The 56,104-nt window shown below is 69.8% G+C and carries 58 protein-coding genes and 1 pseudogene (2 of these 59 only partly in view); 16 read left to right on the forward strand and 43 right to left on the reverse strand.

The window, feature by feature from the left end:
- Positions 1–1,115: the 3' end of an FHA domain-containing protein gene (locus H5J31_RS12475; protein WP_328701463.1), read on the forward strand. The gene continues 1,867 nt to the left of window position 1, outside the view; 1,115 of the gene's 2,982 nt are visible here — the last part of the coding sequence; the start codon falls outside the window, past its left edge; it ends in the stop codon at positions 1,113–1,115.
- 83 nt (positions 1,116–1,198) lie between these two features.
- Here the strand turns inward: H5J31_RS12475 and whiA are convergent, their stop codons facing one another.
- The 4 genes from whiA to uvrC are packed head-to-tail and all read right to left on the reverse strand — an operon-like array spanning position 1,199 to position 6,037.
- Positions 1,199–2,188 (reverse strand): DNA-binding protein WhiA, encoded by a 990-nt coding sequence (whiA, locus tag H5J31_RS12480; RefSeq protein WP_061980674.1) that lies wholly within the window; start codon positions 2,186–2,188, stop codon positions 1,199–1,201.
- 18 nt (positions 2,189–2,206) lie between these two features.
- Positions 2,207–3,166: a gluconeogenesis factor YvcK family protein gene (locus H5J31_RS12485; protein WP_181772743.1), complete on the reverse strand. Its 960-nt coding sequence runs from the start codon at positions 3,164–3,166 to the stop codon at positions 2,207–2,209.
- A gap of 4 nt (positions 3,167–3,170) precedes the next feature.
- Entirely contained in the window at positions 3,171–4,028 is an 858-nt protein-coding gene (gene rapZ / locus H5J31_RS12490) for an RNase adapter RapZ (RefSeq protein ID WP_034311885.1), read from the reverse strand.
- Positions 4,029–4,078: 50 nt separating this feature from the next.
- The gene (gene uvrC / locus H5J31_RS12495; protein ID WP_181772684.1) at positions 4,079–6,037 is read right to left on the reverse strand and encodes an excinuclease ABC subunit UvrC; all 1,959 of its coding nucleotides are present in this window, start codon (positions 6,035–6,037) and stop codon (positions 4,079–4,081) included.
- A gap of 238 nt (positions 6,038–6,275) precedes the next feature.
- On the opposite strand from uvrC, the gene H5J31_RS12500 reads away from it, so the two are divergent.
- Both H5J31_RS12500 and H5J31_RS12505 read left to right on the forward strand, forming a co-directional pair.
- The gene (locus H5J31_RS12500) at positions 6,276–7,013 is read left to right on the forward strand and encodes a S1 family peptidase (RefSeq protein WP_181772685.1); all 738 of its coding nucleotides are present in this window, start codon (positions 6,276–6,278) and stop codon (positions 7,011–7,013) included.
- Between the two features lie 94 nt (positions 7,014–7,107).
- A complete protein-coding gene (locus tag H5J31_RS12505) occupies positions 7,108–7,887 on the forward strand; it encodes an exodeoxyribonuclease III (protein WP_181772686.1) in 780 nt (259 codons plus the stop codon).
- 124 nt (positions 7,888–8,011) lie between these two features.
- Here H5J31_RS12505 and H5J31_RS12510 read toward each other — a convergent pair whose 3' ends face one another.
- The 5 genes from H5J31_RS12510 to rpe all read right to left on the reverse strand — a co-directional run bounded on the left by H5J31_RS12510 (position 8,012) and on the right by rpe (position 11,708).
- On the reverse strand, positions 8,012–8,455 hold the full coding sequence (locus tag H5J31_RS12510) for a PH domain-containing protein (protein ID WP_181772687.1): 444 nt from the start codon (positions 8,453–8,455) through the stop codon (positions 8,012–8,014).
- 17 nt (positions 8,456–8,472) lie between these two features.
- A complete protein-coding gene (ribH, locus tag H5J31_RS12515; protein WP_181772688.1) occupies positions 8,473–8,979 on the reverse strand; it encodes a 6,7-dimethyl-8-ribityllumazine synthase in 507 nt (168 codons plus the stop codon).
- Positions 8,976–10,250, reverse strand: a complete 1,275-nt coding sequence (locus H5J31_RS12520; protein WP_181772744.1) for a bifunctional 3,4-dihydroxy-2-butanone-4-phosphate synthase/GTP cyclohydrolase II — start codon at positions 10,248–10,250, stop codon at positions 8,976–8,978. The genes ribH and H5J31_RS12520 overlap by 4 nt, the downstream gene beginning before the upstream one ends.
- 53 nt (positions 10,251–10,303) lie before the next feature.
- On the reverse strand, positions 10,304–10,927 hold the full coding sequence (locus tag H5J31_RS12525) for a riboflavin synthase (RefSeq protein ID WP_181772689.1): 624 nt from the start codon (positions 10,925–10,927) through the stop codon (positions 10,304–10,306).
- A gap of 112 nt (positions 10,928–11,039) precedes the next feature.
- Positions 11,040–11,708 carry a ribulose-phosphate 3-epimerase gene (rpe, locus tag H5J31_RS12530; protein ID WP_181772745.1) on the reverse strand — a complete coding sequence of 223 codons (669 nt, stop codon included), beginning with the start codon at positions 11,706–11,708 and terminating at the stop codon, positions 11,040–11,042.
- A gap of 147 nt (positions 11,709–11,855) precedes the next feature.
- Here rpe and H5J31_RS12535 point away from each other — a divergent pair, with 147 nt between their 5' ends.
- The 4 genes from H5J31_RS12535 to H5J31_RS12550 all read left to right on the forward strand — a co-directional run bounded on the left by H5J31_RS12535 (position 11,856) and on the right by H5J31_RS12550 (position 16,440).
- Positions 11,856–13,091: a sensor histidine kinase gene (locus H5J31_RS12535; protein ID WP_181772690.1), complete on the forward strand. Its 1,236-nt coding sequence runs from the start codon at positions 11,856–11,858 to the stop codon at positions 13,089–13,091.
- Positions 13,088–13,747, forward strand: coding sequence for a response regulator transcription factor (locus H5J31_RS12540; protein ID WP_181772691.1), 660 nt, complete (start codon positions 13,088–13,090; stop codon positions 13,745–13,747). The genes H5J31_RS12535 and H5J31_RS12540 overlap by 4 nt, the downstream gene beginning before the upstream one ends.
- 106 nt (positions 13,748–13,853) lie before the next feature.
- Positions 13,854–15,239: an alkaline phosphatase gene (gene phoA / locus H5J31_RS12545; RefSeq protein ID WP_181772692.1), complete on the forward strand. Its 1,386-nt coding sequence runs from the start codon at positions 13,854–13,856 to the stop codon at positions 15,237–15,239.
- A gap of 76 nt (positions 15,240–15,315) precedes the next feature.
- Entirely contained in the window at positions 15,316–16,440 is a 1,125-nt protein-coding gene (locus tag H5J31_RS12550) for a serine hydrolase domain-containing protein (protein ID WP_181772693.1), read from the forward strand.
- 152 nt (positions 16,441–16,592) lie between these two features.
- Here H5J31_RS12550 and H5J31_RS12555 read toward each other — a convergent pair whose 3' ends face one another.
- The 4 genes from H5J31_RS12555 to ggt all read right to left on the reverse strand — a co-directional run bounded on the left by H5J31_RS12555 (position 16,593) and on the right by ggt (position 21,454).
- A complete protein-coding gene (locus tag H5J31_RS12555; protein WP_181772694.1) occupies positions 16,593–17,093 on the reverse strand; it encodes a flavoprotein in 501 nt (166 codons plus the stop codon).
- On the reverse strand, positions 17,090–18,529 hold the full coding sequence (locus H5J31_RS12560) for an RsmB/NOP family class I SAM-dependent RNA methyltransferase (protein WP_181772695.1): 1,440 nt from the start codon (positions 18,527–18,529) through the stop codon (positions 17,090–17,092). Before H5J31_RS12560 ends, H5J31_RS12555 begins: the two co-directional genes overlap by 4 nt.
- Positions 18,526–19,452: a methionyl-tRNA formyltransferase gene (gene fmt / locus H5J31_RS12565; RefSeq protein ID WP_181772696.1), complete on the reverse strand. Its 927-nt coding sequence runs from the start codon at positions 19,450–19,452 to the stop codon at positions 18,526–18,528. Before fmt ends, H5J31_RS12560 begins: the two co-directional genes overlap by 4 nt.
- Positions 19,453–19,642: 190 nt before the next feature.
- Positions 19,643–21,454, reverse strand: coding sequence for a gamma-glutamyltransferase (gene ggt / locus H5J31_RS12570; RefSeq protein WP_181772697.1), 1,812 nt, complete (start codon positions 21,452–21,454; stop codon positions 19,643–19,645).
- Between the two features lie 97 nt (positions 21,455–21,551).
- On the opposite strand from ggt, the gene H5J31_RS12575 reads away from it, so the two are divergent.
- The gene (locus H5J31_RS12575; protein ID WP_236004985.1) at positions 21,552–22,949 is read left to right on the forward strand and encodes a hypothetical protein; all 1,398 of its coding nucleotides are present in this window, start codon (positions 21,552–21,554) and stop codon (positions 22,947–22,949) included.
- 79 nt (positions 22,950–23,028) lie between these two features.
- Here the strand turns inward: H5J31_RS12575 and H5J31_RS12580 are convergent, their stop codons facing one another.
- The 13 genes from H5J31_RS12580 to pyrR all read right to left on the reverse strand — a co-directional run bounded on the left by H5J31_RS12580 (position 23,029) and on the right by pyrR (position 37,794).
- Entirely contained in the window at positions 23,029–25,131 is a 2,103-nt protein-coding gene (locus H5J31_RS12580) for a primosomal protein N' (RefSeq protein ID WP_181772699.1), read from the reverse strand.
- A gap of 115 nt (positions 25,132–25,246) precedes the next feature.
- Positions 25,247–26,449: a methionine adenosyltransferase gene (gene metK, locus H5J31_RS12585; protein WP_181772746.1), complete on the reverse strand. Its 1,203-nt coding sequence runs from the start codon at positions 26,447–26,449 to the stop codon at positions 25,247–25,249.
- Between the two features lie 96 nt (positions 26,450–26,545).
- Complete coding sequence (coaBC, locus tag H5J31_RS12590; protein ID WP_181772700.1) at positions 26,546–27,766, reverse strand: bifunctional phosphopantothenoylcysteine decarboxylase/phosphopantothenate--cysteine ligase CoaBC; 1,221 nt, start codon at positions 27,764–27,766, stop codon at positions 26,546–26,548.
- Positions 27,767–27,825: 59 nt separating this feature from the next.
- On the reverse strand, positions 27,826–28,095 hold the full coding sequence (rpoZ, locus tag H5J31_RS12595; RefSeq protein ID WP_005152353.1) for a DNA-directed RNA polymerase subunit omega: 270 nt from the start codon (positions 28,093–28,095) through the stop codon (positions 27,826–27,828).
- A 23-nt stretch (positions 28,096–28,118) separates the two neighbouring features.
- Entirely contained in the window at positions 28,119–28,748 is a 630-nt protein-coding gene (gene gmk, locus H5J31_RS12600; RefSeq protein WP_181772701.1) for a guanylate kinase, read from the reverse strand.
- Entirely contained in the window at positions 28,745–29,062 is a 318-nt protein-coding gene (gene mihF / locus H5J31_RS12605; protein ID WP_003096398.1) for an integration host factor, actinobacterial type, read from the reverse strand. Before mihF ends, gmk begins: the two co-directional genes overlap by 4 nt.
- Before the next feature lie 107 nt (positions 29,063–29,169).
- Entirely contained in the window at positions 29,170–30,009 is an 840-nt protein-coding gene (pyrF, locus tag H5J31_RS12610) for an orotidine-5'-phosphate decarboxylase (protein ID WP_181772702.1), read from the reverse strand.
- Complete coding sequence (gene carB, locus H5J31_RS12615) at positions 30,006–33,320, reverse strand: carbamoyl-phosphate synthase large subunit (protein ID WP_181772703.1); 3,315 nt, start codon at positions 33,318–33,320, stop codon at positions 30,006–30,008. Before carB ends, pyrF begins: the two co-directional genes overlap by 4 nt.
- On the reverse strand, positions 33,320–34,453 hold the full coding sequence (carA, locus tag H5J31_RS12620) for a glutamine-hydrolyzing carbamoyl-phosphate synthase small subunit (protein ID WP_181772704.1): 1,134 nt from the start codon (positions 34,451–34,453) through the stop codon (positions 33,320–33,322). The genes carB and carA overlap by 1 nt, the downstream gene beginning before the upstream one ends.
- Positions 34,453–34,974, reverse strand: a complete 522-nt coding sequence (locus H5J31_RS12625; RefSeq protein ID WP_181772705.1) for a PH-like domain-containing protein — start codon at positions 34,972–34,974, stop codon at positions 34,453–34,455. Before H5J31_RS12625 ends, carA begins: the two co-directional genes overlap by 1 nt.
- Positions 34,971–36,272 carry a dihydroorotase gene (locus H5J31_RS12630; RefSeq protein WP_181772706.1) on the reverse strand — a complete coding sequence of 434 codons (1,302 nt, stop codon included), beginning with the start codon at positions 36,270–36,272 and terminating at the stop codon, positions 34,971–34,973. The genes H5J31_RS12625 and H5J31_RS12630 overlap by 4 nt, the downstream gene beginning before the upstream one ends.
- Positions 36,269–37,201 carry an aspartate carbamoyltransferase catalytic subunit gene (locus H5J31_RS12635; protein WP_181772707.1) on the reverse strand — a complete coding sequence of 311 codons (933 nt, stop codon included), beginning with the start codon at positions 37,199–37,201 and terminating at the stop codon, positions 36,269–36,271. Before H5J31_RS12635 ends, H5J31_RS12630 begins: the two co-directional genes overlap by 4 nt.
- Positions 37,198–37,794 carry a bifunctional pyr operon transcriptional regulator/uracil phosphoribosyltransferase PyrR gene (pyrR, locus tag H5J31_RS12640; protein WP_034311664.1) on the reverse strand — a complete coding sequence of 199 codons (597 nt, stop codon included), beginning with the start codon at positions 37,792–37,794 and terminating at the stop codon, positions 37,198–37,200. Before pyrR ends, H5J31_RS12635 begins: the two co-directional genes overlap by 4 nt.
- 259 nt (positions 37,795–38,053) lie before the next feature.
- On the opposite strand from pyrR, the gene bldD reads away from it, so the two are divergent.
- Positions 38,054–38,542, forward strand: a complete 489-nt coding sequence (gene bldD, locus H5J31_RS12645; RefSeq protein WP_003096372.1) for a transcriptional regulator BldD — start codon at positions 38,054–38,056, stop codon at positions 38,540–38,542.
- Positions 38,543–38,651: 109 nt separating this feature from the next.
- Here bldD and nusB read toward each other — a convergent pair whose 3' ends face one another.
- From nusB to H5J31_RS12660, 3 genes are read right to left on the reverse strand one after another with little or no spacing between them, the layout of a single operon-like run.
- The gene (gene nusB, locus H5J31_RS12650; RefSeq protein ID WP_181772708.1) at positions 38,652–39,116 is read right to left on the reverse strand and encodes a transcription antitermination factor NusB; all 465 of its coding nucleotides are present in this window, start codon (positions 39,114–39,116) and stop codon (positions 38,652–38,654) included.
- Positions 39,116–39,679, reverse strand: coding sequence for an elongation factor P (gene efp / locus H5J31_RS12655; RefSeq protein WP_181772709.1), 564 nt, complete (start codon positions 39,677–39,679; stop codon positions 39,116–39,118). The genes nusB and efp overlap by 1 nt, the downstream gene beginning before the upstream one ends.
- A gap of 38 nt (positions 39,680–39,717) precedes the next feature.
- Positions 39,718–40,809, reverse strand: coding sequence for a M24 family metallopeptidase (locus H5J31_RS12660; RefSeq protein WP_181772710.1), 1,092 nt, complete (start codon positions 40,807–40,809; stop codon positions 39,718–39,720).
- A gap of 357 nt (positions 40,810–41,166) precedes the next feature.
- On the opposite strand from H5J31_RS12660, the gene H5J31_RS12665 reads away from it, so the two are divergent.
- Positions 41,167–41,595 carry a B-4DMT family transporter gene (locus H5J31_RS12665; protein ID WP_236004997.1) on the forward strand — a complete coding sequence of 143 codons (429 nt, stop codon included), beginning with the start codon at positions 41,167–41,169 and terminating at the stop codon, positions 41,593–41,595.
- Here H5J31_RS12665 and H5J31_RS12670 read toward each other — a convergent pair.
- The 11 genes from H5J31_RS12670 to H5J31_RS12720 form a co-directional block, all read right to left on the reverse strand.
- A complete protein-coding gene (locus tag H5J31_RS12670) occupies positions 41,550–43,034 on the reverse strand; it encodes a glycoside hydrolase family protein (protein ID WP_181772747.1) in 1,485 nt (494 codons plus the stop codon). The two genes, H5J31_RS12665 and H5J31_RS12670, sit on opposite strands and share 46 nt — an antisense overlap.
- A gap of 60 nt (positions 43,035–43,094) precedes the next feature.
- Entirely contained in the window at positions 43,095–44,021 is a 927-nt protein-coding gene (locus tag H5J31_RS12675) for a GNAT family N-acetyltransferase (protein WP_181772712.1), read from the reverse strand.
- Complete coding sequence (aroQ, locus tag H5J31_RS12680; protein WP_181772713.1) at positions 44,018–44,449, reverse strand: type II 3-dehydroquinate dehydratase; 432 nt, start codon at positions 44,447–44,449, stop codon at positions 44,018–44,020. The genes H5J31_RS12675 and aroQ overlap by 4 nt, the downstream gene beginning before the upstream one ends.
- Positions 44,446–45,555, reverse strand: a complete 1,110-nt coding sequence (gene aroB / locus H5J31_RS12685) for a 3-dehydroquinate synthase (RefSeq protein ID WP_181772714.1) — start codon at positions 45,553–45,555, stop codon at positions 44,446–44,448. Before aroB ends, aroQ begins: the two co-directional genes overlap by 4 nt.
- An 8-nt stretch (positions 45,556–45,563) precedes the next feature.
- Complete coding sequence (locus H5J31_RS12690) at positions 45,564–45,995, reverse strand: hypothetical protein (RefSeq protein ID WP_181772715.1); 432 nt, start codon at positions 45,993–45,995, stop codon at positions 45,564–45,566.
- Positions 45,992–46,516 carry a shikimate kinase gene (locus H5J31_RS12695; protein WP_181772716.1) on the reverse strand — a complete coding sequence of 175 codons (525 nt, stop codon included), beginning with the start codon at positions 46,514–46,516 and terminating at the stop codon, positions 45,992–45,994. The genes H5J31_RS12690 and H5J31_RS12695 overlap by 4 nt, the downstream gene beginning before the upstream one ends.
- Positions 46,513–47,700 carry a chorismate synthase gene (gene aroC / locus H5J31_RS12700; protein ID WP_181772717.1) on the reverse strand — a complete coding sequence of 396 codons (1,188 nt, stop codon included), beginning with the start codon at positions 47,698–47,700 and terminating at the stop codon, positions 46,513–46,515. The genes H5J31_RS12695 and aroC overlap by 4 nt, the downstream gene beginning before the upstream one ends.
- 47 nt (positions 47,701–47,747) lie before the next feature.
- Positions 47,748–48,359: a prepilin peptidase gene (locus H5J31_RS12705; protein WP_181772718.1), complete on the reverse strand. Its 612-nt coding sequence runs from the start codon at positions 48,357–48,359 to the stop codon at positions 47,748–47,750.
- A 237-nt stretch (positions 48,360–48,596) separates the two neighbouring features.
- Complete coding sequence (locus tag H5J31_RS12710; protein ID WP_181772719.1) at positions 48,597–49,226, reverse strand: anti-sigma factor family protein; 630 nt, start codon at positions 49,224–49,226, stop codon at positions 48,597–48,599.
- Positions 49,223–49,735: a sigma-70 family RNA polymerase sigma factor gene (locus H5J31_RS12715; protein ID WP_181772720.1), complete on the reverse strand. Its 513-nt coding sequence runs from the start codon at positions 49,733–49,735 to the stop codon at positions 49,223–49,225. The genes H5J31_RS12710 and H5J31_RS12715 overlap by 4 nt, the downstream gene beginning before the upstream one ends.
- Positions 49,732–50,100, reverse strand: coding sequence for a hypothetical protein (locus H5J31_RS12720; protein WP_181772721.1), 369 nt, complete (start codon positions 50,098–50,100; stop codon positions 49,732–49,734). The genes H5J31_RS12715 and H5J31_RS12720 overlap by 4 nt, the downstream gene beginning before the upstream one ends.
- A gap of 131 nt (positions 50,101–50,231) precedes the next feature.
- Between H5J31_RS12720 and H5J31_RS12725 the strand changes: the two genes are divergently transcribed.
- Positions 50,232–50,672 carry a QcrA and Rieske domain-containing protein gene (locus tag H5J31_RS12725; RefSeq protein ID WP_181772722.1) on the forward strand — a complete coding sequence of 147 codons (441 nt, stop codon included), beginning with the start codon at positions 50,232–50,234 and terminating at the stop codon, positions 50,670–50,672.
- A 70-nt stretch (positions 50,673–50,742) separates the two neighbouring features.
- Here the strand turns inward: H5J31_RS12725 and H5J31_RS12730 are convergent, their stop codons facing one another.
- Positions 50,743–51,198, reverse strand: coding sequence for a PTS sugar transporter subunit IIA (locus H5J31_RS12730; RefSeq protein ID WP_181772723.1), 456 nt, complete (start codon positions 51,196–51,198; stop codon positions 50,743–50,745).
- Positions 51,195–51,440, reverse strand: a pseudogene (locus H5J31_RS12735) (glucose PTS transporter subunit EIIB); the annotation flags it as partial. The gene H5J31_RS12730 and the pseudogene H5J31_RS12735, both read right to left, overlap by 4 nt.
- A gap of 224 nt (positions 51,441–51,664) precedes the next feature.
- Between H5J31_RS12735 and H5J31_RS12740 the strand changes: the two are divergent.
- From H5J31_RS12740 to H5J31_RS12755, 4 genes are all read left to right on the forward strand, one after another.
- The gene (locus H5J31_RS12740) at positions 51,665–52,453 is read left to right on the forward strand and encodes a GntR family transcriptional regulator (RefSeq protein WP_181772724.1); all 789 of its coding nucleotides are present in this window, start codon (positions 51,665–51,667) and stop codon (positions 52,451–52,453) included.
- On the forward strand, positions 52,450–53,712 hold the full coding sequence (locus H5J31_RS12745; protein WP_181772725.1) for a PTS transporter subunit EIIC: 1,263 nt from the start codon (positions 52,450–52,452) through the stop codon (positions 53,710–53,712). Before H5J31_RS12740 ends, H5J31_RS12745 begins: the two co-directional genes overlap by 4 nt.
- 41 nt (positions 53,713–53,753) lie before the next feature.
- A complete protein-coding gene (locus tag H5J31_RS12750) occupies positions 53,754–54,020 on the forward strand; it encodes an HPr family phosphocarrier protein (RefSeq protein ID WP_181772726.1) in 267 nt (88 codons plus the stop codon).
- A gap of 61 nt (positions 54,021–54,081) precedes the next feature.
- Positions 54,082–54,906: a serine hydrolase domain-containing protein gene (locus H5J31_RS12755; protein ID WP_181772727.1), complete on the forward strand. Its 825-nt coding sequence runs from the start codon at positions 54,082–54,084 to the stop codon at positions 54,904–54,906.
- Here H5J31_RS12755 and H5J31_RS12760 read toward each other — a convergent pair.
- Complete coding sequence (locus H5J31_RS12760) at positions 54,896–55,837, reverse strand: D-2-hydroxyacid dehydrogenase family protein (protein ID WP_181772728.1); 942 nt, start codon at positions 55,835–55,837, stop codon at positions 54,896–54,898. The genes H5J31_RS12755 and H5J31_RS12760 overlap by 11 nt on opposite strands.
- 48 nt (positions 55,838–55,885) lie before the next feature.
- Between H5J31_RS12760 and H5J31_RS12765 the strand changes: the two genes are divergently transcribed.
- Positions 55,886–56,104: the 5' portion of an NIPSNAP family protein gene (locus tag H5J31_RS12765; protein ID WP_181772729.1), read on the forward strand. Its footprint extends 117 nt past the window's final position; the window shows 219 of its 336 coding nt (coding positions 1–219); it begins with the start codon at positions 55,886–55,888; its stop codon lies off the right edge, out of view.

Here is a 56,104-nt window from a genome sequence, read left to right on the forward strand (position 1 = left end):
ACCTGGCGGCGGCGCGCGGTCCGATCCCGATCTCGATCCTGACCAAGGCGAGCGCCGCCAGCGGCGGGCCGGGCAGGACGGTGCACGTGCGTGACATCCTCGCCGGACTCGGGGACACCGTCAGCCGCACCCAAGCCGGTCTGACGACCGAAACCGTGCTGTGGACAGGCCCCCTGCCCGACGAGCCGCCGCGTTTCCACGCCCACCTGGCCGCGGCGACCGCCGACGTCGAACCGCCGTCCGCCGACGAAGAACCGACCCTCGAACAGTCCTACGCCGCCGCCAACGAAGCCGAGTACCTGTGGCTCGCGGGCCTGCGCGAGGACGCCGTCCGCTCGCTGGAGCGCCGAGCGTCCAGCATCCCCGTCGAGAACCGGGAGCGGTGGGCCGTGTGGGCGAACCGGGCAGCGAGGGAACTCGGGGAGAGCGACCGGATCACGTTGCGGTTTAAGGCACGGCACGCGACTTGGGCGGGCAAGGCCGGTGATACGGCCGGCGCGCTCGACCGGTTCGAGAGTCTGCTGCCGGTCGTCGTCGAAGCGTTCGGCGCGGGCGACGAAGACGTGCTGAGCATCCGGAACAACATCGGTCACCTGCTCGGTGAACTGGATCGCCCCGAGGATTCACGAACCGCGTTCGAAACCCTCGTCCGGGACGCGACCGGCGCGCTGGGCCCGAGCCACCGGGAGACACTGCACGCGCGGCATCTCCTGGCCGTGGCGACCGGCAAGACCGGCGACGGCGTGGAAGCCCTGCGCCTGAGCCGGGAACTGTTGCCCCGTGCGAAGAACGCGTTGGGCGACGACGTGATCGTCATGCACGTCCGGCACAACATCGCGTTCTGGAGTGCGCTGATCGAGGACGCGCCTCCAGCGGTGCTGGAATACCTACAGCTGCTGACCGAAGCAAGGGAACGGCTGGGCGACCGGCATCCCGACGTCCTCGACCTCCGGTTCGGCCAGGCCTTGGCTCGCGCGAAAGCCGGTCAGATCACCGAAGCACTGTCGGAATGGTCTTTGCTGCTGGACGATTCCGTCGAGGTCCGGGGTGAACGGCATCCGGGAACGAAGAAGATTCGCGAGCAGCTCGCGCAATGGCGAGCCAAAGAGTCGTGAGACCCCTGGCCAACGCGTTTAGTCCTCTAAATGCGATGGTTGCGTGTGCATCCAGCGCAAGTAGAGGACTAAACGCGGGTGAGTCAGGCCTCGTCTTCTTCCAGCATGTCCGGGGTGACCGCGGATTCGGTGTCCGGGATGCCTTGTTCCTTCGCCTTCTTGTCGGCCATCGCCAGCAGACGGCGTATACGGCCGGCGACGGCGTCCTTGGTCATCTGCGGGTCGGACAGCTGGCCGAGCTCTTCGAGCGAGGCCTGCCGGTTCGACAGCCGCAGTTTGCCCGCGGCGAGCAGGTGGTCCGGGGCGGATTCGCCGAGGATGTCCAAGGCTCGTTCGACCCTGGCCGCCGCGGCGACGGCCGCGCGGGCCGAGCGGCGCAGGTTGGCGTCGTCGAAGTTCGCGAGCCGGTTCGCGGTGGCGCGCACCTCGCGGCGCATCCGCCGCTCTTCCCACGCGAGCACGCTCGTGTGAGCGCCGAGACGCGTCAGCAGGGCACCGATCGCGTCGCCGTCACGCACGACGACGCGGTCCGCGCCGCGGACCTCGCGCGACTTCGCCTGGATGCCCATCCGCCGGGCGGCGCCGACGAGCGCCAGCGCGGCCTCGGGGCCCGGGCAGGTGACTTCGAGCGACGACGAGCGGCCGGGTTCGGTGAGTGAACCGTGTGCCAGGAACGCGCCGCGCCAGGCGGCTTCCGCGTCGGCGACGCCACCGGAGACGACGGCGGCGGGCAGTCCGCGCACGGGACGGCCGCGCTGGTCGATCAGGCCGGTCTGCCGCGCGAGTCCTTCGCCGTCCTTGACCACCCGGACGACGTACCGCGTGCCCTTGCGCAGCCCACTGGAAGAAATGACGTGCACGTCGGACTGGTGTCCGTACAGTTCGTGGATCTCCTTACGCAGCCGCCTCGCCACCGAACCGGTGTCGAGTTCAGCCTCCACCACGACGCGGCCGGCCACGATGTGCAGCCCTCCCGCGAATCGCAGCATCGACGCGACCTCCGCGCGGCGCGGGCCGATCTTGGTGATCTCCAGCCGGCTCAGCTCGTCCTTCACGGCGGCGGTCATCGCCATCGCTGCCCCTCCATACCTTCAGCTCCTCCCCCGGTGAGACTCCAGAGCGTCCCGCATACAGCTCGCGAGCGCATCAGGATCATGCCGCCCCGTCACGACCGGGTCAGCCACCGCCCCCAGCAACGCCCGCGCGCCGAGTCTCCCGGCCGCGTCCCGCAACCGGGCTGGTGAGGGCACCGAGTCACCATCCGCGATCACCGCGTCCACCCGCAATTCCGGGGCGTGTTCGAACAGTACGTCGAGATGCTTCTCCGGAGAGAATCCCGCCGTCTCCCCCGGCTGGGGGATCAGATTCAGAATGACCACCTTCGTGGCGTCCGTTCGGAGCAACGCGTCGTGCAGGTCCGGCACCAGCAGATGCGGCAGCACACTGGTGAACCACGACCCGGGGCCGAGGAACACGACGTCCGCGCCGAGCACCGCTTCGATCGCCTCGGGGCAGCCTCGCGGCGGCCGGTCGGCCTGACCGCTCGGGTGCAGGCTGATCCGGTGCACCTGACCGGGTGTGGTCGCCACGGCCACCTGACCGCGGATCCGCCGCATCGCCTCGGGATTCTCGGCGTCCAGCCCCGAAACCTCACCTTGAATTTCCAGCGGTTCGGGTGACATCGGCAGGACGCGGCCGGAGATGCCCATCAGCCTGCTCGCCTCGTCGAGCGCGGCGACCGGGTCGCCGAGCACCTCGAACAGCCCGGCCAGCAACAGGTTCCCGACCGCGTGCCCGGCGAGTGCCCCGTCACCGCCGAAGCGATGCTGGAACACCTCCGCCCACAGCGTTCCGCCGTCTTCGGCGGCGAACGCGGCGAACGCCTGCCGCAGGTCACCCGGCGGGAGCAGCCCGAGTTCCCGGCGCAGCCTGCCGGACGAGCCGCCGTCGTCGGCGACGGTGACCACGGCGGTGACCTGCGACGTCACCCGGCGCAAGGCGGTGAGGGTGGCGTGCAGGCCGTGCCCGCCACCCAGTGCCACCGCGCGCAGGTCGCTACTCGCGGCCAAGGTCGCGGTGCACCACCTTCACGGCCATACCGTCCTCATTGGACAGCCGCTGGGCGAGCTCCTCGGAAATGGCGACACTGCGGTGCTTTCCGCCGGTGCAGCCGACGGCCAGCGTCAGATACCGCTTGCCCTCACGCTTGTACCCGGCGCCGATGAGGCGCAGCAGCTGGTGATAGCGGTCGAGGAACTCGTCCGCGCCTTCCTGGCTGAGCACGTAGTTGCGGACCTCGCCCTCGAGACCGGTGTGGTCACGCAGTTCCGGGATCCAGAACGGGTTCGGCAGGAACCGGACGTCCATCACCAGATCCGCGTCCATCGGCAGGCCGTACTTGTAGCCGAACGACAGCACGGTGACCCGGGTCTGCGTGCTGGCCTCGGAGCCGAAGGCGTCCTCGATCTTGGCGCGCAGGTCGTGCACCGAAAGCGACGACGTGTCGAGCACGAGGTCGGCCTCTTCCCGCAGCGGCTCCAGCAGCGTGCGCTCGGCGGTGATGCCGTCGGCGAGCCTGCCGTCACCCTGCATCGGGTGCCCGCGGCGGACGGCCTCGAAGCGGCGCACCAGCACCGCGTCGGTGGCCTCCAGGAACAGCACGCGCGGCTTGTAGCCGCGGGCGTCGAGGTCCTTGATGACCGACGCGAGGTCGTCGGTGAACGCGCGCGAGCGCACGTCCATCACCACGGCGACCTTGGTGATCGCGCCCCGCGCCTGCGCGCCGAGTTCGACCATGGTGGCGATCAGCTCGGGCGGCAGGTTGTCCACGACGAACCAGCCCAGGTCCTCCAGGCATTTCGCCGCGGTACTGCGGCCCGCCCCGGACAGCCCTGAGACGACCGCGACCTCCATTCCGGAACCGCGGCCTTCTTCTTGCGCACTCACGATGGTCCTTTCCCCGATCACGTACTGGACTCCCCCGCCGACGCGGCTTTCTCCCCTGCGAGCGCCGCGACGACCGCCTCCGCGGTGCGCCTGCCGAAGCCGGGCACCGCCTCGATCTCCTCGATCCTTGCTTCGCGGAGTTTCCGCACCGAGCCGAAATGTTTGATCAGCGCGGTACGACGAGCCTGCCCCAGTCCGGGCACACCGTCCAATGCGGACACCTGCATCCGCTTGGACCGCTTCTCCCGGTGGTACCGGATGGCGAAGCGATGTGCCTCGTCGCGCAGCCGCTGCAACAGGTACAGCGCGTCGGAGGTGCGCGGCAGGATCACCGGATCGGGATCGCCCGGCAGCCACACCTCCTCCAGCCGTTTCGCCAGGCCGACCACGGCCAGGTCGGTGATGCCGAGTTCCGAGAGCACGTCCGCGGCCGCGGTGGCCTGCGGGCCCGCGCCGTCGACGACGAGCAGATTCGGCGCGTAGGCGAACTTGCGCGGTTTCCCGGTCTCCGGGTCGATGCCCGGCCGGTCCGGATCGACCGGCGCGTCCTCGGCCGTTTCCTTGAGGTAGCGGGAAAAACGGCGGCGGACGACCTCGGCGATCGACGCGACATCGCCTTCCTCCGCGGCCTCGCGCAGCGCGAAGCGCCGGTACTCGGACTTGCGTGGGATGCCGTCCTCGAACACCACGAGCGACGCGACCACGTCGCTGCCCTGGATATGGCTGATGTCGACGCATTCGATGCGCAGCGGCGCGGTTTCCAGCGCCAGGTAGTCCTGCAGTTCCGCCAGCGCGGCGGACCGCGCGGTGAGGTCTCCGGCACGGCGCAGTTTGTGCTGGGTGAACGCCTCGCCCGCGTTGCGCGTCACCGTCTCCGCGAGCGCGCGCTTGTCGCCGCGCTGCGGCACCCGCAGGCTCACTCGTGAACCGCGCAGCCCGGAAAGCCACTCGCCCACCGCTTCGGCGTCGGCGGGCAGTTCCGGGACGAGCACCTCGCGCGGCACCGGGGACCCGAGATCGGGGTCGTCCGCGCGTTCGGCCTCTTCGCCGTAGAACTGGGTGAGGAAGTGGTCGACGAGGTCCTTGACGTCCATCTCCTCGGCCTTGTCGATCACCCAGCCGCGCTGGCCGCGGACCCGGCCGCCGCGCACGTGGAAGACCTGGACCGCGGCTTCGAGTTCGTCATGGGCGAAGGCGACGACGTCGGCATCCGTGCCGTCGCCGAGCACGACGGCCTGCTTCTCCATCGCGCGCCGCAGCGCGCCGAGGTCGTCGCGCAGGCGAGCCGCGCGCTCGAATTCCAGTTCCTCGGACGCGGCCGCCATTTCCTGTTCCAGGCGGCGGATCAACGCGTCGGTGCGGCCGGCGAGGAAGTCGCAGAAGTCCTCGACGATCGCGCGATGCTCGTCGGCGGAGACCTTGCCTACGCACGGCGCGGAACATTTGCCGATGTAGCCGAGCAGGCAGGGCCTGCCGATCTGGCCGTGGCGTTTGAAGACCCCGGCCGTGCAGGTGCGCGCCGGGAAGACCCGCAGCAGCAGGTCGAGCGTCTCGCGGATGGCCCAGGCGTGCGCGTACGGCCCGAAGTACCGGACGCCCTTCTTGCGCGCGCCGCGATAGACGTGCAGGCGCGGGAACTCCTCGTTCATGGTGACGGCGAGGACCGGGTAGCTCTTGTCGTCGCGGTAGCGGACGTTGAACCGCGGGTCGAACTCCTTGATCCAGTTGTACTCCAGCTGGAGCGCCTCGACCTCGGTGCCGACCACGGTCCACTCGACGCTCGCCGCCGTCGTCACCATCTGGCGCGTGCGCGGGTGCAGGCCCGTGATGTCGGCGAAGTACGAGTTCAGCCTGCTGCGGAGACTTTTCGCCTTGCCGACGTAGACGACCCGCTTCGTGGCGTCACGAAATTTGTACACGCCAGGGGCGTCCGGGATGCTCCCCGGCGAGGGACGGTAGGTGGTCGGGTCAGCCACATCGCCAAGCCTATGGGGCAGCACCGACAGTCTTACGAGCCCCCATGCTCTAACACTCGCACGGGTGGCGGTTACCACCATGCGGTGCGCATTTCGCCACGCATACCGACCTAAGTCGGATATTCGGCCGGACCAGACGTTCGTTGGTTCCTAGCGGGTGAACTGGGTGATTACTTTCCGTCTCAGTTCCATTTCACTCGGTTCTTCGTCAGATGACGCTCGAAAGGACTCCTGCACCGTGAGCCGTCTTCGTACGCTGGGCGCCGCCACCCTCGCCGCCGCAGCCCTCACCATGACCGCCGGGGCCGTCGCCTCCGCGGGCACCCCCACCGGTGTCCAGCCGAACATCGTGGGCGGCGGCACCGCCCCCACCGTGAGCTGGGGCGCCCAGGTCTACGTCAACACCCCGGGCCGTCAGTGGGACGGCTTCAACTGCTCCGGCAGCGTCATCGCCCAGCGCTGGGTGCTGACCGCCAAGCACTGCCTCGACTCCGACGGCAGCGGCATGCGGGTCCGCGTCGGCAGCAACGCGCTGCAGGGCGGCCGCGTCATCGCCGTCGACCGCAAGGTGTCCTCGCCGGCCGGCTCCGACATCTCGCTGCTGCACCTGGCCTCCGACGCCGGCGTCACGCCGATCGCCCTGGCCAGCTCGAACCCGTCGGTCGGGTCCACCAACCAGCTGTACGGCTGGGGCCGCGAGACCCCGACCGGCCCGCCCGCCTCGGCGCTGAAGGTGGCCAACGTCCGCGTCAGCGGCAGCTCGTCCGACGCCTACGGCGGCCCGGCCATCCAGAGCGTCGGCATCAACGGTTCGGCCTGGAAGGGCGACTCGGGCGGCCCCCAGGTCTCCAACGGCGTCCAGGTCGGTGTCGCCTCGACCGTGCAGAACCAGAGCGGTTCGAACATCCGCGGCACCAACAACTACGGCAGCGTCGCTTCGGCCCGCTCCTGGATTCGCTCGACCACCGGGGTCTGACCTCCACCCCGGCCGGGGCCCCTCCGAGACGCGACCCGTCTCGGAGGGGCCCTTTCGCGTCAGCCTGTCGGTGGGGTGTGGGACGCTCGCGGGCATGCGGATCGCGACCTGGAACGTGAACTCGATCGGGCCCCGGCTGCCGAGGGTGCTGGAGTGGCTCGGCTCGGTGCAACCGGACGTGCTGTGCCTGCAGGAACTCAAATGCGGCACCGAGGCATTCCCCTTCGACGCCGTGCGGGAGCTGGGCTACGAGACCGCCGCCTATGGCATCGGACGTTGGAACGGCGTCGCCATCGTGTCCCGCGTCGGGCTGGAAGACGTGACACGGGGGCTGACCGGCGAGCCCACCTTCGAAGACAAGACCGACGCGCGTGCCATCGGCGCCACCTGCGGCGGGGTGCGGCTGTGGTCGGTGTACGTGCCCAACGGGCGGGAACTCGACAACCCGCACTACGCCTACAAACTGAACTGGCTCTCGGCGCTGGAAGCGACCGTGCGCGAGGAGATGACGCGAGGACTGCCGTTCGCGGTACTCGGCGACTTCAACATCGCGCCCGCCGACGTCGACGTCTGGGACATCTCGGTCTTCGCCGAGTCGACGCACGTCACCGAGCCGGAGCGGAAGGCGCTGGCCGCTCTACGGGACCTCGGGCTGACCGACGTGTTCCCGCGACCGCTGAAGTACGACCACCCGTTCACGTACTGGGACTACCGGGCCGGGAACTTCCCGAACAACAAGGGAATGCGGATCGACCTCGTCTACGCCGACGCCCGGGTCTCGGGCGGGGTGACGGATTCCTATGTGGACCGTGACGCGCGGAAGGGGAAGGGACCCTCGGACCACGCTCCGATCGTGGTGGACTTCGCGCTTTGAGCGGTGTGCGTGCTCTCGACGGTCAGGTGCTCAGAAGGGCTCCCCGAACGCTATGAACGGCCCGTTACTTGCAAATTTTGCAAGTAACGGGCCGTTCATAGCACGAGAGAGCGTGAGAAAGGCGTCAGCCGTTCCAGGCCGCCTTGTGCAGCCGCCGCAGCGTCCGCACCGCGGCCACCGCACGGTCCCGGTCCACGGCCTGCACGGCCATGACGGAGTAGTACTCGTCGTCCGGCAGTTCCAGCCGCGCCCACGAGGCACCGTCGGGGAAGCTCACCGAAAGCACCTCGCTCCACGCGAACTTCTTGGTGATCAGCACGTTCCGGACCTCGATGCCGTCGGCGTCGGCCTTCACGCGCGCCATCGCGAACAGCATCGTGCCCGCGGCGAGCAGGACGCCGATGCCGATCATCGCCGCCTGGTCGGACGGCTGGAAGATCACGCCGGTGTCCGAGCCGCGCAGCAGGACCGCGACGACGACGAACGTCGCCAGCAGGATCACCGCCAGCACCGAGCACATCACCAGGGCACGGCGGGGCCGCACCACCACGACCTCGGATTCCGTCATCACATCCGCCTCGACGCTCACACGAATCCCCGCTCGGTCCACGGCTGGCGCAGGTTCCGGAGCGCGTGCGCGGCGTCCAGTGCGGCGACGGTCGCTTCGTAGCCCTTGTCCTCGACGGAGCCCGGCAGACCGGAGCGGTCGAGGGCCTGCTGTTCGGTGTCGCAGGTGAGGACGCCGTTGCCGACTGGGGTGCTCTCGTCGAGCGCCACCCTGGTCAGGCCCGCGGTGACCGCGTCGCAGACGTACTCGAAGTGCGGCGTCCCGCCCCGGACGACCACGCCCAGCGCGACGACGGCGTCGTGCGTGCGGGCCAGGGCCTGCGCGGCGACGGGCAGTTCGACGGCGCCCGCGACACGCACGACGGTCGGCTCCTCCTCCAGCTCGGCCGCCTTGGCCGCCTCGAGGGCACGGTCCAGCAGGGCGCTCGTGATCTTCGTGTGCCAGCGCGTGGCCACGATCCCGAGCCGGATGTTCTTACAGTCGGACAGGTCGAGTTCGACGTCCGGACGGCCCTCGCCGCTCACCGCGTGCCACCTCCGTTGCCCTGGTCGACTTCGGCGCCGACCTGGTCGAAATGCTCAAGCTGGGAAAGATCGTGACCCATCCGGTCGCGCTTGGTCTTGAGGTAGCGCAGGTTCTCCGGGTTCGGCGAGATCGGCAGCGAGACCCGGCCGGAGACCCGCAGGCCGTAGCCCTCCAGGCCGACCCGTTTGGCCGGGTTGTTCGTCAGCAGCCGCATCGACCGTACGCCGAGGTCGCACAGGATCTGCGCGCCGGTGCCGTAGTCGCGCGCGTCGGCGGGGACGCCGAGCTGCAGGTTCGCGTCGACGGTGTCCGCGCCGGCGTCCTGCAGCTGGTAGGCCTGCAGTTTGTGCAGCAGGCCGATCCCCCGGCCTTCGTGACCGCGGATGTAGAGCACGACACCGCGGCCTTCCTTGGCCACCGCTTCCAGCGCCGCCTCCAGCTGCGGGCCGCAGTCGCAGCGCAGTGAGCCGAAGACGTCGCCGGTGAGGCATTCGGAGTGGACGCGGACCAGGATGTCCTCGCCGTCGCCGATCTCGCCGTAGACGAACGCGATGTGCTCGATGCCGTCGAGCAGGCTGTCGTAGCCGACAGCGCGGAACGTGCCCGCCGAAAGCGGGATACGGGCCTCGGCGACCCGCTCGACCTGCTTCTCGGTGCGGCGCCGGTACGCGATCAGGTCGGCGATGGTGATCATCCTGAGGTCGTGGTCCGCGGCGAAGACCTCGAGTTCGTCGCGGCGGGCCATGTCACCCTCGTCCTTCTGCGAAACGATCTCGCAGAGCACGCCGGACGGCGAAAGACCGGCGAGACGTGCCAGGTCGACGGAGGCTTCGGTGTGCCCGGGACGCCGCAGGACGCCGCCCTGCTTGGCGCGCAGCGGGACCACGTGGCCGGGACGCCGGAAGTCCGACGCCTGGGACGCCGGGTCGGCGAGCAGGCGGATGGTGTGCGACCGGTCGGCCGCGGAGATGCCGGTGGTGATGCCCTCGGCCGCGTCGACCGTGACGCTGTACGCGGTACCGCGCTGGTCCTGGTTCGTGTGGTACATCGGCGGCAGGTCGAGCCTGTCCGCCTCGGCCTCGGTCAGCGCCACGCAGACGTACCCCGAGGTGTAGCGCACCATGAAGGCCATCAGTTCGGGCGTGGTCTTCTCCGCCGCGAAGATCAGGTCGCCCTCGTTCTCGCGATCCTCGTCGTCGACCACGACGACCGGACGGCCCGCCTTGATATCGGCGATCGCCGCCTCGATGGTGTCGGTTTTCACGGCCACCCCGCTTCCACAGGGGGTCAGGTCGGCCGACCCCGGAATCGCACTCGTCTCACTCACGCCCGCTCCTCCGCGCCGCCATTGTCCCCCTGCGTGCGCAGATGCGGCATGGCCAGCTTTTCGACGTACTTGGCGACCACGTCGACCTCGAGATTCACCAGGTCGCCCGGCTGATTACGACCGAGGGTGGTCAGTTCGAGAGTGGTCGGGATCAGGGCGACGGCGAACTCCTCGTCGGTCACCGAAGCGACCGTGAGGGAGATGCCGTCGACCGCGATCGACCCCTTCTCGACCACGTACCGTGACAGTTTGCCCGGCAGGGCGAACGTGGTGAGTCCCTGCTCGTCCCGTTTGAGGAAGACGCCGGTGCCGTCCACGTGGCCCTGCATGATGTGCCCGCCGAGCCTGCCGCCCGCCGGCGTCGCGCGTTCCAGGTTGACGACGTCGCCGACGTTCACCTTCGCGAGGCTGGAGCGCTGCAGGGTTTCGTGCACGACGTCGACGGTAAACTCGCCACCCGCCACCGCGACCACGGTGAGGCACACGCCACTCACCGCGATGGAGTCGCCGTGACCGGCGTCGCTGGTCACCAGCGGCCCCCGTACGGTCAGCCGCGCGGCGTTCGGGACCTGCTCGACCGCGGTGACCTCGCCGAGTTCCTCGACAATGCCGGTGAACACTCCTGCTGCCCTCCTCCTTGGACGCACCGCCGCTGGAAACGGTGCTCCCTTCATCCAACACCCACGCGGGCCGATTCCTTCTCCTGACCCGACGGCGGATCAGGCACTGGGATCAGCCGCGGACGCGGGCCGCCTGCTCGCGCAGCGCCGCGACGGCCTTACCAGGGTCTTCGGCGCCGTAGACGGCGGAACCGGCGACGAAGCAGTCCACACCGGCCTCGGCGGCCTGCTCGATGGTGTCGGCGTTGATCCCGCCGTCGATCTCGACGACGAGCTTGAGGTGACCGGTGTCGACCAGGCGCCGCGCGGTGCGCACCTTCTCCAAGACACCTTCGATGAACGACTGGCCGCCGAAACCGGGCTCGACCGACATCACCAGCAGCGTGTCGTAGTGCTTGAGGGTGTCGAGGTGGTCTTCCAGCGGGGTGTTCGGCTTGATCGACAGCCCGGCCTTCGCCCCGGCCGCGCGAAGGTTCTTCGCTAGCGCGACGGGGTCGTGCGCGGCCTCGACGTGCACGGTGACGTTGTAGGCGCCCGCCTCGGCGTACCCGATGGCCCACTTGTCGGGGTTCTCGATCATCAGGTGGCAGTCGATCGGCACGTCGGTGGCCTTGAGCAGCGACTTCACCACGGGCAGCCCGAGGGTCAGGTTCGGCACGAAATGCGCGTCCATGACGTCGACGTGGACCCAGTCCGCGCGCGTGTCCCCCTCACCCGCGACGGCGCGGATCTCGTCGCCGAGCCGGGCGAAGTCCGCGGAGAGGATGCTGGGTGCGATCAAAGGTCGGTGAGCCACGCGCCCGAGTGTAGGAGGGCACCGCTAACGCCCGCTAACCGGCTGTGACCGGCGTCCCGCCCTGGGGTATGACCCTGAAATGGCCCTGCGGTGGGAGGTGCGCGCACCCACCCGCCGAATAACGTTCCCGGCATGGTCAACCCCTTGAAACCCCTGGTGCGGATCGGCAGCTATCGGAGTGTGCCGTTCGGACTCCTCGGTATGGCGATCACGGCGATCCCGTTCCCGATCGCACTCATCCCCGCCATCCTCATCCCCGGTGACGTACGGGTGAAGCTGGTCTACGGCATGCTCGCGATGGGTGTGCTGGTCGCACTCGCCGGGTTGCCGGGGCCGATGCGGCGGGTCGGCGTGTGGTTCGCCAACCAGATGCTGGGCACCCGGATCGCGCAGCCCCTGCCGAATACGAAGGTCGCCTGGGCGGCACGCGGGCGCTCGGCGGCTTGGCTGGTCGTGCACGCGGGACTCGGATGGGTGATGTTCGGCGTCGGTGTCTTCCTGAGTTTCGGCTTCGCCCTGCCCCTGGTGTGGCTGGGAGGCGGCGGCAGCCCCATCGAGTTCTTCGGTGAGCGAGTGACGGTCGAATCCGGCTCCGCGGGGCTGTGGACGCTGCCCATCGGACTGGTCACGCTGCTCGTCATCGCCTACGTCCTCGCCGGGTTCACCAAGCTCTACCAGTACAGCGCGGTCGCGCTGCTGGGCCCGTCGGCCGCCGAGCGCGTCGCCGCCGCCGAGGTCCGGGCCAACCACTTCGAGCAGCGCAACCGGCTGGCCCGCGAACTGCACGACTCCATCGGGCACACGCTCACGACGTCGACCATCCAGGCCGCCGCGGCCGCCGAACTGGTCGAGTCCGAACCGCACCTGGTGCGCCGCGCGCTCGGCACGATCGAGGAGTCTTCGCGGGCGGCGCTCGAAGACCTCGACCACGTACTCGGCCTGCTCCGTGAGGACAAGTCGTCCCGCGAACCCGAACGACGGCTCATCGAAGTCGCGACGCTGGCCGAACGGGCGCGTTCCGGCGGCGCGGTGATCGACTACGAGCTGACCGGACCCGCCGCGGAACTGCCCGCGACCCTTTCGCGGGAGGCGTACCGGATCGTCCAAGAAGGACTGACGAACGCGCTGCGGCACGCGCATCCCGGCCCGGTGACCGTACGGGTCGCGGTGCTGGCGGACGCTTTGCGGATCGAGATCGTGAACCCGCTCAGGGAGTCGGCCGTCACGCCGGATCGTGGTGGCAACGGGCTGCCCGGGCTGACCGAACGGGTGGAGGCGCTGCGCGGCGAACTCGTCGCGGGACCGGCCGTCGACGGGGAACCGCTGTGGCGGCTGGTGACCACGATCCCGCTACGGTCGCACTCATGACACTGCGCGTCCTGATCGTCGACGACGAACCGTTGCTGCGCGCCGGATTGCGCTCGCTGCTGGACAACCAGCCCGATCTCACCGTGGTCGGCGAGGCGGGCGACGGCGGCGAGGTGGTGGACCTGGTACGGCGGACGAATCCCGCGGTGGTCCTGATGGACGTCCGCATGCCCGGCGTCGACGGGATCGAGGCCACCCGGCGGATCCTGGCCGAGGTGCCGGAACCGCCGAAGGTGCTCGTGATCACGACGTTCGACAACGACGACTACGTCTACGACGCGCTGCTCGCCGGGGCGAGCGGATTCCTGCTGAAGCGGGCGCGCAAGGAGGAGTTCGCGCACGCGATCCGGACCATCGCCGCCGGGGAGACGTTGCTGTTCCCCGACGCGATCCGGCGGATGGTCGCGGCGAGGCCGGCGGCATCCGGCCTCGCGCCCCGGCCGTCGTCGCTGACGAAACGGGAGACCGAGGTACTGCGGCTCATCGCCACCGGGATGTCCAATGTGGACATAGCGGCCGATCTGGTCATCAGTCTCGAAACCGTCAAAACCCATGTGGGCAACATCTTCGGCAAACTGGGGGCCGCCAACCGCAGCCAGGCGGTGGTGTTCGCGTACGAGACCGGCATCGTCGCACCGGGTCACAGCCTGCGCTAGCGGACGGCCGCTGTTCTTCCCGCGTTCATCCGGAAATCCCCGGCCGCACACATGCGCGGTGACTAATGGGACTGCCCCATCCCCAGGTATCCCAAGGAGATTTTCGATGGCTTCGCTGTTCACAGGACGGCGCAAATGGCTCGCGGGCGGGGCGCTCGGCGTCACGCTGATCGCGCTGGCACCGGCGGCACTCGCCGCCGGTGACGACGCCCGCCTAGCGGCCGCGCAGGGCGACCGCACCCAGGACGTGCGTGCCGCGATCAAGGGCGGCGGCGCCCGCAACGTCATCCTCTTCATCGGTGACGGCATGGGCCAGTCTGAGATCACCTCCGCGCGCAACTACGAGCGCGGCGCCGCCGGACGGCTCGCGATGGACGAATTGCCGCTCACCGGTGACTACACGACGTACGCGGTCGAGAAGAACAACCCTTCGAAGCCCGACTACGTGACCGACTCGGCGGCCTCCGGCACCGGCTGGGCCACCGGCGTGAAGACCTACAACGGCGCGATCTCCGTCGACCCGTACGGCAACGCCGTCCCGTCGATCCTCGAGATCGCCAAGCGTTCGGGCCTGCGCACCGGTGACGTCACCACCGCCGAGGTCCAGGACGCCACCCCCGCGGTGCTCGGCTCGCACGTCGTCAACCGCGACTGCAAGGGCCCCGACGAGACCAGCGCGAAATGCGCGGCCAACGCCAAGGAGAACGGCGGCGCCGGTTCCATCGCCGAGCAGCTGGTCCAGACCAAGCCGGACGTCCTGCTCGGCGGCGGCGCGAAGTACTTCGACCAGAAGGTGAAGGCCGGGAAGTTCGCCGGCAAGACCGTGCTGGACCAGGCGAAGTCGGCGGGCTACCAGGTCGTGAACACCGCGGCCGACCTCGCCGCGGCCAAACCCGGCAAGCCGCTGCTCGGCCTGTTCGCCGCCGGCAACATGCCGGTCAACTGGACCGGCCCGGCCGCGAAGCAGGGCGGCACCCCGCCGACCCGCTGCACGCCGAACCCGGCGCTGCCGAAGACTCAGCCGAAGCTGGCCGACCAGACCCGCAAGGCGATCTCGCTGCTCGACGACCGCCGCAAGGACAAGGGTTTCTTCCTCCAGGTCGAGGGCGCGAGCATCGACAAGCAGGACCACGCCGCCGACCCGTGCGGCCAGATCGGTGAGACGATCGACTTCGACCAGGCCGTCGCGGCCGGGCTCGCCTACGCCCGCAGCAACCCCGACACCCTGGTGATCGTCACCGGCGACCACGGCCACACCAGCCAGATCATCGGCAACGGCACGGTCAGCCCCGGCCAGACCGCGACACTGGTCACCAACGAGGGCGCGAACATGACCATCAACTACGGCACCGGGATGCCCGGTTCGTCGCAGGACCACACCGGCACGCAGATCCGCGTCGCCGGCTACGGCCCGCAGGCGGCGAACGTCGTCGGCCTGACCAACCAGACCGACCTCTTCGGCACGCTGAAGCGCGCGCTGCGCCTGCGCTGACGGTGGGGCAGGCCCCCGTTGAGGGGTGGGGGCCTGCCTCATGGCCGCGTCGTCGCGGCTTCCCTAATTTGGCTTCATGCGAAAAACCTTGCCAGGCAGGAAAATCGTCGCTGTCGGTGCGCTGGTCGCGTTGCTCGCGGCGACGACGACCACCCCTGCGCTCGCCGCGACCAAACCGCACGACGAAGTCGACAAAGCACTGAAAACACTGGTGCGGGACGGAGTCCCCGGCGCGCAGGCGACGGTGACGAGCGCGTCCGGACGCACGTGGTCGGAGCGCGAAGGCGTCGGGAACATCGAGAAGGGGACGCCGTTCCCGAATGGCTCGAAGTTCCGGGCGGGCAGTGTCACCAAGACCTTCGTCGCCGTCGTCGTCCTGCAACTGGTCGCCGACGGAAAGGTGCGGCTGGACACGCCGATCGACCGGTACCTGCCCGGACTGGTGCGGGGGAACGGCAACGACGGCACCAAGATCACCGTCCGGCAGCTGCTTCAGCACACCAGCGGACTCCACGACTTCTCCCGCGACATGGATCTCGACGAGTGGCGGCATCGTGGCGCCGAACCCGAAGAGCTGATGGCGATCGCCCTCGCGCAGGGGCCGTTGTTCGACCCCGGCAAGGGCTGGTCGTACTCCAATACGAACTACATCGTCGCGGGCATGCTCATCGAGAAGCTGACCGGACGCTCGGTCTCCGACGAGATCGACACCAGGATCGTGCAACCGCTGCGCCTGCGCGGCACCTACCTGCCGGCGCGCGGCGACGAACGGTTGCCGAACCCGCACGCCAGGGGCTACACGCCCGGCGACAAGGGCCTTGTCGACTTCACCGAACTCGACCCTTCGGCCGCGTGGACCTCCGGCGGCCTCGTTTCGACCGGCGAGGATCTGAACCACTTCTTCGCCGCGCTCACCGGCGGCCGGCTCCTGCTGCGGCCCCAGCTGGCGGAGATGCAGCGGACCCGGCCCGTGGATTTGGGCGTTCCCGGCGCGGCGTACGGGCTCGGGATCGTGTCGGTCCCGCTGACGTGCGGGGGAACGTTCTGGGGCCACCGCGGGAGCGTCCCCGGCTTCACGACCCTTTCCGGCGCGATCCCGCACGGCAAGCAGGTGAACGTCGTGCTGAACCAGGATCCGTTGCCGGGCAAGGCGTCGAAGGATCTCTTCACCGCCGTCGACACGGGGTTCTGCGCCCGCTGAGGGAGCCTTCACCAGCGGTCGTGGCTTCCGGCCTCAGGGCAGGTGTTGCGAAAGCCACTTTCGCAACCTTCAACGTTACGAGAGTGGCTTTCGCAACACCCTCGCCCGGCAAAGACGTCGTGGTCGGGTACCGGGAGCCCGGCGCGGCCCCGCTAAGGGAGCAGGTCCAGCACGGACGTCCAGGGCGCTTCCGGCGTGAGCCGTGTGGTGGTGACACCGGCGGAGGCGAGCGTGTCGAGATGACGCCGCCACGCCGGGTGGTGCACCCGCGTGTCCTGGATCTGATAGCCCAGGACGATCGTGATGCCCGGCGTGCCGAGGACGTCGCCGAGCAAGGTCAGCGCCTGGTTGTCCGCGATGCCCAGCGCCAGTTTCGCGACGGAGTTCGCGGACGCGGGCGCGAAGAGGAACACCGTCGGATCCGGATGCGGACGGGGTTCGCCCGGCAGCCGGGCGGTGCTGCGGACCGGTAGATCGGTGAGCTTCTCCAGGTCACCGATCCCGCCGGTCTTCTCCAGCCAGCGGGCCGCGGTCGGGGTGAGCGTGATCGCGAGCTCCCAGCCGCGGTCCGCGGCCGGTCGCGCGAGCTGCGCGGCGAACCGGGTGTCCAGTCCGCCGCACGAGCTCGCGACCAGGCCGAGAACCCTGGTCACCCGGCGGATTCCGGCTTCCGCAGGACGGCGCAGAACATCGCGTCGGTGCCGTGGCGGTGCGGCCACAACTGGACGTACGGGCCCTTGCCGAGCTGCGGGACGTCCGGGAAGAACTCCCGCGCGTCGACGATCTCGGCGCCGGCGCGGCGCGCGGTCTCCCCCACCACGCCTTCGGTCTCGGCCAGGTGCGGCGAGCAGACGACGTAGGTGACGATGCCGCCGGGGCGGACCAGGTCCAGCGCCGCGGTGATGAGCTGGCCCTGCAGTTTCGTCAGGTCCGAGATGTCGCCGGGCTGACGGCGCCAGCGAGCCTCCGGGCGACGTCGCAGCGAGCCGAGGCCACTGCACGGTGCGTCGACCAGGACACGGTCGTAACCCGGTTCGAGGCCGGTCTCGCGGCCGTCGGCGACATGGATGGTGACCGGAAGGCCCTGGACGGCGTTCTCGATCAGCTTCGCGCGGTGCGGCGCCTTCTCGACGGCGTCGACGGTCGCGCCGCTGATCGACGCGAGCGCGCCGAGCAGCGCGGCCTTGCCACCCGGTCCGGCGCACAGGTCCAGCCAGCGCTCGTCGGAGCCGGTGAGCGGGACCTTCGTGACGGCGACGGCGCACAGCTGGCTGCCCTCGTCCTGCACGGCGGCCAGCTTTTCCTTGATCGGCTCGATGTCGCCCGGGTCGCCGGAGCCCGCGGGCATCCGGACGCCGTAGGGCGAGTACGGGGCCACGTCGCCGCCGGTGATGGCGGCGAGCTCGTCGGCGCTGATCTCACCGGGACGGGCGACCAGGTGCACGTCGGGCCGGTCGTCGTCGGCCTCCAGGGCCGCCTTCAGTTCGGCTCCCTTGTCCCCCAGCGCTTCCGCGAAGGAACGGGCGACCCAGCGCGGGTGCGCTGTCCGCAGCGCGTACGCGCCGATCGAGTCGACGGCCTCGTCCGGGGCCAGTTCGTTCAGCCAGGTCTCTTCGTCCTTTTCGGACACCGAGCGCAGCACGGCGTTCACGAAACCCGCGATCCAGGAACCGACTTCGGCGCGAACGAGGTCCACAGTGGACCCGACGGCGGCGTGCTCGGGAATCCGGGTGCGCAGCAGCTGGTACGCACCGAGGCGCAGTCCGTCCAGCACCACGGCGTCGACCTTGGCCAGCGGACGGTCGACGAGACAGGCCTCGATGACGGCGTCCAGCATGCCGACCGCGCGGCAGGTACCGTAGGTCAGTTCGGTGGCCAGCGCCGCGTCGCGACCGGAGATCCGGCGGTTGCGCAGCAGCTGCGGCAGCACCAGGTTCGCGTACGCGTCGTCTTCCCGGACCGCGCGCAGGACGTCGAAGGCGACCTGACGTGCCGGGTCGATCTGCGGCGGGCGGCTGGGCCCTTCCTTACGCGGGCCCGGACGGCCTCGCTCCGGCCTCGACGGCCGGCGTTCCCTACGCTCGTTCACTGCAGGCGCTCTCCTTGTTCGATCCTCGTACCGCGCGCCCAGTCGGTGGCCGCCATCCGCTTCTTGCCCTGCGCCTGCACTTCACCCAGCCGCACCGGTTTCGACGCCGTGCCGACCAGGACCCGCTTACGCTCGACGACCAGTTCGCCCGGCGGGGGGCCCGGTTCGTCGACGACCGTCACCGCGCCGAGCTTCAGCCGCTCGCCCCGGAACTCCGCCCACGCGCCCGGTTCCGGGCTGACCGCGCGGATCTGCCGGTCGACCGCCGCGGCCGGGTCGGCGAACGAGACGCGCGCGTCTTCGACGGTCACCTTCGGCGCGTAGCTCACGCCGTCCCCGGTCTGCTCGACCGCGCGCAGCGTGCCGTCGGCGATACCGTCCATCGTGGACACGAGCAGCTTCGCCCCGGACTCCGACAGCCTGCCCAGGAGTACTCCGGCGGTGTCGGTGGCGGCGATCTGCTCGGTGATCACGCCGTAGACCGGGCCCGCGTCGAGTTCCTTGACGATACGGAACGTCGAAGCGCCGGTGATCTCGTCACCCGCGCGGATCGCGGCCTGGACCGGCGCGGCGCCGCGCCACGCGGGCAGCAGCGAGAAGTGCAGGTTGACCCAGCCGTGCTCCGGGATGTCCAGCGCCGCCTGGGGCAGCAACGCCCCGTACGCGACGACGGGGCACGCGTCGGGGGCGATCTCCGCGAGCCGGGCGAGGAACGCGGGGTCACTCGCCTTCGGCGGGGTCAGCACCTCGATCCCGTGCTCGTCGGCCAGCGCGCCGATCGGGGACCGGACGACACGACGGCCACGGCCGGCCTGCGCGTCCGGGCGGGTCACGACCGCGACCACCTCGTGCCGCTCGGAAGCGAGCAGGGCGCGCAGCGACGGGACGGCGGGTTCGGGGGTGCCGGCGAAGACGAGGCGCATCAACGCACCTCCGCCGGGGGGACGGGTACCTCTGACTGGGCGAACATCGCCGCTCAGTCTAGAAGGGCCCCGGTCCCGGGGCGCGCTCGCTGTCCCTGTGATGGACCGCGGGCGCCTCAGGGGGTGCCATGAATGACCCGTTACTTGCGAAATTTGCAAGTAACGGGTCATTCATGGCACGTGAGAGGGACTATCGGCGCGGCCAGGGCAGTACGACGGCCGCCGAGCCGCCACCCCGTCGCGTCGGTTCGGCAGCGGCGAGCCAGCGTCCGTCCCGCAACCGTTCGACGCCGGTCGCGGACCCGATCTCAGCGGGCGCCGTCGAGAAGCCCTGCTGCTTGGCCTTCAGGATCGCGAGTACGTCGGCCTGGTCGAGGAACGACTGCTCCACCTGCGCGGCCGCCGAGTTCCGCTGCGACGCGCGAGGTTCGGCGATCGCGTCCACCAGCTTCAGGCCCCGGTCGATGCGGCCGGTCAGGATCTGCAGCACGGTGGTGATGATCGACGCGCCACCGGGCGAACCGACGGCGAGGAATGGCTTGCCGTGGTCGAGCACGATGGTCGGCGCCATCGACGAACGCGGCCGCTTCGCCGGGCCCGGCAGGTTCGGGTCGGGCACGCCCGGCGTCACCGGGGTGAACGAGAAGTCGGTCAGTTCGTTGTTGAGCAGGAACCCGCGTCCCGGGACGACGATGCCGCTGCCGCCTTCCTGCTCGATGGTCAGCGTGTAGGCGACGACGTTGCCCCACTTGTCGGCGACGGTGAGGTGCGTGGTGTTCTCGCCCTCGTACGGTGTCGGCGCCGGGTTCGTCCCCGCCACACAGGGCGACGGTTCGCGCGGGTCGGCGGGTGCCACCGGGCTCGTCCCGGCCTTCGCGGGGTCGATCAGGCAAGCGCGGCTGTCGGCGAACTTCTGGCTGATCAGTTCCTTCGCCGGGACGTCCACGAAGGCCGGGTCGCCGATCCACCGGTTGCGGTCGGCGAAGGCGTACCGGGTCGACTCTAGGAAGTAGTGCAGGTAGTCGGCCTTCTCCAGCTTGCTGAGCTTCTTGTTCTCGAGGATGTTCAGCGCCTCGCCGACGGTCAGCCCGCCGGACGACGGCGCGGGCATGCCGTAGACGTCGAGGCCGCGGTACTCGGTCTTGGTCGGCTTCCGCTCCACGACGCGGTACTTGGCGAGGTCGGCCGCGGTCATGTCGCCGGGCCGGACCTTCAGCGTCGAGGCGGGGTCGACCGGCGGCTTCCGCACCGTGTTCACGACGTCCGCGCCGATCTGCCCGCGATAGAGGACGTCGGTGCCCTTCGCGGCCAGTTGCGCGTACGTGCCCGCGAGGTCCGGGTTCTTGAACGTCGTGCCGACGGCGGGCGCCGCGCCGCCGGGCAGGTACAGCGACCTGGTCGAGGGGAACGCGGAGAAGCGGGCGGCGTTGTTGGTGATCTGGGTGGTGAAGGTCTGGTCGACGGTGAAGCCCTTGCGAGCGAGTTCCTCGGCGGGCTTGACCGCCTTCGCCAGCGACTTGGTACCCCACTTCCGCAGCGCTTCCTGCCAGGTGGCGGGCGTACCGGGCACGCCGACGCCCAGCCCGCTGGTGACGGCTTCGGCGAACGGGATCGCCTTGCCGTTCTCGACGAAGAGGTTCTCGTTCGCTGTCGACGGCGCTGTCTCACGGCCGTCGAGCGTGTGCACCTTTCCGGTGCGCGCGTCGTAGTAGACGAAGAAACCGCCACCGCCGAAACCGGCGGAGAACGGGTCGGTGACTCCCAGCGCGGCAGCGGTCGCGACGGCCGCGTCGACGGCGTTGCCGCCCTCGCGCAGGATCTTCGTGCCGATCGCGGTCGCGTCCGCGTCGATGCTGGACACCGCGCCGAGGTAGCCGACGGCGACCGGGGATTTGGGTGTCGGTGGTGCCGCCGCCGCGGTGCCCGGCACTGCTGCGCCGAGGAGGGCGGCGATCGCGGTGACTGCGGTGATGCGTCCCAGAGTGCTTCTGTGCGCGGCCATGGCGCGAGTCTGCCCCGCCTGTCCACCCCGGACAAGAGCCGTCCAGACCTGCGAAGGTCGGTAGTGCGGCCCGGCCGTCCTGAGCAGAATGCGGTCCATGAAGACTCCCGGCAGGCGCTGGAGCGCACTTCTCCCGCTGCTCATCGCCCTCCCCGTCCTCGCCGTACCCGGCGTCGCGCAGGCCGAAAGCGCGCGTGGCTGTTTCGACGACGCGGCGGCGATCACCGTCGAAGAGAAGCGCCTCACCGCGACGCTTCCGTCCGGTGGCCCCGCGGTCGGACCCGAACTGGTCCGGCTCGCCGGTTTCGACAAGCTCGTCGCCGACTTCACGTCGCGCCTCTGCTCGACGAAGACCGCTCCGCGCGCCGAGAAACTCGCCGAGACCGCCGGCGACGGACTCTGGCGGACCGCCGTCGACCGGGCGCAGGGCCGCCGTCCCGACCTCGGCACCCTCGACAAGGCCGACGACCGGCCGCTGTACTGGGCGCGCCTGCAGATGAGCAAGGCGCTGCGCCAGTGGACGCCGCGCTTCCCGCTGTCGGCCCCCGCTCGCGCGGACCTGCTGAAGACGTTCGACGTCGGCGCCCGCGGCCTCGACGACTCCCGTTTCCCGCTCGGCCCGTCGACTCGCCGGGTGCTGGTGAGCGGCTTCGACCCGTTCACGCTCAACGGCGCAGGCGTCCGCATCGCGAACCCGTCCGGCGCGGCCGCGCTGCACCTCGACGGCAAGGTGATCCAGACGCCGACCGGGCCCGCGCTGGTGCAGGCCGTGTCGTTCCCCGTGGTGTGGAGCTACTTCGACACCGGCATCGTCGAGGCGGCGTACGGGAAGGCGCTGAAGGACCGCTTCCGGCGTCCGGAACTGATCATGACGATCAGCCAGGGCCGCCCCGGCCGCTTCGACATCGAACGGTGGGCCGGTGCCTGGCGCGGCGGTTTCCCGGACAACCTCGACGAGTCCGTCACCGGCCAGGTCCCGCCCGCGCGCGGCTGGCCGCAGCCCGCCGACCAGTTCATCGAAACCACGCTGCCGTACGAAAAGATGCTCGCCGCGCCCGCCGGGGCGTACCAGGTGCTGTACAACCAGGCGTTCTGCGTGTGGCCGGACAGCACGAAACCGGGGACGGGGACGGCGGTCTGCCGGACGGACGCGCCGAAGCCCGGCGAGATCGCGGCTTCCGGAGGCGGCGGCAACTACCTCTCGAACGAATCGATGTACCGCAGCAACCGGCTGCGGACCGGGCTGGGACTGACCGGGATCGCGGGCGGGCACCTGCACACGCCCGTGCTCGGCACACCCACGGACCCGGCGGCGCTGACCGACGCCGGCTTCGAGGGACGCCGGGCGGCGATCACTTCGCAGATCGTCTCCCTGCTCACCGCCGCCCTCGGCGAGGCCGCCACTCCCGCTCCCGCCACTCCCGCTCCCGCCACTCCCGCTCCGGGCGCTTCGCCCCGCGCCGACGTCCTCGCTACTCCCGGCACAACGCTCTGACCCACCGCATTTCGTCCTCTGAATGCGGTAGTTGCGCGTGCAAGGACCGCATTCAGAGGACTAAACGCGGGCTCGCGGGCTAGATGAGCTCAAGCGGGTCCAGTTGGATCCGGATGGGTTCGGGGGCTTTGCGGGCGTCGCGGCGGGCGGCGGCCGCGTGGATCGCGGCGGCGAGGGCCTTCCCGTCCGGACGTGCGACGCGCACCAGGGCGCGTTCGCGTTCGGCGTTGCCGTCTTCGTCGACGTCGCCGAGCGGGACCGGCCCGAGTACTTCGCCGGTTTCCGGGAGGGCGAGGTCGTCGAGCAGTCCGGCGACCGCGTCCGGCGTGCCCTCGATACTCGCCATCCGCATCACGGGCGGGAAGCCGAGTTCCCGGCGCTCGCCCAATTCCTGGCTCGCGTGCCAGCCCGGATCCCACCGCACCAGCGCCTGGACGACCGCGAGACCCGCTTCCGCGCCGACGAACACGCGCCCGCCGTCGGTTCCCGGCCGCACCAGGGCCGCGGCCGCCATCCAGCGGCGCAGGGTCTCCTCCCCCGCGCGCAGGTCCTGACGGCCGAGCAACGCCCAGCCGTCCAGCAGCAACGCCGCGCCGTAGCCGCCTTCCGCGATCGGTTCGGCTCCCGGCGTGCACACCACCAGCGCCGGTTTTCCGGGCACTGAAGCCAAGATCTCCGACGCGCCCGAGGTCCGCACCGGGAAGCCGGAGAACGCGCGGCCGAGTTCTTCCGCGGTCCGCTTCGAACCGACGACGACCGCCCGCAACCGCACGGAACCGCAGGCGGCGCAATGGAAGTTCGTCTCGGGGACACCGCACCACCGGCAGGCGGGCGGCCTCGGCGCGCCGTCGATCAGCCCGCCGGGCAAGGAAAGCGGGCCCGCGCAACGACGGCAATGCGCCGACGTCCGGCAGTTGCCGCAAGCCAGCCCGGGAACATATCCGCGACGCGGAACCTGTACCAGGACAGGGAATCCGCCCGCCAGCGACTGCCTGGCCGCCTCGAAAGCGACCGAAGGAAGCCGGGCCGCCTTCGCTGCTTCGTCTCGTGCGACGTCGAAGTCCTCGCCGACCGGCGTCACGCGCGGTGCGGCGGCGCGGAGTTCGGGGCGGGCCGCGACGAGAGGTTGCGCCCAACCCGATTCCACCAGGAACTGCGCCTCGGCCGTGCGCGCGAATCCGGCGACGAGCAGCGATCCCTTCGCGGCGTGCGCGCGGTCCATCAGGACGTCGCGGACGTGCGGGTACGGCGCGTGCTGGTCGAGGTGGACGTCGTCGCCGTCGTCCCACACCACGAACAGGCCCGGATCGGAGACCGGCGCGAACATCGCCGCGCGCGTGCCGACGACGACGCGGACCGCGCCGCGCAGCACCGCGAGCCAGCGCCGGTAGCGCTCGGCCGGCCCCAGCCCGGCGATCAACGCGACCACCGCGTCCTCGCCCATCAGTTGGGAACAGGCGTCGTGAAGGCGAGTCAGGTCGCGGTGATCGGGGACGACCATGACGACGCCGCGTCCGGCCGCGGCCGCCACGGCGGCGGCTTCGGCGAGCCGGTGCGGCCAGTCTTCACCCGGCAAGGCCTGCCAGACGGCGTTGGCCGGACGGCGTTCCGCGACGGCCTCCAGGAACGCCGGGCCGTTTTGGTACTTCTCCCAAGCCGCGGTGTCCGGCGCCTCCGGTGCGGGCGCGGGTTCGGCCGCGGGCTCGCCTTCGACCTTCGCGTGCCGGGACGGGATCGCCAGCCGCAGGACGTCGCTGAGCGTGCCGCCGTACCGGTCCGCGACCGAACGGCAGAGCGCGTGCAACGCCGGGGGCAGCACGGCCTCACTCGACGTCACCCTGTCGATGTACGCGAGCTTCCCGGTGAAGTCCGTGGTGTCGGCGCGTTCGACGAGGTACCCGTCGACGAGCTGGCCCGCGAACCGGACGCGCACCCGGCAGCCGGGCACGGCGGTCTCGTGCAGTTTCTCGGGGATCCGGTAGTCGAAGGTCCGGTCGAGATGCGTGAGCGGGATGTCCACGACGATCCGCGCGACCGGGTTCTCGGGCGCGGGGTTCTGCGCGCCGCGACGGCTGGCCTTGCCGCTCTTGCCGCGTGACGGTTTGGCCTTCGGCGCGGGCTCGGCCCGCGGCGGAGGCTCCGGAAGCTCCCACAGCGGGGTCGGTTCGGAACTGCTGCTCACCCGGTGATCTCTACCAGACTCCCCCGACACGGCCCGTCACCGCGTGCAATGAACGGCCCGTTACTTGCGAAATTTGCAAGTAACGGGCCGTTCATAGCACTACCGGACGCCGGAATCAGGCGCCGGCGGCCGACTTCAGGTCCGCGGCCCGCGCCGTGCTCTCCCACGGGAGACCCAGCTCGGGACGGCCGAAGTGGCCGTACGCGGCTGTCGGAGCGTAGATCGGGCGAAGCAGGTCGAGGTCGCGGATGATCGCGGCCGGACGAAGGTCGAAGACCTCCGTGATGGCGGCCTGGATCTTCGACGGGTCGACCGTCTCGGTGCCGAAGGTCTCGACGAAGAGGCCCACCGGGGCCGCCTTGCCGATCGCGTAGGCCACCTGGACCTCGGCGCGCGTGGCGAGACCGGCGGCGATCACGTTCTTCGCCACCCAGCGCATCGCGTACGCGGCGGAGCGGTCCACCTTCGACGGGTCCTTGCCGGAGAACGCGCCGCCACCGTGGCGGGCCATACCGCCGTAGGTGTCGACGATGATCTTGCGGCCGGTCAGGCCCGCGTCACCCATCGGGCCGCCGATGACGAAGCGGCCGGTCGGGTTGACCAGCAGCCGCACGTTGGAGGTGTCGAGCCCGAGCTCGGCGATCTCCGGGGCGACCACGTGCTCGCGGACGTCGACGCCGAGCATCTGCTCGAGGTCGATGCCGTCCGCGTGCTGGGTGGACACGACCACCGTGTCGAGGCGCACCGGCTGGTCACCGGCGTACTCGATGGTGACCTGGGTCTTGCCGTCCGGGCGCAGGTACGGCAGCACGCCGTCCTTGCGGACCCGGGTCAGCCGCTGCGAGAGCCGGTGGGCCAGCGCGATCGGCAGCGGCATCAGCTCGGGGGTGTCCGAGCAGGCGTAGCCGAACATGAGGCCCTGGTCGCCGGCACCCTGGCGGTTGATCTCGTCCTCGTCGGATTCGACGCGGGACTCGTACGCGGTGTCGACACCCTGTGCGATGTCGGGCGACTGGGACCCGATGGCGACGTTGACGCCACAGGAGTTGCCGTCGAAACCCTTGGCCGAAGAGTCGTAGCCGATCTTCAGGATCACGTCGCGGACGATGGTCGGGATGTCCGCGTAGGCCTCGGTGGTCACCTCGCCGGCGACATGCACCTGCCCGGTCGTGATGAGGGTTTCGACCGCCACCCGGCTCCGCGGGTCCTTGGCCAGCAGGCCGTCCAGGATGGAGTCGCTGATGGCGTCGCAAATCTTGTCGGGATGACCCTCAGTCACCGATTCCGATGTGAACAGTCTGCTCGTGGACGCGGTCACGGTGGCCGTCACTTCCTCACCTAGACGTCTGATGCCCAGAAAGTTAGGCACCCCTTAGCTTGTACTCAAGCGTACTTACTATCGTTCGAGGCTCGGTCAACGCTTCATCAAGGTCACAACAGCGTCCCACAATGTGGACGCCAGTTCCGCCTTGGCGCCGAGTGGGATGGGGATCTCCGTCCCGTCGGCCCCGAGCAGCCAGCCGGAGTTGTCCTCGGTACCGAACGCCTTGCCCTCGCCGACGGCGTTCACCACCAGCAGATCGGCACCCTTGCGCTTCAATTTCACCCTGGCGTGGTCGAGCACGCCACCTTTGTCGTCCCCGGTTTCGGCGGCGAAACCGACGACGAGCCGGCCTTCTGTCCGGTTCTGGACGAGTTCGGCGAGGATGTCCGCGTTACGGGCGAGCTCGACGACCGGATCCGGAGCGTCGTCGGACTTCTTGATCTTGACCTCGGCCCGGTTGGACGGCCGGAAGTCGGCGACGGCGGCGGCCATCACGACGACGTCGGCGGAGGCGGCCTCGGCGTGCATCGCCTGGCGCATCTCCTCGGCGGTGGACACGTGGACGACCTTCGCGCCCGCGGGCTCCGGAAGCGCGATGGTGTGCGCGGCGACCAGGGTGACTTCGGCGCCGCGCTGGGCGGCGACGCGGGCCAGCGCGTAGCCCTGCTTGCCCGACGACCGGTTGCCGAGGTAGCGGACCGGGTCCAGCGGCTCACGGGTGCCGCCCGCCGAAATCACCACGCGCACGCCTTCGAGGTCGCGTGGGAGGGCGTTCGGCACGGCGAGCAGGAGCCGGGCGAGGTCGACGATCTCGGCCGGGTCGGCGAGCCGCCCCTTGCCGGTGTCGGTGCCGGTGAGCCTGCCGGCGGCGGGTTCGGCGACGACCAGACCGCGCGAACGCAGCAGCGCCACGTTGTCGCGGGTGGCCGGGTGCTCCCACATCTCGGTGTGCATCGCCGGGAAGAAGGCGATCGGGCACCGGGCGGTGAGCAGGGTGTTCGTCAGCAGATCGTCCGCGATGCCGTGCGCGGCCTTGGCGAGCAGATTCGCCGTGGCGGGCACGACGATCACCAAGTCGGCTTCCTTGCCGACGCGGACGTGCTGGACTTCGGGCACCTCGGTGAACACACCGGTGTGCACCGGGTGGCCGGACAGTGCCTCGAAGGTGGCCGCGCCGACGAAGTTCAGCGCGGCTTCGGTGGGGACCACGCGGACGTCGTGACCGGATTCGGTCAGTCCGCGCAGGACCTCACAGGCCTTGTAGGCGGCGATCCCGCCGCCCACGCCCAGAACGATCTTGGGTTTACTCAACGGTGCTCTCGGCGGTCTCGCGCCGGGTCACCTCGACGGCCGCCGTGGCCATTGAGTACCTACTCACCCTCGGTGTGCTCGAGCAGGCCACCGTGGATCTCGCGCAGGGCGATGGACAGCGGCTTCTCGCGCGGGCCCGGCTCGACCAGCGGGCCGACGTACTCCAGCAGGCCCTCGCCCAGCTGGGCGTAGTAGTCGTTGATCTGGCGAGCGCGCTTGGCCGAGTAGATCACCAGCGCGTACTTCGAGCTGACCTTCTCGAGGAGGTCGTCGATGGGCGGGTTGGTGATGCCTTCGAGCTCTTCGTGCAGCGTGGCCTGAGTCGTCACTCGTGGTGCTCCGAATCTTCGGTCTAGTGGTCGCCGGTTATCAAGTTTAGCAACTGCTCGGCGGCCTCTCGCACGTCGGCGTTGACGACGCGCTCGTCGAACTCCCCGGCGGCGGCGAGTTCGCGCTCCGCCTCGGCCAGCCTGGCCTTCACCGCGGTCTCGTTCTCGGTGCCGCGGCCGGTCAGCCTGCCGACCAGTTCGTCCCACGACGGCGGCATCAGCATCACCAGCCGGGCTTCCGGCATCGCCTTGCGGACCTGCCGCGCGCCCTGGAGTTCGATCTCCAGTACGGCGTTGCGTCCGGCGGCGAGTGCCCGCTCCACGGGCTCGCGCGGGGTGCCGTAGCAGTTGCCGGCGAACTCGGCGTGTTCGAGCAGCCTGCCGTCGGCGACCATGCGGTCGAACTCGGCGCGGTCGATGAAGTGGTAGTGCTCGCCGTCGACCTCACCCGGCCTCGGCTTCCTGGTGGTCACCGAGACGCTGAAATAGATCTCCGGATCCAGCTTGCGCAGCTCCCCCGCCACGCTCGACTTCCCGACTCCCGAAGGCCCTGATACGACCGTGAGCCGGTGCCGGGAGTTGAGTCCCGCCACCGGCTCACCGTCGCGGTCAGCGCCCGGGGTCACCGGGTGGTCCTGACCGATGCCGCTCACTCGCCGCTGAATTCGGCCAGCAGCGCCTTGCGCTGCCGGTCGCCGAGGCCGCGAAGACGACGGCTGGGTGCGATCTCCAGTCGTTCCATGGTCTGCTGGGCACGGACCTTGCCGACGCCCGGAAGAGCCTCGAGCAGAGCCGAGACCTTCATCTTGCCGAGGACTTCGTTCTCCTCGGCCTGCTTCAACACGTCGACCAGAGTGGTACCGCCCCGCTTCAGCCGCTCCTTCAGCTCAGCACGGATGCGGCGGGCGGCGGCGGCCTTCTCCAGCGCCGCAGCGCGCTGTTCCTCTGTCAGCTGGGGAAGTGCCACGTTTTCCTCCGGTAGTTCTCAAATCTGGGTGGGTGTGGCGACGGTACCCACCCGTTACCTCGGGCCACAATGCGGGGGTGGCTGGTCATGACCGATTCCCGGGCCTGCTATTGGCCGTTTTCCAGGGAACCGAGGGAATCCCGTGTCCTCCGAACGGCCGTACGCAACGCCTCGTGGTCCGGTCCGTGTTTGAGCACATCGCGGGAGGACGCGGGGAGCACGCCCGGCAGTCGCGGGCCGAAAAGGCCGCGAAGATCGGCCACAGTGGCTCCCTGGGCCCCGAAACCGGGTGCCAGGACGGGACCGTTCAGGGCGCCCAGATCGAGTTCCCCCGGTGCGATGGTGGCGCCGACGACGACGCCGATGTCACCCAAAGGCCCGACACCCGCGTTGTACGCCGCCGCCGTGTCGACGATGTCCTGCGCGACGGTCTTTCCGTTGGGCAGCAAGGCGTTCTGCAGTCCCTGCGCCTCCGGGTTGGAGGTGCGCGCGAGCACGAACAGCCCCTTCCCTTGCGCCTGCGCAACGTCGATCGCCGGGGCTAGCGAGCCGAACCCGAGATACGGCGACACCGTGATGGCGTCGGCTTCGAGTTCCGCGCCCGCGGGCAGGAAAGCCGCCGTGTACGCCGCCATCGTGGAACCGATGTCGCCGCGTTTGACGTCCAGCAGGACGAGCGCGCCCGCTTCCCGGCACACCTTCATCGTCTTGGCCAGAACGGCGACCCCAGGAGGCCCGTAGGCCTCGAAAAAGGCCGATTGGGGCTTGATCACCGCGACCTCGGGGGCGATCGCCTCAGCGGCGGTCAGGGCGAACTTCTCCAGCCCGCCCGCGTCCGCCGGAAGACCCCACGCCTGGAGCAACCCGGGATGGGGGTCGATGCCGGCGCAGAGCGGTCCCTTCTCCGCGACCGCCCGCGCCAGCCTCGCCCCGAACCGCTCGGTCATGCCTTGGCCTTCAGCGCCGCCTGGAGACTCTGCAGCGAACGCACGCCGATGTCGCCCTTGATGACTGCCTCTATCCCGTGCACGGCCGCCGCCGCGCCCTGGACCGTGGTGATGCAGGGGATGTCCCGCGACACCGCGGCGGTGCGGATTTCGTAGCCGTCGATGCGCGGACCGCTGTTCCCGTACGGCGTGTTGATCACCATCTGCACGCCGCCGCCGAGGATGACGTCCACGACGTTGGGCTCTTCCGCGGTCGAACCCTCGTAGTGCTTGCGCACGACGGTGCAGGGAATCCCGTTGCGCCGCAACACTTCCGCCGTTCCGGAGGTGGCGAGGATCTCGAAGCCGAGGTCCGCCAGCCGCTTCACCGGGAACACCAGGGAACGCTTGTCGCGGTTGGCGACCGAGACGAACACCTTGCCCGACGTCGGCAGCGAGCCGTAGGCCCCGGCCTGCGACTTGGCGAACGCCTTCCCGAAGGAGACGTCGACGCCCATGACCTCGCCGGTGGACTTCATCTCCGGGCCGAGCAGCGAGTCGACGCCGTGTCCCTCGGGGGTGCGGAAGCGGTGGAACGGCAGGACCGCCTCCTTGACCGCGACCGGGGAGTCGGCGGGCATGTGGCCCCCGTCACCCTCGGCCGGGAGGACGCCGGACGCGCGCAGATCCTTGATCGACGAGCCGGTCATGATCAGCGCCGCGGCCTTCGCCAGCGGTACCGCGGTCGCCTTCGAGACGAACGGGACGGTCCGCGAGGCACGCGGGTTGGCCTCCAGGACGTAGAGGACGTCGTCCTTGAGCGCGTACTGGACGTTCAGCAGCCCGCGGACGCCGACGCCGCGCGCGATGGCCTCGGTCGAGCGCCGCACCGTCTCGATGTCGGTCCGGCCCAGCGTGATCGGCGGCAGCGCGCAGGAGGAGTCGCCGGAGTGGATCCCGGCCTCCTCGATGTGCTCCATGACGCCGCCGAGGAAGAGGTCGTCGCCGTCGAACAGCGCGTCGACGTCGATCTCGATGGCGTCGTCGAGGAACCGGTCCACCAGCACCGGGTGTTCGGGGGTGACCTCGGTGGCGCGGTGGATGTAGCCGGCGAGGGACTCCTCGTCGTAGACGATCTCCATACCGCGTCCGCCGAGCACGTACGACGGCCGCACCAGGACCGGGTAGCCGATCTTGTCCGCGATCCGCTTCGCGCCGTCGAACGAGGTCGCCGTGCCGTACTTCGGCGCGGGCAGCCCGGCGTCGGTGAGGACCTCGCCGAACGCGCCGCGGTCCTCGGCGAGGTGGATCGCGTCCGGGGAGGTGCCGATCACCGGGACGCCGGCGTCGGCGAGGCGCTTCGCCAGCGAGAGCGGGGTCTGGCCGCCCAGCTGCACGATGACGCCGGCGACGGTGCCGGACTCCTGCTCGGCGTTGACCACTTCCAGGACGTCCTCGAACGAGAGCGGCTCGAAGTAGAGCCTGTCCGAGGTGTCGTAGTCGGTGGAGACGGTCTCGGGGTTGCAGTTGACCATGACCGCTTCGAAACCGGCCTCGCGCAACGCGATGGCGGCGTGCACGCACGAGTAGTCGAACTCGATGCCCTGCCCGATGCGGTTCGGCCCGGAACCGAGGATCAGCACCTTCGGCTTCTCGGTCTGCGCGGTGATCTCCGACTGCGCCGCGGGGTCGGTCTCGTAGGCCGAGTAGTGGTACGGCGTCTTGGCCGCGAACTCGGCCGCGCAGGTGTCGACGGTCTTGAACACCGGGCGCACGCCGAGACGGCGGCGCAGCGCGCGGACGCCGTCCTCCCCCGCCAGTTCCGGCCGCAGGGCGGCGATCTGGCGGTCGGAGAGGCCGGTGCGCTTGGCGCGCCGCAGCAGCGGCTCGTCGAGCACCTGCGCGTCGCGCACCTCGGAACCGACCTCGCCGATGAGGGCGATCTGGTCGATGAACCACGGGTCGATACCCGACGCCTGGTGGATCTGCTCCACGGTGCCGCCGAACCGCAGTGCCCGCTCGACCTCGTAGATCCGCCCGTCGTGCGGCGTACGCAGAGCGTCCAAAATGGACTCCAGCGTCGCGCCTTCGGGATCGGGGCGGGTCCAGAACCCGGTGGCCTTGGTGTCGATGGAGCGCAGCGCCTTGCCGAGTGCCTCGGGGAAGCTGCGGCCGAACGACATCGCCTCGCCGACGCTCTTCATCGTCGTGGTCAGCGTGGGGTCCGCGCCGGGGAACTTCTCGAAGGCGAACCGCGGCACCTTCACCACGACGTAGTCCAGCGTCGGCTCGAAGGCCGCCGGGGTCTCGCCGGTGATGTCGTTGCGGATCTCGTCGAGTGTGTAGCCGATGGCGAGCTTCGCGGCGATCTTGGCGATCGGGAAGCCGGTCGCCTTCGACGCCAGCGCGCTCGACCGGGAGACCCGCGGGTTCATCTCGATGACGACCATGCGGCCGTCTTCCGGGTTGATCGCGAACTGGATGTTGCAGCCGCCGGTGTCGACGCCGACCTCGCGCAGCACCGCGATGCCGACGTCGCGCATGTGCTGGTACTCGCGGTCGGTCAGGGTCATCGCGGGCGCGACGGTGACCGAGTCGCCGGTGTGCACGCCCATCGCGTCGATGTTCTCGATCGAGCAGACGACCACCACGTTGTCGTGCCGGTCGCGCATGAGCTCGAGTTCGAACTCCTTCCAGCCGAGGACGCTCTCCTCGATGAGCACCTCGGTGACCGGCGACTCGTCGAGACCGGTGGTGGCGAGCCGCTCCAGTTCCTCGTCGGTGTGCGCCATCCCCGAGCCGAGCCCGCCCATGGTGAACGACGGCCGGATGACCACCGGGAGGCCGACCTCGGCGACGGTCGCGCGGACCTCGTCCATGTCGTGGCAGACGCGCGAACGCGGCACCTCGGCGCCGATCGTGCGGACGATGTCCTTGAACTTCTGCCGGTCCTCGCCGCGCTGGATGGCGTCGACGTCGGCGCCGATCAGCTCGACGCCGTACTTCTCCAGGACGCCGCGGTCGTGGAGGGCGACGGCGCAGTTCAGCGCCGTCTGCCCGCCGAGGGTCGCGAGGATCGCGTCGGGGCGCTCCTCGGCGATGACCTTCTCGACGTATTCCGGGGTGACCGGCTCGATGTAGGTGGCGTCGGCGAACTCGGGGTCGGTCATGATGGTCGCCGGGTTCGAGTTCACCAGCGAGACGCGCAGGCCCTCTTCGCGGAGCACCCGGCAGGCCTGGGTACCGGAGTAGTCGAACTCCGCCGCCTGCCCGATCACGATCGGCCCGGAGCCGATGACCAGCACGTGCTGGATGTCTGTCCTCTTCGGCATTACTTGGCCTTCTCCATCAAAGCGACGAACTCATCGAACAGGGGGGCCGCGTCGTGCGGACCGGCGGCGGCCTCGGGGTGGTACTGCACCGAGAACGCGGGGACGTCGAACGCCCGGACACCTTCGACGGTGTCGTCGTTCGGGCAGTAGTGCGAGATCTGCGCGGCGCCGAACGGCGTCTCGAAGCGCTGACCCGGCTCGCCTTCGAGGGCGAAACCGTGGTTCTGCGCCGTGATCGCGACCCGTTTGGTCGCCACGTCGATCACCGGGATGTTGATCCCGCGGTGGCCGTAGCGCATCTTGTAGGTGCCCAGTCCCAGCGCGCGGCCGAGGATCTGGTTGCCGAAGCAGATGCCGAACAGCGGGATTTCCCGCTGCAGCACCGACTTCGTCAGTTCGGTGGCGTGCGCGGTGGTCGCCGGGTCGCCCGGGCCGTTGGACAGGAACACGCCGTCCGCCTCGACCGCGAGCAGTTCGTCCACAGTGGACGACGAGGGCAGGACGTGCACCTCGATGCCGCGTGCGGCCATCAGGCGCGGGGTGTTGGACTTGATGCCCAGGTCCAGCGCGGCGACGCGGAACTTCCGCTCCCCCTGCGCCTCGACGACGTACTTCTGCTTGGTGCTGACCTCGCCGGCGAGGTCAGCACCCTTCATCTGCGGGCTGGCCTGGACCTGCGCGAGCATCTCCTCGTCGGTGCCGAGTGCCTCACCCGAGAAGACGCCGGACCGCATGGCGCCCTGCTCGCGCAGGTGCCGGGTCAGCGTGCGGGTGTCCACTTCGGAGATCCCGACGACGCCCTGGCGCTCCAGTTCCTCGTCCAGCGTGCGCTTCGAGCGCCAGTTGGACGGCGTGCGCGCGGGGTCGCGGACGACGTAGCCCGAGACCCAGATGCGCGAGGACTCGTCGTCCTCGTCGTTCCAGCCGGTGTTGCCGATCTGCGGCGCGGTCTGGACCACGATCTGCCGGTGGTAGGAGGGGTCGGTCAGCGTCTCCTGGTAGCCGGTCATACCGGTGCAGAACACCGCCTCGCCCAGACTCCGGCCACGGGCGCCGTATGCGGAGCCGCGGAACACGCGGCCGTCTTCGAGGACCAGCGCGGCCGGGGTCCTGGTGCCGTTCGCGGTGCTCATCAGGCACCTCCCTTGATGTCGTTCTTGATGTCGTTGCGAGTGTCCTGCAAAGCTTCGATCCACTGTGGATAGTCGTCGACGTCGTCGCCGCGGAATCCGGTGTCCAGTTCGACGTCACCGGCGAGCCAGGTGATGACGAGCAGCGCGTCGATGCCCATCACCTTCCCGGCCATGCCCTTGTCCTTGCGGACGCCGGTGACCGAGGCGCGCGGGATCCAGAAGTCCGGGGCGCCGCCGCGTTCGATGGCGACACCGTCTTCGTGCAGCCGCCAGACCGCGCCGGTGCGAAGACCGGCGCCGCGGGTGACCACGCGCTCCTGCCAGTGCCCCGCCGTCGTCGTGCTGATGTAGACGCCGGTCGATTCGAGCAGCGCGTCACCGGGCTCGGCGGGGATCTCGGCGAACGGCGGCACCTGGACGCTCTGCGCCCGGGACTTCCGTCGCCAGCCGCGCCACATCAGCAGGACGCAGACGAGGAAGAAGGCGAAGACCGCCAGGGTCAGCAGAATCCGGTCGCTCATGGCGTGATCTTCCCTTCCCGCGCGGTGATCCGCCCGCGCAGCAACGTCGCCGTCACCACGCCGGGGAGCCGCATTCCTTCGTACGGGGTGTTCGCCGCGATGCTCGCGAACTCGACGCCTCGTACGGTCCATTCGGTGTCCGGGTCCACCAGCGTCAGGTTCGCCGGTTCGCCGACCTCGATCGGGCGGCCGTGATCGGTCAGGTTGCCGATCTCGGCGGGCCGCTCGCTCATCACGCGCGCGACACCCCGCCAGTCCAGCAGGCCGGTGCGGACCATGGTCTCGACCACGATCGACAGCGCGGTCTGGAGACCGAGCATGCCGGGGCGGGCCGAGTTCCACTCGCAGTCCTTGTCCTGGACCGCGTGCGGCGCGTGGTCGGTGGCGACGCAGTCGATGACACCCTCGGCCAGCGCGGCGCGCAGCTTCTCGGCGTCGGATCCGGTGCGCAGCGGCGGGTTGACCTTGTTGACCGGGTCGTAGGTCGCCAGGCGGTCGTCGGTCAGCAGCAGGTGGTGCGGCGTGACCTCGGCCGAGACCTTGGTACCGCGCTCCTTGGCCCACTTCAGGATGTCGGCCGTGCCCGAGGTCGAGACGTGGCAGACGTGCAGCCGCGCGTTCGCGTGCCGGGCGAGCAGGCAGTCGCGGGCGACGATCGACTCCTCCGCCGAGGCGGGCCAGCCGGTGTAGCCCAGGCGCGCGGAGTTCTCACCTTCGTGCGCCTGCGCGCCGACGGTCAGCCGCGGCTCTTCGGCGTGCTGCGCGATGACGACACCCAGCGCCGTCGAGTACTCCAGCGCGCGGCGCATCAGCAGCGGGTCCGCGACGCAGAGGCCGTCGTCGGAGAAGACCTTCACCTGCGCTTCGGACTTCGCCATGGTGCCCAGTTCGGCGAGCTTCTCGCCCTTGAGACCCACGGTGACCGCGCCGACCGGGTGCACGTCGACCAGTCCGGCCTCCTGGCCGCGCCGCCACACGTGATCGACGATCACCGCGTTGTCGGCCACCGGATCGGTGTTGGCCATGGCGAACACGGCGGTGTAGCCGCCGAGCGCGGCCGCGGCCGAACCGGTGGCGATGGTCTCGGTGTCCTCGCGGCCGGGTTCACGCAGGTGGGTGTGCAGGTCGACGAAACCGGGGAGCAGCACCTGGCCGCCCGCCTCGATCACTTCGGCGTCTTCGGGGACGTCGATCGCAGCGGTGGCACTCATGCCGGTGATGACCCCGTCCTCGACGAGCACGTCGACCGGGTCGCCCTCGCCGTAGGGTCGGGCGCCCTTGATCAGGACGGTGGTCATGCAGCGGCTCCTTCACTGGCCAGCAGGTGATAGAGGACCGCCATGCGCACGTGGACGCCGTTGCGGACCTGTTCGGTGATGGCCGAGGCCGGGGAGTCGGCGACCGCCGAGGCGATCTCCATCCCGCGCAGCATCGGGCCGGGGTGCAGGACGACGGCGTGCTCGGGCAGCAGCTTCATCCGCCGCTCGTTGAGGCCGTAGGCGATCGAGTACTCGCGCGCACTCGGGAAAAAGCCCCCGTGCATCCGCTCCGCCTGGACCCGCAGCATCATGACCGCGTCGAGTGCGGGCAGTTCGGCGTCGAGTTCGTGCGACACCGTGACCGGCAGGCTCTCCACCCCGGCGGGCAGCAGGGTCGGCGGCGCGACGAGCACCACTTCGGCGCCCAGCGAGGACAGCAGGTGGATGTTCGACCGCGCGACCCGGCTGTGCAGGACGTCGCCGACGATGGCGATCCGGCGTCCCTCCAGCGAACCGAGCCGCTCCCGCAGCGTCGCCGCGTCGAGCAGCGCCTGGGTCGGGTGCTCGTGGGTGCCGTCGCCGGCGTTGACGACCGCCGTCCCGGCCTCGGCGAGCCAGCCCGAAAGCCGCTGCGCCGCCCCGGAGGCGGGGTGCCGGATGATCACGCAGTCGGCGCCGGCCGCGGCCAGCGTCAGCGCGGTGTCCCGCAGCGATTCGCCCTTGTTGACCGAGGAGCTGGAGGCGGAGACGTTGATCACGTCGGCGCTCATCCACTTCCCCGCGATCTCGAACGAGACGCGGGTGCGGGTCGAGTTCTCGTAGAACAGCGTGATGACGGTGCGGCCCCGCAAAGTCGGGAGCTTGCGGACCTCGCGGCCCAGCAGGGTGTGCTTGAGCTCTTCGGCGGTGTCCAGCACGGCTGTCGCGAGCGCCGGGTCGAGCCCGTCGGTGGCGAGCAGGTGCTTCACGATCGGTCTCCTTCTGGTTGCGCCCGCAGCAGAACCGAATCCCGGCCGTCCACTTCGGACAGCAGGACCTCGATCCCCTCGGCACGCGAGGTGGGCACGTTCTTGCCCACGTAGTCGGCGCGGATCGGCAGTTCGCGGTGGCCGCGGTCGACCAGCACGGCCAGCTGGACCGCACGCGGGCGGCCGTGGTCGCGCAGGGCGTCGAGGGCGGCGCGGATGGTGCGGCCGGAGAACAGCACGTCGTCGACCAGGATCACCACCGCGTCGTCGATACCGGTCGGCGGCAGCTGCGAATGTTCGAGCGCGCGAGGCGGGCGGCGGCGGAGATCATCACGGTAGAGCGTGATGTCCAGCGCACCGGTCGGCGGACGGATGCCGGAGAATTCGGCGATCTTGTCCGCGAGCCGCAGGGCGAGCGGGGTACCCCGAGTGGGGATGCCAAGCAACACGGGCGGAGTCGAGCCACCGGCACCGAGAGCGGTCTTCTCGATGACCTGGTGGGCCATTCGGGCGATCGTGCGCGCGACATCCCCGGACGAGAGCAGCTCGCGCTCTCCCGCCGGTTCCGCCGCGCCACGGGGACGTGACGACAAGGCGGACCTCCTTCCCCGCCTCTCTGGACGGGTCCTTAAAGGACGTCGACTTCCTGCGTGGCGAGGAAATCGGATCGACACTAGCAGGAGCGGGACCTCAGTCTTATGGGTGGCGCGCCCCAGGTGACGAACGCCTCTCGAAAGCACCCGCTTGACCTGGTGACAACTATGCGTAACCATTACTCTGAGTATTCGACTCTAGAGTCCCCTGGACCGGTCCCCTCGACCGGTTGGGGGTGAGGAAACGGAGAACCACCAGATGGGCGATTACGCCAAGGCGCTCGGGGCCAAGCTCCGCGGGATCCGCCAGCAGCAGGGCCTGTCCCTGCATGGGGTCGAGCAGAAGTCCGGAGGCCGGTGGAAGGCCGTCGTCGTCGGTTCGTACGAGCGCGGCGACCGCGCCGTCACCGTGCAGAAGCTCGCCGAGCTGGCCGATTTCTACGGCGTGCCGGTGGTCGAGTTGCTGCCGGAGGGCCGGGTGCCCTCAGGCGCCGAGCCCGCCACGAAGATCGTCATCAACCTGGAGCGGCTCCAGCAGCTCCCGGCGGAGAAGGTCGGGCCGCTCGCCCGCTATGCCGCCACCATCCAGAGCCAGCGCGGCGACTACAACGGCAAGGTGCTCTCCATCCGCACCGAGGACCTGCGTTCGCTGGCGATCATCTACGACATGACCCCGGGTGAGCTCACCGAGCAGCTGATCGACTGGGGTGTGCTGCCGCCCGAGGCTCGACCGTCCAAAGAGGACTAGAGATGGCGACGTTTTCGGTCCGGGGGGACCGGAAACGCCAACCGGCACCACCGAGCACGAGAACGGGCCGTGCCCTCGGAAGAGGACACGGCCCGTCGCAGTACGTCTTCTAGAGAACGGCCCGGAGCCTGTCGGCGATGGTGCCGATCCGGCCGAGCACGCCGTTCACGAACCGCGGCGAGTCGTCGGTCGACAGCTCCTTCGCCAGCCCGACGGCCTCGTCGATGGCGACCGGGTCCGGCACGTCCTCGGCCCACAGCAGTTCGTAGACGCCGACCCGCAGCACCGCGAGATCCACCGGCGGCATCCGGTCCAGCGTCCAGCCCTGGGCGTGCTCCGAGAGCAGCTCGTCGATCTGCGTCCGGCGCCCGGTGACCCCTTCGACCAGCGAGATCGTGTAGTCCCCGATCGGGTCGACCTCGACCGAACCGACGCGGTCGGCCAGCAGCGTCACCGCGTCGGCGCCGCGCTGGGCCGCCTCGTACATCATCTCGACGGCACGCTTGCGCGCCTGGCGACGGCTGATCGGCCCGCCGCGGTTCGGCGACTTGCCGGATTTACCTGAGTCGGCCATCAGTTGGAGACGCGGCCCAGGTAGCGGCCGTCACGGGTGTCGACCTTGATCTTCTCGCCGGTGGTGAGGAACAGCGGCACCTGGATCTCGGCGCCGGTCTCCAGGGTGGCCGGCTTGGTGCCACCGGTGGACCGGTCGCCCTGCAGACCCGGGTCGGTGTGCTGGACGATCAGCTCGACCGAGGTCGGCAGCTCGATGTACAGCGGGACGCCCTCGTGCACCGCGACCTGGACCTCGAAGTTCTCGAGCAGGTAGTTCGCGTTGTCGGAGACGGTTTCCGCCAGGACGGTGATCTGGTCGTAGGTCTCCGAGTCCATGAACACGAAGTCCGCGCCGTCCTTGTACAGGTAGGTCATGTTGCGGCGGTCGACGGTGGCCGTATCGACCTTCGTGCCCGCGTTGAAGGTCTTGTCGACGACCTTCCCGGTCAGCACGTGCTTGAGCGTGGTGCGGACGAACGCGCCGCCCTTGCCCGGCTTGACGTGCTGGAACGCGGTGACGGTCCACAGCTGGCCGTCGAGGTTGAGGACGAGCCCGTTCTTCAGGTCGTTGGTGGTGGCCACGAGTGTGCAGTCTCCTGTGTCGATCTTCCGGGCCGCCGTCAGACGACCACGAGTTCCTTGGTGCTCAGCGTGAGGAGTTCGGGCGTACCTTCCCGCACGACCAGCGTGTCCTCGATGCGCACGCCACCGCGGCCGGGCAGATACACACCAGGCTCGACGGTGACCGCCATACCGGCGGACAGTGTACCGACGCCCGTGGTAGCGAGGCTGGGCGCCTCGTGCACCTGCAGTCCAACGCCGTGGCCGAGGCCGTGGCCGAACTCTTCGCCGCGCCCCGCGTCGACGATCACCCCGCGCGCCGCCTTGTCCACTTCGGACACTTCCGCACCCGGGAGGACGGCGTCGCAGCCGGCCTCCTGCGCGCGCCGGACCAGCTCGTAGACCTCCTCCTGCCAGGCCGCGACCTTGCCGAGGACGAAGGTGCGGGTCATGTCGGAGTGGTAGCCGTCGACGGTGGCGCCGAAGTCGATCTTGACGAAGTCGCCGGTCGCGAGCACGGCCGAGGTCGGCCGGTGGTGCGGGATCGCGGAGTTGACGCCCGCCGCGACGATCGTGTCGAACGACGGCCCGGTCGACCCGTGCCCGAGCATGCGGTTCTCGAGGTCGCGGGCGACGTCCAGCTCGGTCCGTCCCGGCCGCAGCCCACCGGACGACAGCAGGTCCTCCAGCGCCCTGTCCGCGGCCGCGCAGGCCTGACGCAGTGCCTCGATCTCCTGCTCGTCCTTGACCAGCCTCAACTGCTCCACGAGGCCGGGCGTACGGACCAGCTGGACACGGTCGAACCGCACCTTCAGGTCCTCGTGCTGCTCGACGCTGACGTGCTGGCTCTCGAAGCCGGTCTTGCCGAAGTCTTTTTCGGCCGCCAGGTCGGCGAGTTTGGCCGCGCTCGCGCGGTCCAGCACCCGTTCGAGGTCGGGCACCTCGGTCGCCGACTGGACCGTGTAGCGGCCGTCGGTACAGAAGATCGTCTTGTCGTCGCCGCCCCCGTGGACGAGGAGAGCGGCGTTGGACCCGGTGAAGCCGGTCAGGTACCTGATGTTGAGCAGGTCCGTGACCAGCAGCGCGTCCACCCCGGAATCGGCCAGCAGGGAACGCAGCGCCGCGCGGCGGCGAGAGAAGTATTCACGCACGGGGTTGATTATGTCGCGCGCTGACGGTGAAGTCTCCTCGTCGCGCTGACGCGCTTTAGAGGAGACCGTCCGCCGGTCCCTTTCCTCGGTCCCGTCGTGCCCGGTGGTCCGTGAAGGCCTCCTTGAGGGACTCTGGGTCCCTCAAGGAGGCCTTCACGGACCGCGTTGGCACCACAGCAGTCACAGCAGCCCCACAAGTCACAGCGTCGTCGCGTGAAGGCCTCCTTGCCTACCCGCAAGGTAGTGAAGGAGGCCTTCACGGACTTGGCGGGAAGGACGCTGGCCGACCCGGCGTGAGAGTCGCTACTGGCGAGTTAAACTCCCCCCATGGCACCGTGGCTGACTCGTGGACTCGTGATGGCGCTGCTGCACGGCGTGGCCGTCACCGTGCTCGCCAAGTACGAGGTCTTCAACCCCACCGACAAGACCCTCGTCACCTCCCTCGCGCTCGCGATCCTGGTGGGCGCGGCGGCGGGCTGGGGCGCGGTGGACGCCTGGCAGGACAAACCCGAACGCGGCCGGAACTGGTTCATCGCGGCGCTGATCGCCGGCCCGGTCTCGGGCGTGCTGTACGTGATCGGCCGTGCGGTGTTCGTCGACCAGACCGGCGCCTCCGAACTCGCGGGCGCGCTCACCGGCGGCGCCGCGTTCTCCGCCCTGCTGGTGCTCATCCCGGCCGGGCTCGGCCTGTTCGTCGGCGGCCGCATCACCAGAACCGAGGACGACGACGAAGAGGAACCTCAGCCCGCGAGCGAGAAGCCGGCCGGGAAGCCGTCCCAGGCCTGATCGCTGATCTCTTCGACGGTCGAATCGTTCAGCGCGGCCGTCCCGGCGTCGGGGACGGCGAACAGCTTGCCGTCGAGCACCACGCCGACCCCGCGTCCGGGTGCGCGCACCATCTTCGCGCCGGCGCTCAGACGCGCGGCCTGCGGGAGCTTCTCGATGACCTTGAGCGGCCGGTCCAGTATCTCGCCCGCGAGCGCCGCCGCCACCGAGCGCCGGTCCACCCGCACCAGTTTGCCCTCGGCCACCAGGTCGATCGTCCGCTGCGGCGACGGCATCGCGACGCCTTCGAACGCGGTCCGCGTCCGGGCGTCGCCGTCGCAGGCCCGCGAGCCGCGGACGTCCAGCCCGAAATGTTTGAGGTCGGTCGGCGCCCCCGCGCCGCCGACGATCGTGGCGCGGACGACGTCGAACGGGACCCGGTCGCAGACGTCCCCGGAGGAGAGCGGCGCGTGCCCGTCGGGCCGCCGGACCAGGCCGGGGCCTTCCTTCCAGGCGCCCGGGATGATCAGCGACCGATACGGCTGCGCGGTGAAGTCCTTGGTCCAGAAGGTGAGCGTGGTGCCCGTATCGGTCTCGTGCGCGATCACGAAGGCGTCGAGCGCGCCGACCCACATCAGATCGGTGCTGAACCCGTCGACCAGCGAGCGCGTGCGCGGCGAGATCGTGCTGGGCTTGGCCACGAAGCCCTGCTCCCCCAGCGTTTCCACGCCCTGGGTGAAGGCCGCGTCCTTGGCGCGGAGCAGGAACTGCCCGGCGCCGTTCCAGCCGGCCGCCTTCGCCGTGGTGTCGGTGAAGATCAGGTAGAACCAGCCGTCGAGGTACACCGCCGAGGGCTGGCCCGCGCCGTAGACGTTGGCGCGGTGGACGTCGTGGGCGGGCCCGACGATCGGCTGCCCGCCGTTGGCTCGCGTCCATTCGAGGCCGTCGGGGCTGGTGGCGAGCCCGATCGAGTTGCCGAGCGCGTGGTCACCCGCCGCGCCCGTGTAATACATGTAGTAGGTCGCGCCGACCTTGATCACCGACGGGTCGCAGGTGTGCATCCCGTCGAAACCGCCGGGCGCGCCGGAGAACACCGCAGCCGGGCCGCCACCGGACGGGCCGGTGAAGGGACCGTCGAGCGAGGGCGACTGCGCGTAGAGGATGTCGTCGCCGGCGGGCGGCGCGCTGCCGTATTGGCTGCACCACCACATCCGGAGCCTGCCGCCGTCCCGCATCACCGTCGGGCCGTAGTTGTAGACCGAGTCCTGGTCCCCCGCGCCGATCACGCCGCCGCTCTGCCGGGGATCGCTCGACGCGAGTTCGACGTCCATCGGCCGCGGCGCCTCTTTCGGCGCCTGCTGGGCTCCGCCTATCCCGCCGCCCTTGCCGTCGGCCTGGGGCTGGGCGAGGCCGTCGCTGCAGGCCGCCAGGACCGCGCCGACCGCGAGGACGGCCACCACGACACGGGCGGGTCGCCGACCCCCACGAAAAAGGCGCATGATGGCCGAGTGTAGCGAGACTTAACCCGGCTGGGTGACGTCACTCCCCGGTAGGGCGACCAATTCCACTTCGAAGCCATCGGCGTTTTCGAGGTAGGCGGCGTAGTGGTGATCACCGCCCGCATACGGATACTTGTCCGCGAACATCGGCGACCAGCCATGTTCGACGGCTTTCGAAGCCAATTCGTTCACCCGATCGCGGGTATCGACGTGCAGAGCGAGATGGTTCAAGCCCGGCGCGGTCCGCTCGTGCTCTTCCTTGCTGAGCGCGGGGGAACGTTCGACGACGAGGTACGTCGCGCCCAGTTTCCAGCTGACCCCGGCGGGCCAGCGCTGGAATTCCCGCCAGCCGAGTTCGCCGAGCAGCCAGCCCCAGCTCTCCTCGGCACGCGAGAGATCCGGCACCCACAGTTCGATGTGGTGCGCCAGACCGTGCTTCGACGGCAGCGCGACGAGTACGCGATGCGGTCCGCTGCCGTAATGCTCGCCGCTGCCGACGTCGAGAAAACCCAAGCGCCGCACCAGGTTCAAACTGGCCACATTGGACTCACCGACCAGCGCCCACACCGAGGAGAGCCCCAGCCCGGCGAGCCCGTGCTCCAGCAGCGCGCTCGCGGCCTCGGTCGCCAATCCTTGTCCGCCGTGCTCGCGCGCGAGGTAATAGCCGATCTCCGGCACGTCGCCGGGCAACTCTTCCGACGGCCGCAGATGCGCGAGACCGATGACGTCGCCGTCGCGCTCGATCACCCAGTGCCCCATACCGGCGGGCCCACGGTAGGACAGGCGGCGGCCGACCATCTCGCGGACGCGGTCCGGCTCGGTGAGCGGAACCGCGAAATGCGAACTCATCGCCGGGTCGGAGAACAGTTCGACGATCGCTTCGGTGTCGGCCTCGGTGAGCGCGCGCAGCCTCAGCCGGGCGGTCTTGATCTCGGGCGGGTTGTTCATGCCGCGTTCGCGGCCATCCAGCGCAGGGCGAGCGGGTACCCGTCGACCCCGAGCCCGGCGACGACCGCGGTGGCGATGTCCGACAGCACGCTGTGGTGCCGGAACTGCTCCCGTTTGTGCACGTTGGAGATGTGCAGTTCGATCAGCGGCGCCTTGAGCTGCGCGGCGGCGTCGCGGACCGCGATCGAGTAGTGCGTCCAGGCGCCCGCGTTGAGCACCACCGGCCAGCCCGCGTCGGCGGCCTCGTGCAGCCAGCCGACCATCTCGCCCTCGTGGTCGGTCTGGCGGACCTCGACGTCGATCCCGAGTTCCTTACCGGTGTCGACGCAGGCCGAGACCAGGTCGGCGTGCGTGGTCGAACCGTAGATCCCCGGCTCCCGCAGGCCGAGCCTGCCGAGGTTGGGGCCGTTGAGGACGAGCACCTTCACAGCAGCACGCTCCCGCCGGGCTTGGGGGCGTCGCCGGCCACCACCGAGTACGCCGCCGCGAGCAGCGACGGGTCGGGCCCCTCCAACCTGCCGGGTTTGGCGAGCCCGTCGAGGACGACGAACCGCAGCACGCCCGAGCGGGTCTTCTTGTCGCCCTTCATCGTCTCCAGCAGGTGCGGGAGCGCGTCCGGGTCGTAGGTGGTCGGCAGGCCCAGCCGCTTGAGGACGGCGACGTGACGCTCGGCGGTGGCGTCGTCGAGACGGCCAGCCAGGCGCGCGAGCTCGGCGGCGAACACCAGCCCGACGCTGACCGCGGCACCATGGCGCCACCGGTACTTTTCGCGGCGTTCGATGGCGTGGCCGAGGGTGTGGCCGTAGTTGAGGATCTCGCGCAGGTTCGACTCGCGCAGATCCGCGGCGACGACGTCGGCCTTCACCTGGATCGAGCGGCGGACCAGCTCGCCGAGGATCTCTCCACCTGTGTCCAGCGCGGCGGCGGAATCCCCCTCGATGAGTTCGAGGATGCGCGGGTCGGCGATGAACCCGGTCTTGACGACCTCCGCCATCCCGGCGACGAGTTCGTTGGGCGGCAACGTTTCCAGCGTCGCGAGGTCGACCAGGACCGCGCTCGGCTCGTGGAACACGCCGACCAGGTTCTTGCCCGCTTCGGTGTTGATTCCGGTCTTCCCGCCGACCGAGGCGTCGACCATGCCCAGCAGCGTGGTCGGCACGTTGACCAGCCGGACGCCGCGCATCCAGGTCGCGGCGACGAACCCGGCCAGGTCGGTCACGGCGCCGCCGCCGAGGCCTACGACCACACCTTGGCGGTCGAGACCGATCCGGCCGAGGACCTCCCAGCAGAAGCTGGCGACGGTGAGCGCCTTGCCGTCCTCGGCGTCCGGGATCTCGACCCGGTGCGCGTCGATGCCGGCCTCGGCCAGCTCGTCGCGGATGGCCTCGGCGGTGGTCGTCAGCGTCGGCGGGTGGATCAGCGCGACCTTCGAGGCGTCGGCGAGCTGCTCGGTGAGCTCTCCGAGGAGCCCCCGTCCGATGACGACGTCGTACGGCTTGGCGGTGTTGACGGTGATGCGAACCGGCTCGGTCATCGTGTCCCTCACTTCGGCGGAAGCCGCTTGGCCCTGGCGACCTCGCAGGAGATCTTGCCCTTGACCGGGGTGTCCCCCGGGATCTCTTCGGTCACCTTCTGGCCCGGCGTCATCCGGTTCTTGGCGAACAGCGCTTCACCGGAGGCCTTGCCCGTGGCGTCCTTGATCGCGATGGTGACGGCGTAGCGCGCGTCCTCGCTCGTGCTGTTCGTGACCTCGATGGTGACCTTCGGGGTGTAGCTGTTGCTGTCGCATTTCATGACCTGGACGTCGGCGGCGGCATCCATGTCGGGCGCGGCCGAGGCCGAAGCGGCGGGCGAGCCGGTCGACGCGGCGCTGGTCTGGATCACGTCCGAGCCCGCGGGCAGCTTCTCTTCGCTGCAGGCGGTCAGGGTCAGAGTCGTGACGGCGAGGAGAACGCCGGCGATGCTGCGCTTCATGCTCGTTCCTTGCTGATCTCGGTCAGTCCGATGACGACGGCCTCGACGACCTCGTCGGGCGTCAGCCGGTCGGTTTCGATCTCGATCATGGCCACCTCGCGGTACACCGGCAGCCGTGCGTCGAGGAGTGCCTTGTAGGTGGCGCGGGGGTTGACCCCGGCCAGCAGCGGGCGGGCGGTGGACAGCCCGGCGCGCTGGACCCCGGCGGCCATCCCGACGTTGAGGAAGACCACCGTGTGCCCGGCCAGCCGCTCCCGGGTACCCGGGGTGATCGGCGCTCCGCCGCCCAGGGAGAGGACGCCGTCGTGTTCGGCCAGCGCCTTCTCGACCATCTCCTCTTCCAGCGCGCGGAAGGCGGGTTCGCCCTCCTCCGCGAAGATGTCGGTGATGGGCTTGCCCGCTCGGGCGACGATGTCCTCGTCGCTGTCGCGGAAGGCGAGGCCGAGCCGGGCGGCGAGCGCCGGGCCGACCGTGCTCTTACCCGAGCCCGGCGGCCCGATGATCACCGCGCGAGGACTCACCAGCGCTCCTCGAGCGCCTTCAGGTAGGCCTCGGCGTTGCGCTTGCCCTCGATCAGCGAGTCGCCGCCGAACTTTTCCAGCGCGGCGTCGGCGAGGACCAGCGCGACCACCGACTCCAGCACGACACCGGCACGGGGTACCGCGCAGACGTCGGAACGCTGGTGGATGGCCACCGCCGGCTCGCCGGTGGTGACATCCACAGTGGACAGTGCTTTGGGGACGGTCGAAATCGGCTTCATGGCGACGCGCACCCGCAGCGGCTCGCCGTTGGTGATGCCGCCTTCGAGGCCGCCGGCGCGGTTGGACCGGCGGGTCACCCCGACCGGGCCGGTGCCGCGGTCGATCTCGTCGTGGGCCTGGCTGCCCCAGCGCGTGGCCGTGGTGAAGCCGTCGCCGACCTCCACGCCCTTCATCGCCTGGACGCCCATGAGCGCACCGGCGAGGCGGGCGTCGAGCCTGCGGTCCCAGTGCACGTGCGAGCCGAGGCCCGGCGGGAGCCCGTAGGCGATCACCTCGATGACACCGCCGACGGTGTCACCCGCCTTCCGCACGGCGTCGACCTCGGCGACCATCGCGTCGGTCCCCTCCTGGCCGAAGGCGCGGACCGGGCTCTCGTCGATGGCGGGCAGGTCCGACGCCACGGGCAGCGGGCCCTCCGGCGCCGAAGCACCGCCGATGGACACGACGTGGCTGAGGATCTCGACCCCGAGCAGCTGCTTGAGGTACGCGCGGGCGACCGTGCCGAGCGCCGTCCGGGACGCGGTCTCGCGGGCGCTCGCGCGCTCCAGGACCGGCCGGGCCTCCGGGAAGCCGTACTTCTGCATGCCGGGCAGGTCCGCGTGGCCGGGCCGGGGACGCGTCAGCGGCTCGTTGCGCGCCAGGCCTTCCAGCTCCTCGGCGGGCACGGGATCGGCCGACATGACCTTCTCCCACTTGGGCCACTCGGCGTTCTCGATCTGGACCGCGACGGGGCCACCCTGCGTGAGCCCGTGCCGGACACCGCCGGTGAACTCGATGTGGTCGGTCTCGAAGCCCATCCGGGGGCTGCGGCCGAAGCCGAGCCTCCGGCGCGCGAGCTGCTCGCCCACTTCGGCGGTCGTGACCTCGACCCCGGCGGGCATCCCTTCCAGGATGGCGGCGAGGGCGGGTCCGTGCGATTCCCCTGCGGTTATCCAGCGCAACACCTGACAGATCCTGTCACAACCCCCCTTCCGTCCCGGGACAGGCCGGGCTATCCCGGACCAGGTCCGGGGAAGACGGCGAGCACCCACGCCGCGACCAGGAGACCGGGTCCGTGCGGCACCGTGGGATGCCGGGGCCCGCCCACCGCGAGCGCCACACTCAGCAGCGCGGCGGCGACGGCGCCGAGCACCACCGACGGCCAGCCCATCGCGGCGAGGACCGCGCCGAGACTCCCGGCGAGCTTCACGTCGCCGGCGCCGAGCGAACGCGGCGACAACGCGTGGACGAGCGCGTGCGCGCCGCCGAACACGACGGCGCCCAGCAGGGCCCGCCAGGCGATGTCGGCCCCTCCCCCGTACGCGGCGATCACCAGCGCCGCGGCGAGGACCGGATACGCGGGCAAGGTCAGGATGTCGGGCAGGCGGCGGTACTTGAGGTCCGCCAGCGCGAGCGGGACCGCGAAGACCGTCAGCAGGGCCGGGACCGCGAGCCACCACGTCGGCCAGGCCCCCGCTTCGTGGCGAAGGCAGACCGCGACCATGAGCGCGGCCGTGAGTGCCGTCGCCCACGCCGTCACCGGCGCCCCCGCCCGGCGCAGGCAGGAGCGGGTGGCGAGCGCCGATCCGGCGCCCGCCACCGCGAAGGCGATCGATGTGAACACAAGATCAAGAGTGACCCTGTCGCACTCCGTGAGGCAAGGATTTCTTTTCGTGACAGGGACTTTCACGCACTTACGGCTGGTCGGGCAGGGTGGGACCGTGGTCCGTGAAGGCCTCCTTGAGGGACTCTGGGTCCCTCAAGGAGGCCTTCACGGACTCGGAACACTTCCCCGAAACTTTTTCGCACCGGCGCCAATCCACCTCGTTCCCGGCGCCGAAGCCCTGTCATGACACCGGGATCAGGGGTTCATCCGCAGCAGCGGGAGACCCGAGGGCGTGCGGATCTCCAGCGCCTTGATGTCGCCGGTGCGCATCGCGGTGCCGACCACGATGTGCGCGGTGTCCTTGGGCATCGCGCGCCAGGACGCGAGTTCGCTGGTGCCGCCGTCGGCGTCGACGGCGACCAGGATGTAGTCGCCGGTCCGGTTGCCGCCGTAGCTGCAGGTCATATCGACCTTGGTGCCGGAATCGGTGGCGGACATGGCGACCTCGGCGGTCACCGGGTAGTCGCCGAGCAGCGTCATCGGGTTGCCGCCCGCCGCGATCGGCCCGGTCAGGACGACCGCGAGCGAGACGCTGGCCGCGACGGCCACCCCGGCAGCGGTGGTGGTGATCGCCCGTTGGATCCGCCTTCCCCGGCGGACCCGTTTGAGCACGGTCGGCAGCAGTTCCGGCGAAGGCGCCGGTTCCTCCTCCAGCAGCGCGGGGGCGCCCGCCTGCGCGAGCAGACCGGGGATGCCGGCCAGATCGCGGACGGAAGCCGCGCACTGGTCGCACCCGCGAAGGTGTTTCTCGTAGGCGAACCGGTCTTCCGGGGACAACGCCCCGAGCACGTAGGCCGCGTCGTAGGTGGCGAAGGGGTCGGTCATTGAGTCACCCCTCTTTCCTCCAATACCAGCCGCAACGCCCGCAACGCGTAATGCGTCCGCGACTTGATCGTCCCTTCGGCCACACCCAGCCGCTTCGCAGCGTCGGCGACGGAGTAACCCTGGAAATAACACAGGACGAGGACGTCCCGATGCCTCGGCGAAAGCTCACCGAGGGCTTCGGCGACGAGCCAGCCCTGAACCGCGCGTTCGGTGCCGTCCGTGACCGCCGTTTCGGGCGGCTGGCCGGTCACCACCTCCGGATGCGCCTCGGCGGCGCGCCAGTCGTCGATGGCGATCCGTCTCGCCACGGTGAACAGCCAGCCCCGCGCCGAACCCTCGGTCTGGTCGAGCACCTTGGCGTTGCGCCAGGCCCGCAGCAGCGTCTCCTGGACGACGTCCTCGGCCCGGACCCGGTCTCCGCTGGTCAGGTGCAGTGCGTAGGACCAGAGCGCCGCGGCGTGCTCATCGTGCAAAGCCCGCATCAGCCGGTCCTCCGCGAACTCCTTCACCGATCCGTGCCTTCGCGGTTGAAGAGCAGCGGGATGCCGAAGACCACACAAGCCGCTTCGGTGATCAGCCCCCACGTTTCGGCCTGGGTCGTGAACTGCTCCGTGACGCCGAAGAAGCCTGTCGTCAGCGAGAGCACGTACGCGGCCAGCGTGGCCACGCCGAAGCCGATCGCCGCCAGGACGGGCAGCCAGTGGTGCCAGACCAGGACGGCGATCGCGATGACCACACCCGCCACCACGTTCACCAGGAAGAGTGGACCGACCACTTCCGTTTCCGACGCCCAGTCCTGCCATACGACGTAATGCACCCACGCCGAGCCGAGCAGGCCCGCCGCCACCACCGCCCGCAACAACCACCGGATCATGTCCGTATCTCTTTCCGCGTGTTCGGTTCCCCTATGCCTTTGAACACGGAAAAGAGGGCCGCTCGGTTCAATTCGACACCCGATGGTCGGCGAAATTGAACCGGATGGGGGCGTGGACCGTGTGTATGGGCATGACTGCCGAACTGCATTCCCGCCGCACCGTCCTGACCACCGGGGCCGCCGTCGCCGGCGCGGCCGTCGGTGCCGTGGCCCTCTCGGCCTGCGGAAGCGACACCCCGTCCACCGGCTCGGCCGCCGCTCCCCCGGCCGCGGCGCCGGGCGAGACCCTCACGGCGCTGTCCGACATCGAGGTCGGTAAGGCGAAGGCCGCCAAGACCGCCGACGGCAAGGACGTCATCGTCACCAGGACCGCCGACGGCACCGCGGCCGCGTTCAGCGCGATCTGCACGCACCAGGGCTGCGCCGTCGTCCCGGACGGCGCCGAGCTCAAATGTCCTTGCCACAACTCGATCTTCGACGCGGCGACCGGCGCGGTCAAAAAGGGGCCGGCGGATCAGCCGCTGCCGTCGATCGCGGTCAAGGTCACCAACGGCCAGGTCGTCACCGCCTGAGCAACGTCATGAAGGGTCCCGATCGGACAGTGTCCGATCGGGACCCTTCATGACGTTCGCGTGATGCTTTTCAGTTGTCCCAAGTGAAGATCGGGTCGCCCGCTTCGACGTCGCCACCGGTGAGCAGTCCCGAAAGCACGTCGGCCTTCGCGTCCAGCGCAACGACGGGCACGATCGGCGAGTAGCCGGCGGCCGCGACGGCGTCCGGGTCCCAGCCGACGATCGGCTGACCGGAGCGGACGGCCTCGCCCTTGACGACGTGGAGGGTGAACCCCTCGCCCTTCTGCTTGACCGTGTCGATCCCGAGGTGCACCAGCACCGCGCGGCCGTCCTCGGTGGCCACCACGAAGGCGTGCGGGTGCAGGGTGACGACCGTCCCGTCGACCGGCGCGACGGCGTCCTGGCGCCCGCCCGAGGGCAGGACCGCGAGGCCGGGGCCGACCATCGACTCGGCGAAGACCGGGTCGGGCACTTCGGTCATAGCGGTCGTTTTACCGCTTACCGGGCTCAGGATTTCGAGGCTCACATCAGGTCCTCGATGTCGCTGGCGATCGTGTCGGCCTCCGGCCCCACGATCACCTGCACACCGGCGCCCATGCGCACGACGCCCATCGCGCCGGCGGCCTTCAGCGCCGCCTCGTCGAGCAGGCTCATGTCTTCGAGCTCACAGCGAAGCCGCGTGATGCACCCCTCCACCTCGATGACGTTCTCGGCGCCGCCGAGCGCCGCGAGGATCTTTTCCGGCCTGTCATCCGCCATCGCGGTCTCCCTGTTCCCTGTCGGTTTCCCACATGCGAACCAGCTGTACTACGCCGTTCGCCGACTCGCACCCGATCCCTGGCCACGAACGCGTAACGGTGGTTGACACCTGCTCGTGCGACGGAGCATCCTGCCCCATCGGATCATTGGTCTAGACCGGAACGTACCAATCTTCCGGACCAGATGCGAGTACGGGTTACCCAACCGACCGGCCCGAAAGGACGGTGACCGTCATGAGCGCTTCCGCGCAGCTGCCGCCGTCCGACCGTGTGATCAACGGACCGACGCCCAAGCACGCCCAGCTGCGGGAGATTCTGCGCCGCACGGTGGAGCGTGAGCTACCCCCCGGCTCACCCATCCCCTCGGAACGTGACCTCGCCGAGACCTATCAGGTGTCGAGGCTCACGGTCCGGTCGGCGATCGGCAAGCTGGTCGAAGAAGGGCTTTTGTCGCGCGTGCGCGGCAAAGGGACGTTCACCGCCGCCAGGCGGATGGAATTGCAGCTCTACCTGATGTCCTTCACCGAGGACATGCGCCGTCGCGGGATGACCCCGACCACGGAGGTCGTCAAGACCGCCACCGAGGTCCCGCCCGCTCCCTCGGCGCACGCCCTCGGCCTGACCGCCGGGACCCCGGCGCACCGGCTGGTACGGCTTCGCCGTGCCGACGGCGTGCCACTGGCGGTCGAACGCGGGTGGTATCACGCGGGCCGGATGCCCGGTCTGCTCGATCTCGATCTCACCCGATCGTTGTACGTCCAACTCGCCCAGTCGTACGACCTCCGCCCGGACCACGCCTGGCAGACGGTCTGGGCCGAATCCGCGGACCGCGAAACGGCACGCCTGCTCGGCATGCGCGCCGGCACTCCGCTTCTTGTCTTCCGCCGGGTCTCCAGCGTCAACGGGGAACCGATCGAAGACATGACTTCCTGGTACCGGGGCGATCACTACCAGGTCACCATGCAGCTGGACCGGAACACCCCGGATTCCGGTCACCATCCTCACTACGGAGGTACTCGATGAGCTCCACCACCGCCGAGGGGGCGAAGAGCAAAGGCAAGGGCAAGGGACTTGCCGGCCTTCAGCGCTTCGGCCGCAGCCTCATGCTCCCCATCGCCGCCCTGCCCGCCGCCGCTCTCCTGTCGAGGCTCGGTCAGCCCGACCTGCTCGGCGCGGACGGCCTCGGCTGGGACAAGGTCGCCGCGGCCATCGGTGCCGCTGGGGACTCGCTGTTCAACTGGCTGCCGCTCCTGTTCGCGGTGGGTATCGCGGTCGGGTTCGCCCGGAAGAGCGACGGTGCCACGGGCCTCGCCGCCGTAGTCGGCTTCTTCGTCTTCACGAGCGTTCTTCGCGTCTTCGCGCCGTTCGAAGAGCTTCCCGGCTGGAACCCCGAAAAGCCCGCCGGCCTGATGCTCAACCCGATCAAGTGGCCGTACAGCGTCCTGGCCGGTGTGATCGTCGGCCTCGTCACCGCGCTGCTGTGGCAGAAGTTCTACCGCATCAAGCTGCCGCCGTACCTGGCCTTCTTCGGTGGCCGCCGGTTCGTGCCGATCATCACCGCCCTGGTGCTGCTGGTCCTCGCGGTGCCGCTGGGCCTGGTCTTCCACTGGGTCAACGACGGCATCCAGGCCGCCGGTGAGGCGGTCACCGGCTCCCCAGTGGTCGGTGGCGGTATCTACGGCTTCCTGAACCGGCTGCTGATCCCGGTCGGTCTGCACCAGCTGCTGAACGTGCCGGTGTGGTTCATCTTCGACGGTGGCGACCTGACCGAGTTCTTCAAGGGCGACCCGACCCGCGGCACCTTCATGACCGGGTTCTTCCCGATCTTCATGTTCGCCATCCCCGCCGCGGCGCTGGCGATCTGGCAGACCGCGAAGCCCAGCCAGAAGAAGATCGTCGGCGGTGTGATGATCGCCGGTGCGCTGACCTCGTTCCTGACCGGTGTCACCGAGCCGATCGAGTTCTCGTTCATGTACGTCGCGTGGCCGCTCTACCTGATCCACGCGGTCCTGACCGGTACGTCGCTGGCTCTGGTGAACGCGCTCGACATCCACCTCGGCTTCGGGTTCTCCGCCGGTGCGATCGACTTCGGGCTCAACTTCAGCCACCCGGCGGCGAGCAGCAACGTCTGGCTGCTGATCCCGATCGGCCTCGCCTACGCGGTCGTCTACTACGTGATCTTCCGTTTCGTGATCACCAAGTGGAACCTGCGGACCCCCGGCCGTGAGGACGACTCGATCGAGGCCGATCTCGAAGCCACCGCGGCCAAGCCCGTCAAGTAGTTTCAGTTCCAAGAAAACCGAAGGCACGAAAGGGAAAGAACATGCCGGAGAAACGAGTCACCGTGGCCAGCAAGGTGGGGCTGCACGCCAGGCCCGCCGCACTGGTCGCCAAGGCGGCCGCGGCGCAGCCCGTCGCGGTGAGCATCGCCAAGGTGGACGGCGACCCGGTCGCGGCCGGCAGTGTGCTGAACCTGATGACGCTCGCCGCCGGTTTCGGCGACGAGGTCATCATCAGTGCCGAGGGTGACGGCGCCGAGGCGGCCGTCGACGCCATCGCCGAGCTGGTGGCGACCGACCTCGACGCCTGATCCCACCCCACTGCGAAGCCCGGGCCGCCCCGACCGGCCCGGGCTTCGTAGGGTGTCGGTCATGGAGAGCGTGCGCGAGATCGAACAGTGGCCGGTGGACACCGCCGCCACGGCCGTGGTGACCGCCGCCGGTGACGTGGTGGGCACGCACGGCGACACGACGAAGGTGTACAAACTGGCGTCGGTGACGAAGCCGTTGACGGCCTACGCCGCGCTGATCGCCATCGAAGAGGGCGTCGTCGAACTCGACACCCCCGCCGGGCCGGAGGGCTCCACGATCCGGCATCTGCTCTCGCACACCTCGGGCCTGGCCTTCAACGAGCACAAGTCGATGGCCGCGCCCGGCAACCGGCGTTTGTACTCCAACGCCGGATTCGAACAGCTCGCCGACGCGCTCACCGAGCATTCCGGCATCCCCTTCGCCGACTACCAGGCGGAGGCGCTTTTCCAGCCGCTGGGTATGAAGGCGACCAAGCTGGCCGGCTCACCCGCCGCGGGCGCCGAGTCCACTGTGGACGACCTGGTCGCGTTCGCCGCCGAACTGCAGGCCCCGAAGCTCATCGCCGCCGAGACCGTACGCGAGGCGACGTCCATCGTCTTCCCGGGACTTTCCGGTGTCCTGCCCGGATTCGGCCACCAGAAGCCGAACGACTGGGGCCTCGGTTTCGAGATCCGCGACCACAAGAGTCCACACTGGACGGGTTCGTCCAGTTCGCCGCGGACCTTCGGCCACTTCGGGCAGTCCGGCACGTTCCTGTGGGTCGATCCGGACGCCGGCGCCGCCTGCGTCGCGCTCACCGACCGCGCGTTCGGCCCGTGGGCGGCCGAGGTGTGGCCGCCCTACACCGACGCCGTCCTCGCCGAACTGCGCGGCCTCACTCCATGACACGCAGCGGCGAACCCGCGCGGAAGGCCGCGATGTCCTCGACGGCGTCGCGGTAGAAGATCTCGTAGGCCTCGCGGGTGACGTAGCCGATGTGCGGGGTCAGTACGACGTTGTCCAGCGTCCGCAGCGGGTGCTCCGACGGCAGCGGCTCGACGTCGAAGACATCGAGGGCCGCGACCGCGATCTCCCTGCGGCGCAAGGCGTCGACCAGCGCGGCCTCGTCCACGATCGGACCGCGCGAGGTGTTGACGAGCATCGCCGTCGGCTTCATCGCGGCGATCTCGGGTGCGCCGACCAGCCCGCGGCTGCGGTCGCTGAGCACGAGATGCACCGACAGCACGTCCGAGCGGGCGAACAGTTCCTCTTTCGACACCGCCGTCACGCCGTGGGGGTCCGCCTTCTCCTGGGTCAGGTTCTGGCTCCAGGCGATGGTCTCCATGCCGAACGCCTGACCGATCCTGGCCGCGCCGGCGCCGAGCCTGCCGAGCCCGAGCAGCCCGAGGGTCTTGCCGTGCAGGATCGTGCCGACGGTGGTCTGCCAGCCGCCGTCGGTCATGTTCCGGAACTCCGTGGGCAGGTTCCGGGCGGCGGCGAGGATCAGCGCCCAGGTGTGCTCGGCCGCGGGCGCGCCGATGTACCCGGTGGCGGAGACGACCACGCCGTTGCGCCGGGCGGCGGCGACGTCGATCGCGGCGTTGCGCTTGCCGGTGCTGACCAGCAGTTCGAGCGCGGGAAGCCGGTCGAGGACCTCGGCGGGGAAACGGGTGCGTTCACGCATCGCGACCAGGACGTCGAAGCCCCGCAGGCGCGCCACCACGTCGGCGGCGTCCACGAACGGCTTCGTGAACACCTCGATCTCGGCGTCGAGGGAGGCCCAGTCCCCGTACCCGAGGGCGACGTTCTGGTAGTCGTCGAGAATCGCGATCTTCATGTCGCCCAGGCTAGGGTCGGGCCCCGAACCGTGCCCAGGGAGGCCGTTGTGATCCTCGAATTCCGGACATACCGGCTGAAGCCCGGGACGAGTGAGGATTTCCTCCGCGTCCTGCGTGACGATTCCATCCCCCTCCTGGAAACTGCGGGACTGCGCGTCATCGATTACGGTCGTTCCTTGGTCGCCGAAGACGGTCGAGAAGAGGCCTATCTGATCCGCGCGTTCGATTCGCTGCAAGAGCACGAGCGCCAGGAACGCGAGTTCTAT

The sequence above is a fragment of the Amycolatopsis pittospori genome, from assembly GCF_013870525.1.
GTDB lineage: Bacteria > Actinomycetota > Actinomycetes > Mycobacteriales > Pseudonocardiaceae > Amycolatopsis > Amycolatopsis pittospori.

Excerpts from the sequence above, each read along its gene's own strand:
- whiA (WP_061980674.1), bottom strand. The coding sequence starts at position 2,188 with ATGGCGATGACCGCCGCCGTGAAGGACGAGCTGAGCCGGCTGGAGATC.
- rapZ (WP_034311885.1), bottom strand. The coding sequence starts at position 4,028 with ATGGAGGTCGCGGTCGTCTCAGGGCTGTCCGGGGCGGGCCGCAGTACC.
- H5J31_RS12505 (WP_181772686.1), top strand. The coding sequence starts at position 7,108 with ATGCGGATCGCGACCTGGAACGTGAACTCGATCGGGCCCCGGCTGCCG.
- H5J31_RS12510 (WP_181772687.1), bottom strand. The coding sequence starts at position 8,455 with ATGACGGAATCCGAGGTCGTGGTGGTGCGGCCCCGCCGTGCCCTGGTG.
- H5J31_RS12535 (WP_181772690.1), top strand. The coding sequence starts at position 11,856 with ATGGTCAACCCCTTGAAACCCCTGGTGCGGATCGGCAGCTATCGGAGT.
- H5J31_RS12540 (WP_181772691.1), top strand. The coding sequence starts at position 13,088 with ATGACACTGCGCGTCCTGATCGTCGACGACGAACCGTTGCTGCGCGCC.
- phoA (WP_181772692.1), top strand. The coding sequence starts at position 13,854 with ATGGCTTCGCTGTTCACAGGACGGCGCAAATGGCTCGCGGGCGGGGCG.
- H5J31_RS12550 (WP_181772693.1), top strand. The coding sequence starts at position 15,316 with ATGCGAAAAACCTTGCCAGGCAGGAAAATCGTCGCTGTCGGTGCGCTG.
- fmt (WP_181772696.1), bottom strand. The coding sequence starts at position 19,452 with ATGCGCCTCGTCTTCGCCGGCACCCCCGAACCCGCCGTCCCGTCGCTG.
- ggt (WP_181772697.1), bottom strand. The coding sequence starts at position 21,454 with ATGGCCGCGCACAGAAGCACTCTGGGACGCATCACCGCAGTCACCGCG.
- H5J31_RS12575 (WP_236004985.1), top strand. The coding sequence starts at position 21,552 with ATGAAGACTCCCGGCAGGCGCTGGAGCGCACTTCTCCCGCTGCTCATC.
- pyrF (WP_181772702.1), bottom strand. The coding sequence starts at position 30,009 with ATGACCGAGCGGTTCGGGGCGAGGCTGGCGCGGGCGGTCGCGGAGAAG.
- carB (WP_181772703.1), bottom strand. The coding sequence starts at position 33,320 with ATGCCGAAGAGGACAGACATCCAGCACGTGCTGGTCATCGGCTCCGGG.
- carA (WP_181772704.1), bottom strand. The coding sequence starts at position 34,453 with ATGAGCACCGCGAACGGCACCAGGACCCCGGCCGCGCTGGTCCTCGAA.
- H5J31_RS12625 (WP_181772705.1), bottom strand. The coding sequence starts at position 34,974 with ATGAGCGACCGGATTCTGCTGACCCTGGCGGTCTTCGCCTTCTTCCTC.
- H5J31_RS12630 (WP_181772706.1), bottom strand. The coding sequence starts at position 36,272 with ATGACCACCGTCCTGATCAAGGGCGCCCGACCCTACGGCGAGGGCGAC.
- bldD (WP_003096372.1), top strand. The coding sequence starts at position 38,054 with ATGGGCGATTACGCCAAGGCGCTCGGGGCCAAGCTCCGCGGGATCCGC.
- nusB (WP_181772708.1), bottom strand. The coding sequence starts at position 39,116 with ATGGCCGACTCAGGTAAATCCGGCAAGTCGCCGAACCGCGGCGGGCCG.
- H5J31_RS12665 (WP_236004997.1), top strand. The coding sequence starts at position 41,167 with ATGGCGCTGCTGCACGGCGTGGCCGTCACCGTGCTCGCCAAGTACGAG.
- H5J31_RS12675 (WP_181772712.1), bottom strand. The coding sequence starts at position 44,021 with ATGAACAACCCGCCCGAGATCAAGACCGCCCGGCTGAGGCTGCGCGCG.
- aroB (WP_181772714.1), bottom strand. The coding sequence starts at position 45,555 with ATGACCGAGCCGGTTCGCATCACCGTCAACACCGCCAAGCCGTACGAC.
- H5J31_RS12690 (WP_181772715.1), bottom strand. The coding sequence starts at position 45,995 with ATGAAGCGCAGCATCGCCGGCGTTCTCCTCGCCGTCACGACTCTGACC.
- H5J31_RS12710 (WP_181772719.1), bottom strand. The coding sequence starts at position 49,226 with ATGACCGACCCCTTCGCCACCTACGACGCGGCCTACGTGCTCGGGGCG.
- H5J31_RS12720 (WP_181772721.1), bottom strand. The coding sequence starts at position 50,100 with ATGATCCGGTGGTTGTTGCGGGCGGTGGTGGCGGCGGGCCTGCTCGGC.
- H5J31_RS12725 (WP_181772722.1), top strand. The coding sequence starts at position 50,232 with ATGACTGCCGAACTGCATTCCCGCCGCACCGTCCTGACCACCGGGGCC.
- H5J31_RS12740 (WP_181772724.1), top strand. The coding sequence starts at position 51,665 with ATGAGCGCTTCCGCGCAGCTGCCGCCGTCCGACCGTGTGATCAACGGA.
- H5J31_RS12745 (WP_181772725.1), top strand. The coding sequence starts at position 52,450 with ATGAGCTCCACCACCGCCGAGGGGGCGAAGAGCAAAGGCAAGGGCAAG.
- H5J31_RS12750 (WP_181772726.1), top strand. The coding sequence starts at position 53,754 with ATGCCGGAGAAACGAGTCACCGTGGCCAGCAAGGTGGGGCTGCACGCC.
- H5J31_RS12755 (WP_181772727.1), top strand. The coding sequence starts at position 54,082 with ATGGAGAGCGTGCGCGAGATCGAACAGTGGCCGGTGGACACCGCCGCC.
- H5J31_RS12760 (WP_181772728.1), bottom strand. The coding sequence starts at position 55,837 with ATGAAGATCGCGATTCTCGACGACTACCAGAACGTCGCCCTCGGGTAC.